The organism is Streptomyces sp. NPDC005791 (assembly GCF_042871485.1).
GTDB lineage: Bacteria > Actinomycetota > Actinomycetes > Streptomycetales > Streptomycetaceae > Streptomyces.
On the sequence record NZ_JBIAIP010000002.1, the window covers coordinates 115,344 to 170,747 of the forward strand.

57 protein-coding genes and 5 tRNA genes (2 of these 62 running past the window's edge) are annotated in these 55,404 nt (G+C 70.2%); 12 read left to right on the top strand and 50 right to left on the bottom strand.

The window, feature by feature from the left end:
* From ACFYSH_RS04790 to ACFYSH_RS04855, 14 genes are all read right to left on the bottom strand, one after another.
* Positions 1-1,456: the 5' portion of a YifB family Mg chelatase-like AAA ATPase gene (locus ACFYSH_RS04790; protein ID WP_359472860.1), read on the bottom strand. Its footprint begins 167 nt before the window's first position; the window shows 1,456 of its 1,623 coding nt (coding positions 1-1,456); the start codon lies at positions 1,454-1,456; its stop codon lies beyond the left edge, outside the window.
* Positions 1,456-1,815, bottom strand: a complete 360-nt coding sequence (locus ACFYSH_RS04795; RefSeq protein ID WP_359472862.1) for a YraN family protein — start codon at positions 1,813-1,815, stop codon at positions 1,456-1,458. Before ACFYSH_RS04795 ends, ACFYSH_RS04790 begins: the two co-directional genes overlap by 1 nt.
* 132 nt (positions 1,816-1,947) lie before the next feature.
* Positions 1,948-2,256 (bottom strand): DUF2469 domain-containing protein, encoded by a 309-nt coding sequence (locus ACFYSH_RS04800; RefSeq protein ID WP_003965949.1) that lies wholly within the window; start codon positions 2,254-2,256, stop codon positions 1,948-1,950.
* 63 nt (positions 2,257-2,319) lie between these two features.
* Positions 2,320-2,808, bottom strand: a complete 489-nt coding sequence (locus ACFYSH_RS04805; RefSeq protein ID WP_359472864.1) for an NUDIX hydrolase — start codon at positions 2,806-2,808, stop codon at positions 2,320-2,322.
* A complete protein-coding gene (gene lepB, locus ACFYSH_RS04810; RefSeq protein ID WP_359472866.1) occupies positions 2,798-3,568 on the bottom strand; it encodes a signal peptidase I in 771 nt (256 codons plus the stop codon). Before lepB (ACFYSH_RS04810) ends, ACFYSH_RS04805 begins: the two co-directional genes overlap by 11 nt.
* 49 nt (positions 3,569-3,617) lie before the next feature.
* Complete coding sequence (gene lepB / locus ACFYSH_RS04815) at positions 3,618-4,499, bottom strand: signal peptidase I (RefSeq protein WP_359472985.1); 882 nt, start codon at positions 4,497-4,499, stop codon at positions 3,618-3,620.
* Positions 4,417-5,475 carry a signal peptidase I gene (gene lepB / locus ACFYSH_RS04820; protein ID WP_359472868.1) on the bottom strand — a complete coding sequence of 353 codons (1,059 nt, stop codon included), beginning with the start codon at positions 5,473-5,475 and terminating at the stop codon, positions 4,417-4,419. The genes lepB (ACFYSH_RS04815) and lepB (ACFYSH_RS04820) overlap by 83 nt, the downstream gene beginning before the upstream one ends.
* Positions 5,468-6,247, bottom strand: a complete 780-nt coding sequence (gene lepB / locus ACFYSH_RS04825) for a signal peptidase I (RefSeq protein WP_359472870.1) — start codon at positions 6,245-6,247, stop codon at positions 5,468-5,470. The genes lepB (ACFYSH_RS04820) and lepB (ACFYSH_RS04825) overlap by 8 nt, the downstream gene beginning before the upstream one ends.
* A 45-nt stretch (positions 6,248-6,292) precedes the next feature.
* A complete protein-coding gene (gene rplS / locus ACFYSH_RS04830) occupies positions 6,293-6,643 on the bottom strand; it encodes a 50S ribosomal protein L19 (protein WP_359472872.1) in 351 nt (116 codons plus the stop codon).
* 130 nt (positions 6,644-6,773) lie between these two features.
* Positions 6,774-7,595: a tRNA (guanosine(37)-N1)-methyltransferase TrmD gene (gene trmD / locus ACFYSH_RS04835; RefSeq protein ID WP_359472988.1), complete on the bottom strand. Its 822-nt coding sequence runs from the start codon at positions 7,593-7,595 to the stop codon at positions 6,774-6,776.
* Positions 7,595-8,194 carry a ribosome maturation factor RimM gene (gene rimM / locus ACFYSH_RS04840; RefSeq protein WP_359472874.1) on the bottom strand — a complete coding sequence of 200 codons (600 nt, stop codon included), beginning with the start codon at positions 8,192-8,194 and terminating at the stop codon, positions 7,595-7,597. Before rimM ends, trmD begins: the two co-directional genes overlap by 1 nt.
* A 116-nt stretch (positions 8,195-8,310) precedes the next feature.
* A complete protein-coding gene (locus ACFYSH_RS04845) occupies positions 8,311-8,550 on the bottom strand; it encodes an RNA-binding protein (protein ID WP_014153811.1) in 240 nt (79 codons plus the stop codon).
* A gap of 2 nt (positions 8,551-8,552) precedes the next feature.
* Complete coding sequence (rpsP, locus tag ACFYSH_RS04850) at positions 8,553-8,990, bottom strand: 30S ribosomal protein S16 (RefSeq protein ID WP_359472876.1); 438 nt, start codon at positions 8,988-8,990, stop codon at positions 8,553-8,555.
* Positions 8,991-9,145: 155 nt separating this feature from the next.
* Positions 9,146-9,739 carry a hypothetical protein gene (locus ACFYSH_RS04855; protein ID WP_003965961.1) on the bottom strand — a complete coding sequence of 198 codons (594 nt, stop codon included), beginning with the start codon at positions 9,737-9,739 and terminating at the stop codon, positions 9,146-9,148.
* 519 nt (positions 9,740-10,258) lie between these two features.
* Between ACFYSH_RS04855 and ACFYSH_RS04860 the strand changes: the two genes are divergently transcribed.
* Positions 10,259-11,128, top strand: a complete 870-nt coding sequence (locus ACFYSH_RS04860; RefSeq protein WP_359472878.1) for a methyltransferase domain-containing protein — start codon at positions 10,259-10,261, stop codon at positions 11,126-11,128.
* A gap of 73 nt (positions 11,129-11,201) precedes the next feature.
* On the opposite strand, the gene ffh is transcribed toward ACFYSH_RS04860, so the two are convergent.
* The 5 genes from ffh to ACFYSH_RS04885 all read right to left on the bottom strand — a co-directional run bounded on the left by ffh (position 11,202) and on the right by ACFYSH_RS04885 (position 18,858).
* Positions 11,202-12,749, bottom strand: a complete 1,548-nt coding sequence (gene ffh / locus ACFYSH_RS04865) for a signal recognition particle protein (RefSeq protein WP_359472880.1) — start codon at positions 12,747-12,749, stop codon at positions 11,202-11,204.
* Between the two features lie 121 nt (positions 12,750-12,870).
* Positions 12,871-15,324: a [protein-PII] uridylyltransferase gene (locus tag ACFYSH_RS04870; RefSeq protein ID WP_359472882.1), complete on the bottom strand. Its 2,454-nt coding sequence runs from the start codon at positions 15,322-15,324 to the stop codon at positions 12,871-12,873.
* A gap of 32 nt (positions 15,325-15,356) precedes the next feature.
* A complete protein-coding gene (locus tag ACFYSH_RS04875; RefSeq protein WP_359472884.1) occupies positions 15,357-15,695 on the bottom strand; it encodes a P-II family nitrogen regulator in 339 nt (112 codons plus the stop codon).
* On the bottom strand, positions 15,692-17,044 hold the full coding sequence (locus ACFYSH_RS04880) for an ammonium transporter (protein ID WP_388750918.1): 1,353 nt from the start codon (positions 17,042-17,044) through the stop codon (positions 15,692-15,694). The genes ACFYSH_RS04875 and ACFYSH_RS04880 overlap by 4 nt, the downstream gene beginning before the upstream one ends.
* A 338-nt stretch (positions 17,045-17,382) precedes the next feature.
* A complete protein-coding gene (locus ACFYSH_RS04885; protein WP_359472887.1) occupies positions 17,383-18,858 on the bottom strand; it encodes a hypothetical protein in 1,476 nt (491 codons plus the stop codon).
* 439 nt (positions 18,859-19,297) lie between these two features.
* Here ACFYSH_RS04885 and ACFYSH_RS04890 point away from each other — a divergent pair, with 439 nt between their 5' ends.
* Positions 19,298-19,945 carry a bifunctional DNA primase/polymerase gene (locus tag ACFYSH_RS04890; protein ID WP_359472889.1) on the top strand — a complete coding sequence of 216 codons (648 nt, stop codon included), beginning with the start codon at positions 19,298-19,300 and terminating at the stop codon, positions 19,943-19,945.
* A gap of 66 nt (positions 19,946-20,011) precedes the next feature.
* Here the strand turns inward: ACFYSH_RS04890 and ftsY are convergent, their stop codons facing one another.
* Entirely contained in the window at positions 20,012-21,217 is a 1,206-nt protein-coding gene (gene ftsY / locus ACFYSH_RS04895) for a signal recognition particle-docking protein FtsY (protein WP_359472891.1), read from the bottom strand.
* Between the two features lie 110 nt (positions 21,218-21,327).
* Between ftsY and ACFYSH_RS04900 the strand changes: the two genes are divergently transcribed.
* Complete coding sequence (locus tag ACFYSH_RS04900; RefSeq protein ID WP_359472893.1) at positions 21,328-22,719, top strand: cytosine permease; 1,392 nt, start codon at positions 21,328-21,330, stop codon at positions 22,717-22,719.
* Positions 22,720-22,816: 97 nt separating this feature from the next.
* Here the strand turns inward: ACFYSH_RS04900 and ACFYSH_RS04905 are convergent, their stop codons facing one another.
* From ACFYSH_RS04905 to ACFYSH_RS04920, 4 genes are all read right to left on the bottom strand, one after another.
* A complete protein-coding gene (locus ACFYSH_RS04905; RefSeq protein ID WP_359472895.1) occupies positions 22,817-24,235 on the bottom strand; it encodes a sugar porter family MFS transporter in 1,419 nt (472 codons plus the stop codon).
* A 253-nt stretch (positions 24,236-24,488) separates the two neighbouring features.
* Positions 24,489-28,175 (bottom strand): AAA family ATPase, encoded by a 3,687-nt coding sequence (locus ACFYSH_RS04910; protein ID WP_388750921.1) that lies wholly within the window; start codon positions 28,173-28,175, stop codon positions 24,489-24,491.
* A gap of 315 nt (positions 28,176-28,490) precedes the next feature.
* Positions 28,491-28,703 (bottom strand): hypothetical protein, encoded by a 213-nt coding sequence (locus ACFYSH_RS04915; RefSeq protein ID WP_033304037.1) that lies wholly within the window; start codon positions 28,701-28,703, stop codon positions 28,491-28,493.
* 435 nt (positions 28,704-29,138) lie between these two features.
* On the bottom strand, positions 29,139-29,420 hold the full coding sequence (locus ACFYSH_RS04920; protein WP_359472900.1) for an acylphosphatase: 282 nt from the start codon (positions 29,418-29,420) through the stop codon (positions 29,139-29,141).
* Positions 29,421-29,576: 156 nt separating this feature from the next.
* Between ACFYSH_RS04920 and ACFYSH_RS04925 the strand changes: the two genes are divergently transcribed.
* From ACFYSH_RS04925 to ACFYSH_RS04935, 3 genes are all read left to right on the top strand, one after another.
* Positions 29,577-30,515, top strand: a complete 939-nt coding sequence (locus tag ACFYSH_RS04925; protein ID WP_388750924.1) for a CAP domain-containing protein — start codon at positions 29,577-29,579, stop codon at positions 30,513-30,515.
* A gap of 217 nt (positions 30,516-30,732) precedes the next feature.
* On the top strand, positions 30,733-30,894 hold the full coding sequence (locus ACFYSH_RS04930; RefSeq protein ID WP_359472904.1) for a hypothetical protein: 162 nt from the start codon (positions 30,733-30,735) through the stop codon (positions 30,892-30,894).
* A gap of 248 nt (positions 30,895-31,142) precedes the next feature.
* Entirely contained in the window at positions 31,143-31,547 is a 405-nt protein-coding gene (locus tag ACFYSH_RS04935; protein WP_388750926.1) for a winged helix-turn-helix transcriptional regulator, read from the top strand.
* Between the two features lie 3 nt (positions 31,548-31,550).
* Here ACFYSH_RS04935 and mutM read toward each other — a convergent pair whose 3' ends face one another.
* The 9 genes from mutM to ACFYSH_RS04980 form a co-directional block, all read right to left on the bottom strand.
* Positions 31,551-32,408, bottom strand: a complete 858-nt coding sequence (mutM, locus tag ACFYSH_RS04940) for a bifunctional DNA-formamidopyrimidine glycosylase/DNA-(apurinic or apyrimidinic site) lyase (protein WP_359472908.1) — start codon at positions 32,406-32,408, stop codon at positions 31,551-31,553.
* A gap of 79 nt (positions 32,409-32,487) precedes the next feature.
* Positions 32,488-33,312, bottom strand: coding sequence for a ribonuclease III (gene rnc / locus ACFYSH_RS04945; protein WP_359472910.1), 825 nt, complete (start codon positions 33,310-33,312; stop codon positions 32,488-32,490).
* Positions 33,313-33,331: 19 nt separating this feature from the next.
* Positions 33,332-33,505 (bottom strand): 50S ribosomal protein L32, encoded by a 174-nt coding sequence (rpmF, locus tag ACFYSH_RS04950; protein WP_003965982.1) that lies wholly within the window; start codon positions 33,503-33,505, stop codon positions 33,332-33,334.
* A gap of 2 nt (positions 33,506-33,507) precedes the next feature.
* A complete protein-coding gene (locus ACFYSH_RS04955) occupies positions 33,508-34,179 on the bottom strand; it encodes a DUF177 domain-containing protein (protein WP_359472912.1) in 672 nt (223 codons plus the stop codon).
* Positions 34,180-34,316: 137 nt separating this feature from the next.
* Positions 34,317-35,438: a cell division initiation protein gene (locus tag ACFYSH_RS04960; protein WP_359472914.1), complete on the bottom strand. Its 1,122-nt coding sequence runs from the start codon at positions 35,436-35,438 to the stop codon at positions 34,317-34,319.
* 97 nt (positions 35,439-35,535) lie between these two features.
* A complete protein-coding gene (gene coaD / locus ACFYSH_RS04965) occupies positions 35,536-36,015 on the bottom strand; it encodes a pantetheine-phosphate adenylyltransferase (protein WP_359472991.1) in 480 nt (159 codons plus the stop codon).
* A 26-nt stretch (positions 36,016-36,041) separates the two neighbouring features.
* A complete protein-coding gene (gene rsmD, locus ACFYSH_RS04970) occupies positions 36,042-36,626 on the bottom strand; it encodes a 16S rRNA (guanine(966)-N(2))-methyltransferase RsmD (protein ID WP_359472916.1) in 585 nt (194 codons plus the stop codon).
* A gap of 90 nt (positions 36,627-36,716) precedes the next feature.
* Positions 36,717-38,936, bottom strand: coding sequence for an ATP-dependent DNA helicase RecG (gene recG / locus ACFYSH_RS04975; protein WP_388750930.1), 2,220 nt, complete (start codon positions 38,934-38,936; stop codon positions 36,717-36,719).
* Between the two features lie 51 nt (positions 38,937-38,987).
* Positions 38,988-40,604: a DAK2 domain-containing protein gene (locus tag ACFYSH_RS04980; RefSeq protein ID WP_359472920.1), complete on the bottom strand. Its 1,617-nt coding sequence runs from the start codon at positions 40,602-40,604 to the stop codon at positions 38,988-38,990.
* A 257-nt stretch (positions 40,605-40,861) separates the two neighbouring features.
* Here ACFYSH_RS04980 and rpmB point away from each other — a divergent pair, with 257 nt between their 5' ends.
* Positions 40,862-41,047: a 50S ribosomal protein L28 gene (gene rpmB, locus ACFYSH_RS04985; protein WP_003965989.1), complete on the top strand. Its 186-nt coding sequence runs from the start codon at positions 40,862-40,864 to the stop codon at positions 41,045-41,047.
* 80 nt (positions 41,048-41,127) lie between these two features.
* Here the strand turns inward: rpmB and thiD are convergent, their stop codons facing one another.
* Complete coding sequence (thiD, locus tag ACFYSH_RS04990; protein WP_359472922.1) at positions 41,128-41,937, bottom strand: bifunctional hydroxymethylpyrimidine kinase/phosphomethylpyrimidine kinase; 810 nt, start codon at positions 41,935-41,937, stop codon at positions 41,128-41,130.
* 10 nt (positions 41,938-41,947) lie between these two features.
* Positions 41,948-42,919: a thiamine-phosphate kinase gene (locus ACFYSH_RS04995; protein ID WP_359472924.1), complete on the bottom strand. Its 972-nt coding sequence runs from the start codon at positions 42,917-42,919 to the stop codon at positions 41,948-41,950.
* A 240-nt stretch (positions 42,920-43,159) separates the two neighbouring features.
* Here ACFYSH_RS04995 and ACFYSH_RS05000 point away from each other — a divergent pair, with 240 nt between their 5' ends.
* Both ACFYSH_RS05000 and ACFYSH_RS05005 read left to right on the top strand, forming a co-directional pair.
* A complete protein-coding gene (locus ACFYSH_RS05000) occupies positions 43,160-43,393 on the top strand; it encodes an Lrp/AsnC family transcriptional regulator (RefSeq protein WP_104789405.1) in 234 nt (77 codons plus the stop codon).
* Between the two features lie 20 nt (positions 43,394-43,413).
* On the top strand, positions 43,414-43,893 hold the full coding sequence (locus ACFYSH_RS05005; RefSeq protein WP_359472927.1) for a DUF3515 domain-containing protein: 480 nt from the start codon (positions 43,414-43,416) through the stop codon (positions 43,891-43,893).
* 57 nt (positions 43,894-43,950) lie between these two features.
* On the opposite strand, the gene ACFYSH_RS05010 is transcribed toward ACFYSH_RS05005, so the two are convergent.
* From ACFYSH_RS05010 to ACFYSH_RS05020, 3 genes are read right to left on the bottom strand one after another with little or no spacing between them, the layout of a single operon-like run.
* Positions 43,951-45,135, bottom strand: a complete 1,185-nt coding sequence (locus tag ACFYSH_RS05010) for a D-alanine--D-alanine ligase family protein (protein ID WP_359472929.1) — start codon at positions 45,133-45,135, stop codon at positions 43,951-43,953.
* Between the two features lie 34 nt (positions 45,136-45,169).
* Positions 45,170-46,180, bottom strand: coding sequence for an NAD(P)H-dependent glycerol-3-phosphate dehydrogenase (locus ACFYSH_RS05015; RefSeq protein WP_359472931.1), 1,011 nt, complete (start codon positions 46,178-46,180; stop codon positions 45,170-45,172).
* Positions 46,177-46,929 carry a lysophospholipid acyltransferase family protein gene (locus ACFYSH_RS05020; protein WP_359472933.1) on the bottom strand — a complete coding sequence of 251 codons (753 nt, stop codon included), beginning with the start codon at positions 46,927-46,929 and terminating at the stop codon, positions 46,177-46,179. Before ACFYSH_RS05020 ends, ACFYSH_RS05015 begins: the two co-directional genes overlap by 4 nt.
* 149 nt (positions 46,930-47,078) lie before the next feature.
* On the opposite strand from ACFYSH_RS05020, the gene cofC reads away from it, so the two are divergent.
* Together cofC and ACFYSH_RS05030 are read left to right on the top strand one after the other, a co-directional pair.
* The gene (gene cofC / locus ACFYSH_RS05025) at positions 47,079-47,762 is read left to right on the top strand and encodes a 2-phospho-L-lactate guanylyltransferase (RefSeq protein WP_388750934.1); all 684 of its coding nucleotides are present in this window, start codon (positions 47,079-47,081) and stop codon (positions 47,760-47,762) included.
* A gap of 39 nt (positions 47,763-47,801) precedes the next feature.
* Positions 47,802-48,005, top strand: coding sequence for a hypothetical protein (locus ACFYSH_RS05030; RefSeq protein WP_359472937.1), 204 nt, complete (start codon positions 47,802-47,804; stop codon positions 48,003-48,005).
* Between the two features lie 81 nt (positions 48,006-48,086).
* Here ACFYSH_RS05030 and ACFYSH_RS05035 read toward each other — a convergent pair whose 3' ends face one another.
* The 4 genes from ACFYSH_RS05035 to leuC all read right to left on the bottom strand — a co-directional run bounded on the left by ACFYSH_RS05035 (position 48,087) and on the right by leuC (position 51,238).
* On the bottom strand, positions 48,087-48,740 hold the full coding sequence (locus ACFYSH_RS05035) for an HU family DNA-binding protein (RefSeq protein ID WP_359472939.1): 654 nt from the start codon (positions 48,738-48,740) through the stop codon (positions 48,087-48,089).
* 142 nt (positions 48,741-48,882) lie between these two features.
* Positions 48,883-49,110: a hypothetical protein gene (locus tag ACFYSH_RS05040; RefSeq protein WP_031100634.1), complete on the bottom strand. Its 228-nt coding sequence runs from the start codon at positions 49,108-49,110 to the stop codon at positions 48,883-48,885.
* Positions 49,111-49,214: 104 nt separating this feature from the next.
* Positions 49,215-49,808, bottom strand: a complete 594-nt coding sequence (gene leuD, locus ACFYSH_RS05045; RefSeq protein ID WP_359472942.1) for a 3-isopropylmalate dehydratase small subunit — start codon at positions 49,806-49,808, stop codon at positions 49,215-49,217.
* A gap of 5 nt (positions 49,809-49,813) precedes the next feature.
* On the bottom strand, positions 49,814-51,238 hold the full coding sequence (gene leuC, locus ACFYSH_RS05050; protein ID WP_359472944.1) for a 3-isopropylmalate dehydratase large subunit: 1,425 nt from the start codon (positions 51,236-51,238) through the stop codon (positions 49,814-49,816).
* 174 nt (positions 51,239-51,412) lie between these two features.
* On the opposite strand from leuC, the gene ndgR reads away from it, so the two are divergent.
* A complete protein-coding gene (gene ndgR / locus ACFYSH_RS05055) occupies positions 51,413-52,129 on the top strand; it encodes an IclR family transcriptional regulator NdgR (protein ID WP_033303994.1) in 717 nt (238 codons plus the stop codon).
* 143 nt (positions 52,130-52,272) lie between these two features.
* On the opposite strand, the gene ACFYSH_RS05060 is transcribed toward ndgR, so the two are convergent.
* The 8 genes from ACFYSH_RS05060 to ACFYSH_RS05095 form a co-directional block, all read right to left on the bottom strand.
* Positions 52,273-52,345, bottom strand: a tRNA-Glu gene (locus tag ACFYSH_RS05060).
* 20 nt (positions 52,346-52,365) lie between these two features.
* Positions 52,366-52,437 (bottom strand) — tRNA-Gln (locus ACFYSH_RS05065).
* A gap of 12 nt (positions 52,438-52,449) precedes the next feature.
* A tRNA-Glu gene (locus ACFYSH_RS05070) sits at positions 52,450-52,522 on the bottom strand.
* Between the two features lie 60 nt (positions 52,523-52,582).
* A tRNA-Glu gene (locus ACFYSH_RS05075) sits at positions 52,583-52,655 on the bottom strand.
* A 19-nt stretch (positions 52,656-52,674) separates the two neighbouring features.
* Positions 52,675-52,746 (bottom strand) — tRNA-Gln (locus ACFYSH_RS05080).
* 87 nt (positions 52,747-52,833) lie between these two features.
* Positions 52,834-53,553, bottom strand: coding sequence for an HAD family hydrolase (locus ACFYSH_RS05085; protein ID WP_359472947.1), 720 nt, complete (start codon positions 53,551-53,553; stop codon positions 52,834-52,836).
* A 116-nt stretch (positions 53,554-53,669) separates the two neighbouring features.
* Positions 53,670-55,142: a glutamate--tRNA ligase gene (gltX, locus tag ACFYSH_RS05090; RefSeq protein ID WP_388750939.1), complete on the bottom strand. Its 1,473-nt coding sequence runs from the start codon at positions 55,140-55,142 to the stop codon at positions 53,670-53,672.
* On the bottom strand, positions 55,135-55,404 hold the 3' portion of the coding sequence (locus ACFYSH_RS05095) for a fumarylacetoacetate hydrolase family protein (protein ID WP_359472951.1). 507 nt of this gene lie beyond the right edge of the window; 270 of the gene's 777 nt are visible here — the last part of the coding sequence; its start codon lies off the right edge, out of view; its stop codon occupies positions 55,135-55,137. The genes gltX and ACFYSH_RS05095 overlap by 8 nt, the downstream gene beginning before the upstream one ends.

The window sequence follows — 55,404 nt, forward strand, 5'->3', positions numbered from 1 at the left end:
CCATGTCGCGTTCGGCCGCCATCAGGGCGCCGGGCGCCGTGACCAACCTGGTCCGCAGCTCGTGCCCGGGCACTTCGCTGTTGGTGGTCCAGGGAGTGCCGGCGAGCCGCTCCCCGGCGCGCGTCCTGGCCTCCCGTACCCGGGCGGCGACCTCGGCGGAGGACTCGCCCCGGCCACCGCTCCCCATCAGGTCAGCCCTTCCCACCGGTTCGACCTCCACGCGCAGGTCCACGCGGTCGAGCAACGGGCCGGACAGCCGCGCCTGATAGCGGCGGACGGCGGAGGGCGGGCATTCGCACCCCGCCCCGGTCAGGGTGTGCCTGCCGCACGGGCAGGGGTTCGCGGCCAGAATCATCAGGAAGCGCGCGGGCAGCCGGACGACCCCGGCCGCACGCGCGACCACCACGTGCCCGGACTCCAGGGGCTGGCGTAGCGCGTCGAGCGCCCGGCCGGAGAACTCCGGGGCCTCGTCGAGGAAGAGGACGCCCCGGTGCGCCAGGGAGACCGCTCCCGGCCTCGGCAGGCCGTTCCCCCCGCCCACGAGTGACTGCATCGTCGCCGAGTGGTGCGGTGCGCAGTACGGCGCTCTGCTGATCAGGGGTTCCCCGGGTGGCAGGATGCCCGCGACCGAGTGCACCGCCGTCACTTCGAGGGATTGCTGCCGGGAGAGCGGTGGCAGGAGCGCCGTGAGCCGCTCGGCCAGCATGGTCTTCCCCGCGCCCGGCGGTCCGGAGAGCAGCAGATGGTGTCCGCCCGCCGCCGCCACCTCCAAGGCCTTGCGCGCCCTGCCCTGGCCCGCCACATCGGCCAGATCGGGCCGGTGCGCCGCGCCGTCGGCCGACACCGGGGCCAGCCCCGTGCCGAGGCCCGCCCCGGGCACCATCAGCCCGGCGAGCATCGTGTCGGGGCGGCCTCGGTCGGCGGACGGCTCCTCCGGCACCGGTTCGTCGCCGAGGACGGCGATCAGCTGGCGCAGGCTCCGTACGCCGAGGACGGAGACACCCGGCACCAGGGCGGCCTCCCCCGCGGTCTGTTCCGGGACGACGACGTGCCGGTACCCCGCCTCGGCCGCCGCGAGCACCGCCGGCAGTACTCCGCGTACCGGGCGCACCCTGCCGTCGAGGCCGAGCTCCCCGATCATCACCACATCGGCGATGGCGGCGGGGTCGATCCGCTCGGCCGCGCCGAGCACCGCACACGCGACAGCGAGATCGAAACCCGAACCGCTCTTGGGTACGGAGGCGGGGGACAGGCCCACCGTGAGCTTCTTCTGCGGCCACTCGGCCCCGGAATTGACGACCGCGGCCCTGACCCGGTCACGGCTCTCCACCAGGCTCTTGTCCGGCAGACCGACGAGCGTGAACGCCGCCACTCCTGGTTCCAGATCGGCCTGGACCTCCACCACCACGCCCTCGACGCCGACCAGGGCCACGGAGCATGCCCGCGCGAACCCCATCAGGCCACGCCCCGCACGTGTTCGGCGACCGGGGCGCCACGCCTGGGCAGGATCACGCCGATCAGGTCGATCCGGACTCCGCCCGGTGGCGGGCCGCCGTGCCGGTCGAGCCAGATCTCGGCGAGCCGGCGCAGCCGGTCGGCCTTGGCCGGGGTGACGGCCTGCATCGGATGCTCGAAGCAGCCCGCCCTACGGGCCTTCACCTCACAGACGACCACCGCGTCGCCGTCCCTGGCGACGATGTCGATCTCTCCCGCGCGACACCGCCAGTTGCGCTCCAACACCGTCATACCGGCGTCCGCCAGCAGCCGTGCCGCCAGATCCTCGCCGTACCGCCCGAGTGCCCCCCGTGCGTTCATATCGGCACCACCTCCGGCACCGACTGTGACGCGCCCCGCCCGATCTGTTGGATCTTGGTGGACAACCGGGTCGATGTGAATATCCCGGCCACTCGGAAGAGTGAACCGGGACATCGGGGAACGTCTGAGGAATCAGCCGCCCGGGAGTTCGAGGTCGCTCTTGTTGAGCTCCTCGATATTCACGTCCTTGAACGTCAACACGCGGACCTGCTTGACGAACCGGGCAGGCCTGTACATGTCCCAGACCCACGCATCCGCCATGGAAACCTCGAAAAATACCTCACCCTGGACCGAGTGCACTTGCATCTCGTAGTCGTTGGTGAGGTAGAAGCGCCGTTCGGTCTCGATCACATATTTGAACAGACCGACGACATCGCGGTACTCCCGGTAGAGCTTCAGCTCCATCTCGGTCTCGTACTTCTCGAGGTCCTCGGCACTCATGGCATGTTCCCCTTCAGCCGTGCGTCCCCCTATTGTGCGTCAGCCCCACGCACCTCTGACCGATTAGACGATTTCGGGGGCGAGAACAAGCGGAACACTCGGGGGACCCTCGTCGAGCAGCGTGCGCAGCAGCCCGGCGAGCTTGGTCGGATACACCGTCTCACGCGTGGCCAGAAGTTCGGCGGAAGTCCACCACCTCAGACCGGCGACGCTGCGCAGCTCCAGCTCGGTGAGGCCCTTCTGATCGGTGGCCGTCTGCGACGTACGGGCCAGGAAGTACCACTCGTCCTGGTCCCAGCGCCGCCCGTCGAACGGGAAGGAGCAGATCCTTGTCCACAGCGGCGGACCGAGGGAGAGGTCCGTGATCCCGGTTTCCTCGGCGAGCTCACGCAGGGCCGCCTCCTCCCTGGTCTCCTCGCCCTCCAGGCCGCCACCCGGGGTGAACCACCAGCGCTCGTCCGGACGCTCGGGCTCGTAGCCGTGCAGCAGCAGGATCCGGTCGTCCGGGTCCAGGAGCACCACTCTGGCGACCTTGCGTGTCTCAGTGGGCACCGGTGGACACCTTCGGCCGCTTGCTCCCCCGCCGGGAGCGTGCCAACGGGCCGTAGGCCGCTCCGCCGAGGATGAGCACCGCACCCGTTACGACGGCGCCGGCCTGCAGGGGCAGGGGACCGTCGGACGAGACACCGCCGGGCAGGGCGGCGAAGGCCTCGGGCCGGCCGATCATCCCGTTCACGGGCCAGGCCACTGCGTCCACCCGCGCCTGGACCGCGCCGCGGGGCACCGAGCCCTGCCCCGGGTCCTCGAGGTGGACGCGGGAGTCCATGGAGGTGTTGCGCTCGTCTCCGAGGAGGAAGAGCTGGTTCTCGGGCACATCGGCCGTGAACTTCTGGGGTGAGGCCGGGGCCCCACCGTCCGCCGAGGTGAGCGACAGGGCACCCTTCGCCCGCAGATACGGTTCCTCGATGGGCTTGCCGTTGACGGTGAGCCGACCGTCCTTGTCGCAGCAGGCGACCTTGTCACCCCCCACACCGACGACCCGCTTCACCATGGGCACGTCACCCCATGTCGAGTCGGTGAACACGACCACGTCGCCACGCCGCACGTCATCGCCGTCTATCCGCTCCGCGAGGACGCGGTCGCCGGCGTTCACCGTCGGTGTCATCGAGTCGGTCGGCACGGTGTACGGCTTGTACACAACCGCTCCCCAGGCGAACCCGCCGAGGAAGAGCACACAGCCGACGGCCACGGCCAGGTTCGACAACGTGTCGCCGAGCCGGCCACGGCCGTCGTGTCCTTCTGATCCACTCATCCCAGCGCTCCCCATCGGAGATCGACAATCGCTGATCCGAGTCGGCACCCTACCCGGCGGTATGCCCGCGGGTCAGCCTGCGGCGACGCCAGAACACCAGGGGCAGCGCTCCGGCTACACCCAGTGCTCCGGGCACAGCAGCGGCGGCAACCGCGTTCAGCCCGGGCTGGTCGAACGTACCGGGCACCGGGAGGGTCGCCCAGCGGTTGACCGGCCAGGCCACGACGACGGCCCGCCCGACGACCTCGTCCGTGGACACCGTGCCCTGACCGGGCAGCTCCTGGTGGTAGCGGGAGTCCAGCGAATTCTGCCGGTGGTCACCCATCACCCAGATCCGGCCCTCCGGTACATGGATCGGACCGAACGGCTCGTCGTCGCAGGCACTGTTCCCCTCGAAGATGAACGACTTGTCGTCCAGCGCCTTGCCGTTGACCGTCACCGGCCCGTTCTTCTTGCACTGGACGGTGTCACCGCCGACGGCGATGACCCGCTTGATCAGGTCCTTCTCCTCGGCGGACGGCATCAGCCCGATGAAGCTCAAGAACTTCTGTACCGCGTTGGGCTCGGGCGTCGCGGTGTCCTCCAGCCAGCCGCCCGGGTCATGGAAGACCACGACCTCTCCGCGCTCCGGCTCCGAGCCGAACCACGGAGTCAGCTTGTCGACCAGCACCCGGTCACCCCGCTGCAGGGTGTTCTGCATGGAGTCCGAGGGGATCGAGAACGCCTGTACGAGGAACGTCTTGATCAGCAGCGCGAGAACCAGCGCGATGCCGATGAGGAGCGGCAGCTCCTTCCAGAACGAGCGCGGCTTCTTCACCGCCGTACTGCCACCGTCCGGGGACTCGCCGTCACTCTCCGCCTCCACCGGGACCTCGCTGCTCGTAGGCCGGTCCTCGGGTTCGTCGTGTCCGGATCGTGCGCCGACCGCCAAATCCCCCACATCCACTCCTCACTCCGTGCCACCGCCCACGCCCGATTCGGCGCAGGCCCACCACTCCCATAACGAGCGGGAGTTCCGCAGGGGTCGGGAGCAGGACCATTCCGTTGCGATCCTGGGAGGACACACTATTCGACGGGAGCGCCCCAGCCGCCGCTCCGACGCTCCCGTCGGGGACCGAGGCATACGTTCCGGGCTCCTCCAGCCTGCGCCAGTGCCCGAACGGCCAGGCGATCACCACAGCCCGGCCCACCACCTCGTCCTCCGACACCGTGCCCTTCCCCGGTTTGTCGAGATGGAAGCGCGAGTCCGCGGAATTCGACCGGTGATCACCCATCACGAAGATGCGGCCCTCGGGGACACGCACCTCGAATTCGAGGGTGGAGGGCACATCGCCCGGGTTCAGGTACGGCTCGTCGAGCGCCACCCCGTTGACCGTGATCCTGCCGTCGGCACCGCAGCACTTAACGGTGTCGCCCCCGACGGCCACCACGCGCTTGATCAGATCCTGCTCGTCCTCGGAGGGGAGCAGTCCGATGAAGGTCAGCAGTTCCTTGACCTGCTTGACACCCGCGGGCGGGTCCTCGGCGGGGGCACTCTCCTGCTGCAGCCAGCCGCCCGGGTCCTTGAAGACGACGACATCGCCACGCCGGGGTTCGGAGCCGAACCACGGGGTCAGTTTGTCCACCAGGACACGGTCGCCGATCCGGATGGTCTGTTCCATCGACCCGGAGGGGATCACGAAGGCCTGGACGAGGAAGGTCTTGAGCACCAGCGCGATCAGCAGCGCCACCAGGACGAGGAGGGGTATCTCCTTGATCGCGGACCGGCGTCTGCGGCGTTTCACCTTACGAGCCAGTCTGCGCCGCTCCGCCCGTGTAGGCAGTGAGCGGCTCGTGACCGGCCTCGGCCCGGTGGACAGCGGGGGGTCGGAATCCGGCTCCCCCCGCTTGCGCCCCCGGTTACCCATGCCGCGCGTCCGCCGGCCGTATGCCGGTGAATGCTTCGGTGCCCTCCAGTGAGCCGAGCCTGCCGAGCGGCCAGCCGAGCCAGTCGACCCGCCCGATCACACGCTCGACGGGCACCATACCGCCCCCGGGCCGGCCCAGATGGTCGCGGGAGTCGCGCGACTTGCTGCGGTGGTCGCCCATCACCCAGAGCGTGCCGTCGGGCACCACGATGTCGAAGTCGACCTGGGACGGGCGGTCACCCGGGTACAGGTACTCCTCGTCCACCGGTGCGCCGTTCACCTCGAGCCTCCCCCCCCTGTCGCAGCAGACCACACGGTCGCCCCCCACGCCCACCACCCGCTTCACGAAGTCGGACCCGGCGGGCTCGACCAGCCCCAGGGACGCGGCCGCCCCGCGCAGCAGCACACCGACGGGGTTCTCCCCGGACGGCGTCTCCTGCACGAAGGAACCGGTGCCGTCGAAGACCACCACGTCGCCGCGGTGAGGCTCCGAGCCGAAACGGTACGCCAGTTTGTTGACGAGGACCCGGTCACCGACCCGCAGCGTGGGCTCCATCGAGCCACTGGGAATGAGGAAGGGCTGCAGTACGAACGTGCTGAACAGCAACAGGGCGACCGTGCAGAGCATGCCCAGGAGGACGGTACGTCCCCAGGACATCGAGGTGGCCGGGACTCGTGGGTCCGGGACATGCGTGAAGCGCGACCCCTCCTCCGGCGCGTCTGCGGGGCCGGAGGAGCGATCGCGCTCCGTGTGCTGTGCTTCCGTGTCCATCGGGGCCGGATTCTATCCGGCCGCGCTGTGGACGCCGGAGGTGGATCAGCGGTCGCGCTTCTCCTTGATCTTCGCGGCCTTGCCGCGGAGCTCACGGAGGAAGTACAGCTTGGCGCGACGGACGTCACCGCGGGTGACGAGCTCGATCTTCTCGAAGATCGGGCTGTGCACCGGGAAGGTGCGCTCGACGCCGACGCTGAAGGAGACCTTGCGGACCGTGAAGGTCTCGCTGACGCCCGAGCCCTGGCGACGGATGACGACACCCTTGAACTGCTGGATACGGGAGCGGTTGCCCTCGATCACGCGCACGTGGACGTTGACGGTGTCACCGGGGCGGAAGGCCGGGAGGTCGGTGCGGAGGGTGGCGGCGTTGACGCCATCGAGCAGCGAAGTCATGTTGTCTGCTTTCTTCGGCGATGCCACAGGTCATCGACGGGAGGGTTGAAGAGTGAAGTTCGGATGCTGATCACATCGGGCGGACGACTTTCCCCCTGTGGCAGGGGCGCACACCGGACGTACAGCGGGCCTATTCTTCCACGGCCTCGGGCCTGCGCCAAAATCGTCCGTCAGGCGCCGGGGACCAGCCGAGGATGGAGAGCATCTCCCGGTCCTTCTTGTCGAAACCGGACGCCTCGCAACGCTCGATGAGATCGGGCCTGTGGAGAGCGGTCCGCCGGAAGGCCTCGTCCCGTCGCCAGCGTGCGATCCGCCCGTGGTGGCCGCTGAGCAGCACCTCGGGGATGCCGTGCCCGCGCCACTCGGGAGGTTTCGTGTAGACCGGGCCCTCGAGCAGGTCGGCCATGGCCCCGGGCGCGAACGAGTCGTCCCGGTGCGACTCGGCGTTTCCGAGCACTCCGGGCAGCAGCCGGGCCACGGCCTCGGTGATCACCAGGACGGCGGCTTCCCCGCCGGCCAGGACGTAGTCCCCGATGGACACCTCGATGACCGGCATCCGGGTGGCGTACTCGTCCATCACCCGGCGGTCGATGCCCTCGTAGCGGGCGGGGGTGAAGATCAGCCACGGCCGTTCCGAGAGCTCGACGGCGAGCTCCTGGGTGAAGGGCCTGCCGCTGGGCGTGGGCACCACGAGGACCGGGGAGTGCGCCCCGGCCTCGTACCCGCCGGCCAGCGCGTCGTCCAGGGCCTCGCCCCAGGGCTCGGTCTTCATGACCATGCCGGGGCCCCCGCCGTAAGGGGTGTCGTCCACCGTGTTGTGCCGGTCGTGGGTCCAGTCCCGCAGGTCATGGACGTGTACGTCGAGACGGCCCCGGGCGCGCGCCTTGCCGACGAGCGAGACGTTCAGGGGTTCCAGGTACTCGGGGAAGATCGTGACGACATCGAGCCGCATCACGCGTCGCCCTTCTTCCCGTCACGCCCGGCGTCGCCCACTGCCGCTTCCGCCTCGTCCTCGTCGCGCGTGGAGGCGATCACGGCCTCGCTCTCGTCGATCAGGCCCGGCGGCGGGGTGATGACGGCCCGCTGCTCCTCCAGGTCGATCTCGGCGACGATCTCCTCGACGAACGGGATCATCACCTCGCTGCCGTCCGGCCGTTCCACGATGAACAGGTCCTGGGACGGCAGATGCGTGATCTCGGTGATCCGGCCGACCTCCGTGCCGTCGGCGAGGACGACGTCCAGGTCCATCAGCTGGTGGTCGTAGAACTCCTCGGGATCCTCCGGGAGTTCCGCCGGGTCCACCTCGGCGATCAGCAGGGTGTTGCGCAGCGCCTCGGCGGCCGTACGGTCGCGCACACCCTCGAAGCGCAGCAGCAGCCTGCCGCTGTGCACCCGGCCGGTCTCGATCGTCAGCGGTCCCACGTGGGCGGGCTCCGTGGCCAGCACGGCCCCGGGCCCGAGCCGGAGCTCGGGCTCGTCGGTGCGCACCTCGACAGTGACCTCGCCCTTGATGCCATGGGCGCGACCGATCCGCGCAACTACCAACTGCACGCTACTTCTCCTGGTGATCTCTTGGGCCGACCGGCACATGGGAGGCGGTCATGTACGGACGACAAAGGCCGGGGACGGCTCGAAAGCCCTCCCCGGCCCCGGCCGGTGTTCAACTCTTAGCGAACCTGGTCCACATCGACGAGATCGACACGGATTCCACGGCCGCCGATGGCACCCACGACGGTACGCAAGGCGCGCGCGGTGCGGCCGTTACGGCCGATCACCTTGCCGAGGTCGTCGGGGTGAACCCGGACCTCGAGCACGCGTCCACGGCGCAGGTCACGCGAGGCGACCTGCACATCGTCGGGGTTGTCGACGATGCCCTTCACGAGGTGCTCAAGAGCCTCCTCGAGCACGCTCAGGCCTCGGTCGACTCGGTGGACGCAGCGTCAGCCGCCTCGTCCGCCTTCTTGTCCGACTTCTTGGCCTTCTGGGTGATGGCCTCACCCTTGGCCTCGTCGCCGTCCGTGGTCAGAGCCTCGAACAGGGCGCGCTTGTCAGCCTTGGGCTCCGGCTGCAGCAGCGGCGCGGGGGCCGGGAGGCCCTTGTGGGCCTGCCAGTCACCGGTGAGCTTCAGGATCGCGAGGACCGGCTCGGTCGGCTGGGCGCCGACGGACAGCCAGTACTGCGCGCGCTCTGCGTTGACCTCGATGCGCGAGGGGTTCTGCACCGGGTGGTACAGGCCGATCTCCTCGATGGCCCGGCCGTCACGGCGGGTACGGGAGTCGGCGACGACGATGCGGTAGTGAGGCGAACGGATCTTGCCCAGACGCTTCAGCTTGATCTTGACTGCCACGGAAGTGGTGTCTCCTGGTCTCTGACGTGGGTGGGCACAAAAGATGCCACGTGGGGTTGCGGTACTCGGGTGCCCGATGGACGCGTCAGCCGGAGGAGAGAGGGGTCCTATGCGACTGTCGAGTACAGCTAGCCATTGTGCCACACCCCGTCGGGTCACCCCACCGCGACCGCCGCTTCCGGGATGCGGAAGGGCTTTCCGCAGCCACCGCAGACGATCGGGGCCTGGGCGAGGACAGAGGGAACGACGCGGACGTTGCGCCCGCAGTCGCAGACGGCCTTGACCCGCACCCCTCCCCCGGACGAGCCGTGCCGCGCCGCGGGACCGCGGAACGAGCGCTTCGTGTCCGCCGCGGTGGCGACGGTGTGCGCCTTGAGCGCACGCTGCAGCCGTTCCGTGGTGGGACGGTACCTGCGTTTGGCCTCGGGATTCAGCGTGACCAGCGAGAATCCGCTGCTGGGGTGGGGCTCCTCGGCGTGATCGAGGCCCAGCTCCTCGGCGATCGCGAGGAAGCGTCTGTTGTGGTAGCGGCCGGCGCGGGAGGTGTCCCGGACACCTCTCGCGGCCGCGATGCCGTGGACTGCCTCATGGAGCAGCCGTTCGAAGGAGAGCTCGGCGCCACAGGCGGACGAGGACTCTCCGATCAGGGACTCTGGCGCGGCAAGATCGGGCAGCTCGGGGTGGTACCGCTGAATGTCGGCCCACGCCTGCGCCAGCTCTGCGGCAAGTACAGGTGGTGTCGTGCTCACGTCGTGACAACGAGCCTGAGTGCTCCGGTGTTCCTATTCCGGGGCATCCCAAATAATTTGCACGTACCAGTCAGTTGCCCTTGATGCGTCCGGACGAGGGCGGGTGCGCAGATCAGCGGAGAAGTCTCACAGCTCGCACCAATGTGGTACGTAGCAGCGCGTACGCACCCGCGTGGACGGGCGCCCCACGAGCGACATTACCCGGCACCGGGCAAGGGCCGCGCCGCGGTCGTGCACCGGGCCGGGGCGCTCGACGTGCTGCGCCCCGCGTGTCGGGTGAGACTGTGAGGAAGCGAGCGGCAGGCGTGCTGTTCCAGGCGCCCGCACCGGGCATGGCGCGCCCGGGGGCGCACGACCGGAGCACGCGAGCAATGCCCATCCCACCCCGTCCGGCCTCTGGACGGGACCGCCGATGCGGAGTTCTCTGGCATACGGGGGCTGTGGGCGCATACACAGCACATAGACATGGGGGACCTCACTCGGGCACGACCGACCTCACGGCGGATTGGGGCGCATTCCATGACACCTACGCTCGTCCGGCACCACAGGTACGCGGATTCGTCCGCCCCGGTGGACTCCGGTACCCGCGCCCGCGACTGGGCCGAGATCCAGGAGCGCATGCTCGCACCGCTCTACGAGGCGGTGTACGAGCGCCTCGAAGTCGGGGCCGGTACGCGGATGCTCTCCCTCGGATGCGGTTCCGGGCTCGCTCTGCTGATGGCGGCCTCGCGCGGGGCACGCGTCACCGGCGTCGACACCGACCGTGAACGGCTCGCCCTGGCCCGCGAGCGTCTCGCTTCCGATCCGGGACACGACACCGGCCCCGGGCGTACGGGCACGGGGGCGGCGAGGCTCGTCGACAGCGTTCCGGCGGCCGCCCCGGACGGCGAGGCTCCGTACAACCTGCTGACCGCCTTCCAGCCGATCGGCTGCGCGGCCGGTGACGCCGAGGGGCTCGCACCAGCGCTGGCCTCCGCCGTGCCGCACGCCGTGCGGGGGGCCACGGTGGTGCTGGCGGGCTGGGGACCGCCCGAGCGGTGCGCCACGGCTCCGGTGCTGCGGGTGGCGGCCCGGCTGACCGAGTCGGCGCGCGCCCCGCGCTCGGGGAGCGGCTGGCGGCCGGCGCTGCGGGACGATCTGGAGGAGGTGGCGGCGCGGGCCGGGCTCAAGCCGGACGGCTCGGGCCGGGTCTCCTGCCCGTTCGGCTATGCGGACGTGGACAGCGCCGTTCGCGGGCTGTTGTCGACCGGGTTGTTCGACACGGCGATACGGACGACGGACCGTTCCCAGGTGGAGAAGGAAGTCGCGGAGGCCTTGCATCCGCATCTGCGGCCCGATGGCACGGTGTGGATGCCGAACGTCTTCCGCTACCTGGTGTGCGTGACGTGACAGCGTGACGTCACGCACACGCGGAGGGGCGCCCCACTCGGTGGGGCGCCCCTCCGTCCGTGACCCGGGCCGGTCAGCCCATGAACTTCTTGAACTCGTCCGGCAGCTCGAAGTTCTTGTCCTCCTGGGCCGGCAGACCGAACGCGCCCCCCTGTGCCGCCTGCTCACGGCGGGCCGCCTCGGCCTGCTCCTCGGCCTTGCGCTTCATCGGGTTGCCGCTCTTGCGCTTGCCCTTGGCCTGCTTGACCTGCTTCTTCTGACGGCCGGGCCCGCCACCCATGCCAGGCATGCCCGGCATACCGGGCATACCTCCGCCCTGGGCCATCTTCGACATCATCTTGCGCGCCTCGAAGAACCGCTCCACCAGGTTCTTCACCGCGGAGACCTCGACACCGGAGCCCTTGGCGATACGGGCCCGACGCGAGCCGTTGATGATGGTCGGCTCGGCGCGTTCCTTCGGAGTCATCGACTTGATGATCGCGGCCGTGCGGTCGACGTCGCGCTCGTCGATGTTGTTGATCTGGTCCTTGATCTGCCCCATGCCGGGCAGCATCCCGAGCAGCTTGGAGATGGAGCCCATCTTCCTGACCTGCTCCATCTGCGCCAGGAAGTCGTCGAGCGTGAAGTCCTTGCCCTTGCTCGACGCCAGCTTGGAGGCCATTTTGGCGGCCTCTTCCTGGCTGAACGTCTTCTCCGCCTGCTCGATCAGGGTGAGGAGGTCACCCATGTCGAGAATGCGGGAGGCCATGCGGTCGGGGTGGAAGGCGTCGAAGTCCTCGAGCTTCTCACCGTTCGACGCGAACATGATCTGCTTGCCCGTGACATGGGCGATCGACAGGGCGGCACCACCGCGGGCGTCACCGTCGAGCTTCGAGAGCACCACGCCGTCGAAGCCGACGCCGTCACGGAAGGCCTCGGCGGTGTTGACCGCGTCCTGGCCGATCATCGCGTCGACGACGAAGAGGATCTCGTCCGGGCTGACGGCGTCGCGGATGTCCGCGGCCTGCCGCATCAGCTCCTCGTCGATGCCGAGGCGTCCGGCGGTGTCGACGATGACGATGTCGTGGACCTTGGACCGGGCGAACTCGATGGAGTCCTTGGCGACCTTCACCGGGTCGCCCACACCGTTGCCCGGCTCCGGCGCGTAGACCGCGACCCCCGCGCGGTCGGCGACGACGCTCAGCTGGTTGACGGCGTTGGGACGCTGGAGGTCACAGGCGACGAGCAGCGGGGAGTGGCCCTGGCTCTTGAGCCAGAGTCCGAGCTTTCCGGCGAGGGTGGTCTTACCCGCGCCCTGAAGGCCCGCGAGCATGATCACGGTGGGCGCGGTCTTGGCGAACCGGAGCCGCCGGGTCTCGCCGCCGAGGATGCCGACGAGCTCCTCGTTGACGATCTTGACGACCTGCTGTGCGGGGTTCAGCGCCTGGGAGACCTCGACGCCACGCGCCCGCTCCTTGACGTTGGCGATGAAAGCGCGGACCACGGGGAGGGCGACATCGGCCTCGAGCAGGGCGATACGGATCTCGCGAGCCGTGGCGTCGATGTCCGCCTCGGACAAGCGGCCCTTGCCCCTGAGGTTTTTGAAAGTCGCGCTAAGGCGGTCGGAGAGAGTATCGAACACGGCGCTCGTCGGTCCTCAGGGTCGGGGGCGGGGCAGGTCAGTCGCCCTCCAGGGTATCCGGACCCCGGGGAACGCAAAGCCCACGCCCGTTCCTCGTGACGAACGGGCCGGGGCCGGCAGGTCAGCCGAGCTCCTTCTCGACCTCCCTGGCCACCTCCGCGGCACGTTCCGGCAGCAGCGGCTCACCGTCGCCGTCCGTGACGTAGAAGGCGTCCACGGCGTTCGCTCCGAGCGTGGAGACATGGGCGCTCCGCACCCGTACCGCGGTCTGTTCCAGCGCCCGGCCGATCCGGTGCAGCAGCCCCGGGGCGTCCTGGGCGCGGACCTCGATCACCGTGGCCAGGCGTGAGCCCGCTGGCGCCACGGAGACCCTGGGCGGCGGAGCCTTGACTCCGCGCCGCCGCGGGTAGGCCGCCTCGCGCTCGGCGAGTCTGGCCCGGATGTCCAGGGAGCCGTCCAGTGCGCGTACGAGGTCGGCACGCAGCCGGGCGGACTGGGGGAGGGAGCCGTACTCGGCCGCGACCCGCCAGCTGAGTACCAGCAGACCGGCCGGGTCGCCCAGCTCGGTGGGGAGCTCGACGGCGCGCAGGTCGGCGGCGCGCACGGTGAGGCGGTGCAGGGCGAGGACTCCGGCCACCGCGGGCAGGACGCCGGGGCGGTCGGGCAGCGCGATGAGCAGTTCGACGCCGACGGGTTCGGGTGCGCCGTCCTCGGAGGCGGGTTCGGGCCGGGTCCGCAGGGAGAGGACGGGCTCGCCGGTGCGCAGGGCCTCGACGGCGAGGCGTTCCTGCTCGGCGCTCGGGGCGAGCGGCTCGGGTTCGGGGGGTTCCTCGCCTGCCAGGAGGGCGGCGACGCGTCCGACCAGGTCGGTGACGAGGGAGGCCCGCCAGGAGCTCCACGCGGCGGGGCCGGTCGCCAGTGCGTCGGCTTCGGTGAGCGCGTGCAGCAGTTCCAGGGTGGACGCGCTGCCCACGGCCGTGGCGACGGAGCGGACGGTCGCGGGATCGTCGAGGTCACGCCGGGTTGCGGTCTCGATGAGCAGCAGATGGTGGCGTACGAGCGTGGCCACGACACCCACGTCCTGCTTGTCGAAGCCGATACGGGTGGCCATGTCGCGGGCGATGACCTCGCCTGCGACGGAATGGTCCCCGGGCCAGCCCTTGCCGATGTCGTGGAGCAGCGCGGCGATCAGGAGGAGATCGGGGCGGCCGACACGGCGGGTGAGGTGGGAGGCGCGGACGGCCGTTTCGACGAGGTGCCGGTCGACGGTCCACGTGTGGACGGGGTTGCGCTGCGGCCGGCAGTGGACCCGCTCCCAGTCGGGCAGCAGCCGGGTGACGATGCCTTCCGCCTCGAGGGCTTCCCAGACCTCCACGGCGGACTCGCCGGCGCCGAGCAGGGTGATGAGCTCCTCACGGGCCTGGGCCGGCCACGGCACGGGCAGTGGCTGGACCGCGGTGCTCAGATGGCGTACGAGGTGACGGGAGAGCGGCAGTCCTGCCTCGGCCGCCGCCGCGGCGGCCCTGAGGGTGAGCACGGGGTCGCGTTCGGGGCGGGCGGTGCGCGCGAGGACCACTTCGCCGTCGGCCTCGACGACGCCCTCGGCGAGCGGGGTGCGTTCCGGCGCGGCCTTGGCGCCGCCGCCGAGGAACGCTCGCAGCCGGGGGCGTACGGAGCGGGCCCGCAGGACGCGGTTGACCTCGCGCCAGGTGACGTCGGTGGCGTACGAGACGGTGCGGGCGGCCTCGTACACCTGGCGCAGCAGGGCGTCGGCGTCGAGGAGCCCGAGGGCTTCGGCGACCTGGTCCTGCTCCTGGAGGGCGAGGCGGTCGGTGGCCCGTCCGGTGGTGAGGTGGAGGGCGTCGCGGGCGTCGAGGAGCGTGCGCCGGGCCTCGGCCAGCCCTTCGCGGGGGGCGTCGGCGACCCAGGAGGCGGCGACGGCGCGCAGGGCGGTCGCGTCCCGGAGGCCGCCGCGGGCCTCCTTGAGATCGGGCTCCAGGAGGAACTGGAGCTCGCCCATGCGTTCGGCCCGCTCGCGGCACAGCTCGTGGAGGGCCGGAAGGCGCTTGGGGGCCTGGTTGCGCCAGTCGGCGAGGATCGCGGTCCGCAGTCCGGCGACCAGGCCGAGGTCCCCGGCGACGGGGCGCGCGTCGAGCAGTCCGAGCTGGACCTTGAGGTCCTCCCCTGCGGTCCTGCTCGCCTCACCGGGGGTGCGCACGGAGTGGTCGAGGGCGAGGCCGAGGTCCCAGACGGGGTACCAGACACCGTCGGCGAGGGCGGCGACGGCTCCCGCGTCGGCGGTGCCGTCGTGCAGGAGCAGGAGGTCGAGGTCGCTGCGGGGAGAGAGCTCACCCCGCCCGTATCCGCCGACCGCGACGAGAGCGGCGCCGCGGACGCCCGCCTGTTCGGCGGCCGCGGTGAACAGCCCGTCGAGCCAGTCGTCGGTGAGCCTGGCCAGCGCGGCACGGCGCGGCGGCCCGGACCGCGCCTCCTCCTGGAGAAGGCGCAGCCGGGCCGCCGCATAGCCGCTGGGTCCCGATTCCTCGGAACCGGTGGTCACTTCGGTGCTCGTCACCCAGCTGCCTTTCCGTTCACAGGAACCGTCGGTCAGAGTGCGTCCGGGCCGCGTTCCCCGGTCCGTACGCGGATCGCGGTCTCGACCGGGACGCTCCACACCTTGCCGTCACCGATCTTCCCCGTCCGGGCGGCCTTGACGACCACGTCGATGAGCTGTTCGGCGTCCTCGTCCTCGACCAGGACCTCGATGCGGATCTTCGGTACGAGGTCGACGGTGTACTCGGCGCCCCGGTAGACCTCGGTGTGTCCGCGCTGCCGCCCGTAACCGCTGGCTTCCGTGACCGTGAGGCCCTGGACGCCGAAGGACTGCAGGGCCTCCTTGATCTCGTCCAGCCTGTGCGGCTTCACGACTGCGGTGATGAGCTTCATGCGTCCACCTTCTTGTTCGTCGGGGCTGCCCCGGTGCCGGGGGCCGGAGCCGTGGTGCGCGGGGCGGCGCCACCGCCGGCGCCGCTGAAGTCGTACGCCGTCTCGGCGTGTTCGACCTGGTCGATGCCGGCGACCTCGTCGTCCTCGCTGACCCGCATCCCGATCGTCCTGTCCAGGATGAGGGCGAGGACCGCGGAGACGACCAGAGAGTATGCGAGGACCGCGAAGACGCCGACGGCCTGCTTGCCGAGCTGGTCGAGTCCGCCGCCGTAGAAAAGGCCCTTGGCGTCGGACTGCACACCGCCGGTGGCGAAGAAGCCGACCAGGAGGGAGCCGAGGATGCCGCCGACGAGGTGGACGCCGACGACGTCCAGGGAGTCGTCGTAACCGAACTTGTACTTGAGGCCGACGGCCATGGCGCACAGGACACCGGCGATGACGCCGATCGCGATGGCGCCGAGCGGGCTGACCGCGCCGCCCGCGGGAGTGATCGCGACGAGGCCCGCGACGGCTCCGGAGGCTGCGCCCAGGGTCGTGAAGGAGCCGTGGCGGATCTTCTCGTAGGCGAGCCAGCCGAGGACCGCCGCACCCGTGGCGACCTGCGTGTTGACGAACATGACGGCACCGACACCGTCGTCGTTGCCGAGCCACGAGCCGGCGTTGAAGCCGAACCAGCCGAACCACAGGAGGGCGGCACCGAGCATCACGAGCGGCAGGCTGTGCGGCCGCATCGGGTCCTTCTTGAAGCCGACCCTCTTGCCGATGACGAGGATCACGCCGAGGGCGGCGGCGCCGGCGTTGATGTGGACGGCCGTACCACCGGCGAAGTCGATGACACCGAGCTCGAAGAGCCAGCCGCCGGCGCCCCAGACCCAGTGCGCGACCGGGAAGTAGACGACGGTGACCCACAGGGTGATGAACAGGGCCCAGGAGGTGAACTTGACGCGGTCGGCGAGGGCGCCGCTGATGAGGGCCGGGGTGAGCACGGCGAACATCAGCTGGAAGACGGCGAAGACGTATACCGGGATGGTGTAGCCGTCCCAGAGTTCGGTGACACCGATCCCGCTGAGGCCGACGAAGTCCGAGCTCCAGCCGATGACGGAGCCGATGTCGGTGCCGAAGGCGAGGCTGAATCCGTAGAGCACCCACAGGACCGTGACGATCCCGAGGCTGATGAAGCTCATCATCAGCATGTTCAGGGTGCTCTTGACGCGGACCATGCCTCCGTAGAAGAAGGCCAGACCCGGGGTCATGAGCATCACCAGCGCGGAGCAGATGAGCATGAACCCTGTGTTGGCGGCAGACAGCTGCGGGGCGTCTGCGGCAAGCGTCGTGATGCCTGGGGGCATCGGCGTCTCCTCGTCGTCGGTGCGGCCACGTGCGGGGGTGCGGGACCACGGTGAAAAGGTGCGGGCCGGTTATGCGCCATGAGATTCGCGCAGCGCGGTTTCCACGAATGCCGCACGGTGTTTCACCGCAGTGACGAAGGAGCTCCACGTGTTACGTACCGATGAACCGGGAGTGTCGGACCCGGTGCGCTGCCTACCATGCTGCCCGCTCCGCATACGGTGCGGTTGGAACGCCCGCAGACGTGAACCGGCCACGACGGCGACCCGCTGACCTGGCAATGGGGGAGCCGAGTCGGGTGGTACGGGGCGGCCGTCGTGGCCGGTGGCGAGGGACCCGGTCAGACCGCTTCGGCGGTCTCCGGGAGCTGCTCGGTGAGCAGGTCGGTGAGCCGGGCGACCTCGGGAACATCCCCGAAGTCCCTGGCAGCGGTGTCGACGGTCTTGCGGAGCCTGGTGTTGACGCGCTCCGACCTGACCTTCTTCGCGACCCTCAGGGCCTTGGTGGCGAGGACGGTCGACTCCTCCGGCTCGCGCTTGAGGAGGTGCACGGTGGCCATGCCGATCAGATTGAGCGCGTAGGACCTCTGGTGTTCGTCGTCCTCGCCGAACAGCTCGACGGCACGGGCCATGACGGGCTCGGCGAGAGAGGCGTAGCTGGGGCTGCGGCCGGCGACGTAGGCCAGGTCACGGTAGGAGTGGGCGTTCTCGCCGTGCAGTTCGGCGGCGGAGAAGAAGCGGATCCAGTCGGGCTCGGGCTCGTCGTCGAGGACGGCGTCGGCGAAGGTGTCCTCGGCCATCCGGACCGCTCGCTTGCACTTGCTGGGCTGACCCATGTTGGCGTAGGCGCGCGCCTCCATCGCATACAGCATGGCCTGGGTGCGCGCGGTGGCGCAGTCACGGCTGCCGTACTGGGCGAGGTGGATGAGTTCGAGTGCGTCGTCGGGCCGGCCGAGGTGGATCATCTGGCGGCTCATGCTGGAGAGGATGTACGAACCCAGTGGCTTGTCGCCGGCCTCCTTGGAGGCGTGCAGCGCCAGCACGAAGTACTTCTGGGCGGTCGGCTGGAGGCCCACGTCGTAGCTCATCCAGCCCGCGAGCTCGGCCAGTTCGGAGGCGCAGCGGAACAGACGTTTGGCGGTGGCCTCCGGCTGTGGCTCCTGGAGCAGGTCGGTGACCTCGTGGAGCTGGCCGACGACGGCCTTGCGGCGCAGCCCGCCGCCGCACTGGGCGTCCCACTGGCGGAACATCGCCGTGGTGGATTCCAGCAGGTCCAGCTCGGGGCCCGAGAGGCGCGAGGGCCGGCTCTCCGCGGTCGGCAGCTGCCGCTCCGGCTGCCCCTGGCGGGTGACGGGCACCAGCCAGCGCTGCATGGGTTCGATGAGGGTGGGGCCGGCGGCCAGGGCGAGGGAACTTCCGAGAAAGCCGCGCCGGGCCAGCATGAGATCGCTGCGGGAGAACTCGCTGAGCAGTGCGACGGTCTGCGGTCCCGCCCAGGGCAGGTCGACCCCGGACACCGAGGGTGCCTGGTGGGCGGTGCGCAGACCGAGGTCCTCGACGGAGACGACGGCGCCGAAGCGCTCGGAGAAGAGCTCCGAGAGGATGCGCGGGATCGGTTCCCGGGGCTGTTCGCCGTCGAGCCAGCGGCGGACCCGGGAGGTGTCGGTGCTGACGTGGTGGGCACCGAGCTGGCGTGCCCGCCGGTTCACCTGGCGGGCGAGCTCGCCCTTGGACCAGCCGCTTCGCACGAACCACGAACCGAGTTGCCCGTTGGGGCGCTTTCCGGCATGCGTCTCGCCTGCGCCGCTGCCACTCACTGGAACGCCCCCATCCCGCCGAAACCGTCGCGCGAACCTCTATCAGAATGCCGCGCCCCGGCGCTGTCCGTACGGGCGTTGCCCACCATGGAACGGATCAGCGGATTGCCCGAGGCATACTCAACTGCAGATGCAATTGCAGGTTCGAGCACCCACAGTAATCCTGCGATCACTGCTCCGGCGAGGGTCGTTGCGGAAACGCCACCATTCGCCACCCCTTCGGGTGAACCCGTTCGACACAGTCCGCGCTTCACTTGACGGGCCGTGATCGGCCACGGGCGCATCGAAGCGTTCAGGGGTGCGAGGCGCACAGCGCGCAACCCTGCCGCGCCACACCGTACGCCGGCGGCTCGGCAGCGCACGTCCGTCGAGAACCGAGAGCTGCGAACCGATGACTCCGGGTCGTAACCACCGGCGAGTCCGACCCGTTGGAGGAGGCATGGGCTTCACGATCGGCGGCATCCGGGAGATGAGGTCCGGCACGCGGCGCCAACGCCGTGCGGCCGGGGCGACCGAGGTGGCCGAGTACACCGGCCTCTGGGGCTGGGCGGTGGCCCCGGGCGCACGCGCCGCGGCGGGCGTCTGCTCGTGCGGTGACACCGCGTGCGCCGCCCCTGGCGCGCATCCGCTGGACTTCGCACCCGAGGTGCCGCCGGGCGCCACACTCGGCAGGGTCACGGATGCCTGGGCCGAGGTGCCGGGGGCCTCGCTCCTGCTTCCCGTGGGCCGGAGTTTCGACGTACTTGATGTAGCGGAGGCCGCAGGACGGCGCGCGCTGGTGAGGATGGAGCGCATGGGGCTGCCGCTGGGCCCGGTGGCGGTGACGCCGGCCGGCCGTACGCAGTTCTTCGTCGCCCCCGGGGCGGCCGCGGGTCTGCCCGGACTGCTCTACCGCATGGGCTGGGACGACGCGGACCTTGATCTGCGGGCCCTGGGCCGCGGCGCGTACGTCACCGCTCCCCCGTCGGACCTCGGCGGTCTCGGCCCGGTCCGCTGGCTGCGTCCGCCTGCGCCGGACACGGCCTCCGCTCCCCCACAGGCCAGGCTGCTGCTGGGCACCCTCGCCTACATATGCCACCGCTGCTGAACGCCGGAGGGCGGTGAGACCCTCTCGGGTCCACCGCCCTTCACACGTCCGCCCGGGGTACGCCGGTCAGTCGCCGATCAGCGCGTCGACGAAGGCGCCCGGCTCGAACGGCGCCAGGTCGTCCGGCCCCTCACCGAGACCGATGAGCTTCACGGGGACACCCAGCTCGCGCTGGACCGCGATGACGATGCCGCCCTTGGCCGTGCCGTCGAGCTTGGTCAGGACGATGCCGGTGATGTCGACCACCTCGGCGAAGACACGCGCCTGGACGAGGCCGTTCTGCCCGGTGGTGGCGTCGAGGACGAGCAAAATCTCGTCCAGCGGCCCGTGCTTCTCGACGACCCGCTTGACCTTGCCGAGCTCGTCCATCAGACCGGTCTTGGTGTGCAGGCGGCCCGCGGTGTCGATGAGCACCACGTCGGCGCCCTCGGCGATGCCTTCCTTCACCGCGTCGAAGGCGATCGACGCCGGGTCGCCGCCCTCGGGGCCTCGCACCGTACGGGCGCCGACGCGCTCGCCCCACGTCTGGAGCTGATCGGCGGCGGCGGCCCGGAAGGTGTCGGCGGCGCCGAGCACGACGCTGCGGCCGTCGGCGACGAGCACCCGGGCGAGCTTGCCCGTCGTGGTCGTCTTGCCGGTGCCGTTGACCCCGACGACCATCACGACGCCGGGCGTCGCTTCGCCGCCCTCCGTCTTCACGGCGCGGTCGAGGTCGGGGCCGAGCAGGGTGACGAGCTCCTCGCGCAGCAGGGTGCGCAGCTCGTCGGGCGTACGGGTGCCGAGGACACGGACCCGCTCACGGAGCCGCTCCACCAGCTCCTGCGTGGGAGCGACGCCGACGTCGGCGGTGAGGAGGGTGTCCTCGATCTCCTCCCAGGTGTCCTCGTCGAGGTTGTCGCGCGACAGGAGCGCGAGCAGCCCCTTGCCCAGGGAGTTCTGCGAACGGGCCAGCCGGGCGCGGAGTCGCACCAGACGGCCGGCGGTGGGTTCGGGGACTTCGAGCTCGGGGGCTTCCGGCTCGACGACGACCGGGGTCTCCTCGACGGGAGTCCCGGCGCCGGGAAGACCGACCTCCTCGGTGGGGCGCCGCGCTTCGTCGCGCGGCGTCTCGGCTTCCTCGCCGACACGGGGCTCGGCGGGCGGAGTGATGGTCGGCGTGCTCGACGGTGCCGAGGGCGGCAGCTGCTTCTTCTTGCGGCTGCTGACCACGAGCCCGCTGATCAGGCCGACCGCGACCAGGGCGATGACTACAGCAAGGATGACGATTTCCATAACGCGTCCAGTATCGGCCACGACCGTGGTCCGGCGCGGTTACGGAGGACCACGGGCTCCGACGACAGAGGCGGTATGCCACGTTTGGGGGTAAAGGTACGCTGCTGCCCGTGGAGAACCGCGGCTTGGATCCCGTCCCCGACGACGAACGCACCGGCCGGGTCCGCGCTCTCCTCCCGACCTGGGTGACGGCCAACATGACGGTGCTGCTGCTGACCGTGGGCGCCGGGCTCACCGTCTTCAACGGGCTGAATTTCTGGCAGGTGCTGGCCGTGGCGGTCACGGCCCCCGTGCTGTCGTTCGGGCTGGTCGGCCTGGTGTCGATCGCGGGCAAACGCGGCGGCGCACCAGGTATGGCATTGTCCCGGGCCGTTTTCGGACAGCGCGGCAATCTCTTCCCCGGCGCCCTGCTGTGGGTGGCCCGCTGGGGCTGGGAGACCGTGAACGCGGTCACCGGCTCCTACGCACTGCTGGCGGTGCTCGCTCTGCTGTTCGATGTGCGCGCGACCCACACACTGACCCTGATGACCCTGACGGCCTTCGTCATCGCGAGCTTCCTCGTGTCCGGTCTCGGGATCCGGGCCCTGCGGATCTGCTCCCGGGTCGCCGCCTGGCTCTTCGGCGGCGCGAGTCTCCTCGTCCTGGTCCACGTGATCGGCTCGGCCCCGTGGCGGACCGTCCTGGAACGGCCGCCGGGTCCGGCGGCGATGATGACCGCGGGGATCGGGACACTGGCCGCCGGTGGCATCAGCTGGGTTCCCTCGGCGCCGGACTTCGCCCGCTACCTGCCGCGCTCCGCGTCCGGCCCGGCTATGGTCGGCGCGGCCGTGGGCGGGGCCCTGGTCACGGCCACGCCGATGGTGCTGATGGGCGCGGTGATGGCCGTGAGCTCACCGCACCTGGCGGTCACGAAGGACCCCGTGGCATTCATCGGCGAGCTGCTGCCGAAGGCGATCTCCGTGCCGTATCTCCTGGCGGCCGTCGTCGGCATGGTGCTGATCAACGCGATGTCGATGTACTCCGCCGGCTTCACCACGCAGACGCTCGGGTTCACGGTCCCCCGCGCCTGGGCCGTGGGGGTGAACGCGATGATCAGCCTGCTGGTCGGCGGAACGCTGATGATGGTGGCGACGAGTTTCATCGCCCCCTTCCTCTCGTTCCTGACCCTGCTCGGCGTGACCTTCTCCGCCTGGATCGGGGTCTTCGGCGTGGATCTTCTGCGAGGCCGTACGTACGCCTGCGCGGCCCTCATGGACACCACGTCCGCCAGCGGCTACTGGTACACCGCCGGGTTCAGCCGGCCGGCCATGGGCGCTTGGGGAGCGGCGCTCGTGGCGGGGCTGCTGTGCACCGACGTGGGGTGGTTCACCGGCCCGCTCGCCGCCACCTGGGTCGGACGTCACGGGCTGGGCTGGGCCCTCACGATCCTTGTGGCCGCAGGGGTGTACGCGGCGCTGCCACGGCCGACGGCCGGCCGGGACGGCGCCCCGGCCGGACCCTGACGCCCCGTCGGCGGGCCGGAGGCGGCGCGGCAGAACGCTGCCCCGGGCCGGCATGGGCCGGACCGGGGCAGCGGGTCGAGGAGAGGGGCAGCGGGGATCAGCCCATCTCCTCCAGCGCCTTGCCCTTGGTCTCCTTCACGAACTTGAGCACGAAGGGGATCGAGAGCACGGCGAAGCAGGTGTAGATGATGTAGGTGCCCGACAGGTTCCAGTCGGCCAGGCTGGGGAAGCTGGCGGTGATCGCCCAGTTGGCGATCCACTGCGCGGAGGCTGCGACGCCGAGCGCGGCGGCGCGGATCCGGTTCGGGAACATCTCGCCGAGGAAGACCCAGACCACGACACCCCACGACAGGGCGAAGAAGAGCACGAAGACGTGGGCCGCCACCAAGGCGACGACGCCCTGGGTGTTGGGCAGCTTGCCGTCCACCAGGTCCGCGGAGAAGGCCCAGGCCTCGAATGCCAGGGCGATGGCCATACCGGCGGATCCGACGAGGGCGAGCGGCCTCCTGCCGACCCGGTCCACCAGGATCATGGCGATCACGGTGCCGATGATGTTGATGATCGACGTGGTGAACGAGTAGAAGAACGAGCCGGACGGGTCGATGCCGACGGACTGCCAGAGCGTCGCCGAGTAGTAGAAGGCGACGTTGATGCCGACGAGCTGCTGGAAGACCGACAGACCGATACCGACCCAGACGATCGGCAGGAAGCCGAAGCGGCTTCCGAGCAGGTCGCTGAACGTGGACTTGTGCTCCCGGCGCATGGCCGTCTCGATCTCGTTCACACGTGCGTCGAGGTCGACGTTCTTGCCCTCGACCTCTTCGAGGATCTTCCGGGCCCGGTCCTTCTTTCCGACGGAGATCAGGAAGCGCGGCGACTCGGGGATCGCGAAGGACAGGAGCCCGTAGAGGATCGCCGGGACGACCATCACGCCGAGCATCCACTGCCAGGCCTCGAGGCCGCCGATCTTGCCGCGCTGGTCGCCGTCGGCGAGCTGGAGGATGCCGTAGTTGACCAGCTGCGAGATGGCGATACCGATGACGATGGCGGCCTGCTGGAAGGAGCCGAGACGGCCGCGGTAGGCAGGCGGCGAGACCTCGGCGATGTAGGCGGGGCCGATGACGGAGGCCATGCCGATCGCGAAGCCTCCGATGACGCGCCACATCGCCAGGTCCCAGAGGGCGAACGGCAGCGCGGAACCGACGGCGCTGATGGTGAAGAGCACCGCGGCGATCTGCATGCAGCGGATACGGCCGATCCGGTCGGCGATGCGTCCCGCCGTGGCCGCACCGATGGCACAGCCGATCAGGGCGATGGCGATGACCTGTGCCAGCGTTCCCGACCCGATGTCGTAGCGGTGCCGGATGGCCTCGACGGCGCCGTTGATCACGGAGCTGTCGTAGCCGAACAGGAAGCCGCCCATCGCTGCGGCTGCGGTGATGAAGATGACATGGCCGAGATGGTCCGGATGGGCCTCCCGGGCTCCGGACTCCGGTCCGCGCGCTGTGCTGGTCACATGAACTCCTGGTACCTGGCCGCAACGTCAGGTGTGGGGGGTGAGCCCTCCTAGTGGCGCACAACTTATGGTCGACCACCACTTGAAGGTAAAAACAACATTGCTGAGGTTATGCGTTCAAGTCTCGAAGTCAAGATGCGGGTTCGACTCCAATGGCCCCTCACAAGTACCCAGGAACACCCAAAAGGTGCGTTGAAGCCTTGAAGATTGTGTGGAGAGGGCGTGATGGCTCGTCAGGCGCTGCACGCAGGACTCAGCGGAGTCGCTGGCTGATCACCTTGGAGACCCCGTCACCCTGCATCGAGACGCCGTACAGCGCGTCGGCGACCTCCATGGTCCGCTTCTGGTGGGTGATCACGATGAGCTGGGAGCTCTCCTGGAGCTCCTCCATGAGCCGGATCAGACGCTGCAGATTGGTGTCGTCGAGCGCCGCCTCGACCTCGTCCATGACGTAGAACGGGCTCGGCCGGGCCTTGAAGATGGAGACCAGCAGGGCAACGGCCGTCAGGGATCGCTCACCGCCGGACAGCAGCGAGAGCCGCTTGACCTTCTTGCCCGGCGGGCGTGCCTCCACGTCGAGACCGGTCGTCAGCATGTTGTCGGGATCGGTGAGGACCAAGCGGCCCTCGCCGCCCGGGAAGAGCCGTGAGAAGACGCCCTCGAACTCACGCGCCGTGTCCCGGAAGGCCTCCGTGAACACCTGCTCGACCCGTTCGTCGACCTCCTTGATCACCTGCATCAGATCGGCCCGGGTCTTCTTCAGGTCCTCGAGCTGCTCGGAGAGGAACTTGTGCCGTTCCTCCAGCGCAGAGAACTCCTCGAGTGCGAGAGGATTCACCTTCCCGAGTTGCTGATAGGCCCGTTCGGCCGCCTTCAGCCGCTTCTCCTGCTCGGCCCTGACGAACGGCTTCGGCTGGTTGCGCGGGTGTCCCGGATCCGCCGGAAGCTCCTCGCCTTCGGCGGCGGGGGACGGCGGCACCGGCTGTTGCGGTCCGTACTCGTCTGCCAGACCGGCCGGCTCGACGCCGAACTCCTCCAGCGCCTTGGCCTCCACCTGTTCCATGCGCAAACGCTTCTCGGCCCCGAGCACCTCACCCCGGTGCACCGAATCGGTGAGCCGGTCCAGCTCGCTCTTGAGGTCACGGCCCCGGCCGCGCTCGGCCGTCAGCTCCCGCTCGCGCTCGGCCTTCGCGGCCTCGGCCCTGGTGCGTTCCTCGTCCGCCCGTACGACCGAGACCTCGACGTGGGCGAGCAGCTGCCGGGCGCCCGACGCCACGGCGGTGGCCACGGCGGCCTCGTGGCGCAGCCGGGCGCGGCGCTGCTCGGCGCGGGTGCGCGCCTCCCGCTCGGCACGGGCTCCGCGGTCCAGCGCGTCGGCCCGCCCGGCCAGCGCCTTGACCCGTTCCTCATGCGTACGGGCCTGCAGTCTGGCCTCCATCTCGGTCTGACGTGCGTTGGCGCCGTCGGCGGCGAGCCGGTCCCGTACGGAGGTGTCGGGCTCCTCCTCCATCGGGGTCTCCTCGGCGACCAGCAGCCGTTCCGCCAGCTCCTCGGCCTCCTCGGTGGCGCGCTCCAGCGCCTCCTGCGCCCGGGCGGCGGACGCGGTCGTCCGCTCGGCCTCCCCGGCGGCGCCACGGGCCTGCCCTGCCAGCCGGCCGAGCTGCTGCGCCACCCCGGACTTCTTCCGCTCGGCGGCCCGACGGCGCTCCCCCAGCTCCTCCACCCGGGCGGCGCCGTCGGCGCGCCGTGCGGCCGCGGCGCGCTGGACCGAGGCGAGTTCCTCACAGCGGACGGCGAGCTCGGCCAGTTCCGCGGCGGCCTCGTCGACGGATGCCTGGACCTCCAGAAGGCTGGGCGCCCCGGCGGATCCACCGTGCGCGAAGTGGGCCCCCAGCACGTCTCCCTCGGCGGTGACGGCGGTCAGCCCCGGGTGGGCGGTGACCAGCTCCTCGGCGTCATCCAGAGTGCCGACGACGACCATGTCGCGTACCAGCCGCCGTACGACCGCGAGCAGCTCGGCGGGCCCCTGCAGCAGGCCGGCGACGGCGGGCGCTGCACATTCCCCCGCAGGGCCTGCGGGAGCCACGCCGGAGACACCGGTGTCCGTGACCGCCGTCGAGCGGTGGTCCGCCTCCGGCGCCCGCACCGGCCCCTGATGGGCGCCGACGGACGCCGGCAGCCGCTCCAGGGACTGTCCCTGAGCGGGAACCACCCCCGCCCGCGCCCCGCCCGGTACCAGCGCGGCACGCCCCGCGTCCTGCTTGCGCAGCAGACGGATCGCGTCCGCAGCCGTGGCCGGATCGGTCACCGCGACGGCATCGGCGGCCACGCCCAGTGCGGCGGCCACCGCGGTCTCGTGTCCCGGGGCCACCGTGATCAGCTCCGCGACCGGCCCGAGCAGCCCGGCGAGTCTGTCCCCGGCGCCGAGCAGCGCCCCGGTGCCGTCCTTGCGCCGAAGCCCCAGTGACAGTGCCTCGTGCCGTGCGGACACCGCCGCGCGGCTGCGTTCCGCCGCGGTGAGCGCATCGCGCGCCGCGCCCAGGGCCGCTTCCGCCCCGGCGAGGTTCTGTTTGGCGGCCTCGTGCTGCTCCGCCAGCTCCGCGTCGCCCGCGTCCAGACCCTCGACCTCGGTCTTGAGCCGCTCGTACTCCTCCTGGGCCGCGACCGCCCGGTCCTGTGCCTCGTCCCGCGAGGCGGCCAGCCGGTCGATCTCGGCCTGCGCCGAACCGGCGCGGCTGCGGGCGGCGTTGACCTGTCCGTTGAGCCGGGCCAGCCCTTCTCGCCGGTCGGCGACGGCCCGGGCCGCGTCCCGGAGTCTGCGCTCCTCCGAGACCAGCTCCCGTTCCAGTTCGGCCCGGTGGGCGGTGGTGTCCTCCAGAGCGTGCTCCGCCGCTTCGAGTGCCGCCTCCAGCTCCGCCTCCTGCTCGCGGATCCGGGCGGCCTCACGCTCCATGTCCTCCGGGTCACGCCCGCGCCGCTCCTCCTCCGGAGCGGCGGTGACGCTCTTCACCCGGGCGTCGGCGAGCGAGATGGTGCCCCGCACACGCTCGGCCAGCTGCGAGAGTTCGTACCAGGTCTGCTGGGCCCGTTGCAGCCGGGGCGCCAGCCGGCGTACCTCGTCCTCCAGGTCCGCCTCACGGGCGAGAGCCGCCTTCAGCTCGGCCTCCGCCCCTTCCCTGCGCCGCTTGAGGGCGGCCTCGTCGGCGATCTCCTCGCGCAGCGCTGCCCGCAGCCGCACCAGGTCGTCGGCGAGGAGCCGCAGCCGGGCATCCCGCAGGTCGGCCTGGATGACAGCGGCCCGGCGGGCCACGGCGGCCTGCCGGCCCAGCGGTTTGAGCTGGCGCCGTAGTTCGTCGGTGAGATCCTGGACACGGGCGAGGTTGGCGCCCATCGCCTCCAGCTTCCGCAGCGCCTTCTCCTTGCGCTTACGGTGCTTGAGCACTCCCGCCGCCTCTTCGATGAAGGCGCGGCGCCCCGTGGGGTCGGCGTGCAGGACCGAGTCCAGTCGGCCCTGGCCGACGATGACATGCATCTCGCGGCCGATACCGGAGTCCGAGAGGAGTTCCTGGATGTCGAGCAGCCGGCAGGTGTCGCCATTGATCTGGTATTCACTGCCGCCGTTGCGGAACATGATCCGGGTGATCGTCACCTCGGCGTACTCGATGGGCAGCGCGCCATCGGAATTGTCGATGGTCAGCGAGACTTCCGCACGTCCCAGCGGCGGCCTCCCCGTGGTGCCGGCGAAGATCACGTCTTCCATCTTGCCGCCGCGCAGGGATTTGGCCCCCTGCTCGCCCATGACCCAGGAGAGCGCGTCCACCACATTCGATTTACCGGAACCGTTGGGACCGACGACACAGGTGATCCCCGGTTCGAACCGCAGGGTCGTGGCGGAGGCGAACGATTTGAAACCACGGAGGGTCAGGGCCTTGAGGTGCACGCCGCCGGACTCTACCTTTCACTCTCGGTTTCGCTGATGAAGGTGCAGGGCACATCAGACGGTAGGCGAAGAGCGATAGGCCGGGGCGCATCTGCGCTGGGGGAGAAAGAAAAAAAGGGACGCCGGAGCGTCCCTGGTAAATCCTGCACGATGCTGCTGTGCAGTCATCCGAACACAGCCCTGCTCGACGGATCGCGAACGTACCGGATCACGAGCAATCCTCGGTGTTCCGGACGACGATCCGTGACGAAGGCTTCGATGATTGATCCCGAGCGGCTGGCGTACGGCCCGACCGGCCCCGGCAGGGCCATGGGGTCAGGTCAGCGCGGGCTCCGCCTGGGGTACGTCGATGTCGATGCTGTCGAGCAGCGACTCCTGGTGCTGAGCGGCGGCGTTGAGCGCGTCGTTCTCGTCCTGGATCCGTACGAGTTCGGATTCCAGGTCCTGGACGCGCTTTTGGAGCCGTCGCATCTCGGCGAGGAGTCGCGGATCGGAACCGCCGACGTAACCGAGAAGCGCCTTTGCCATGATGAAAGGTCCTCCACACTGAGTGACCGACCGATGCGGTGTGGGTCGTGAGGGAATCGCACCCGCGGTGCTCGACAGTGCTCTGTATTCACTGCTGTTCTGCTGTCACCAGCTCCGTCGAACAGCTAAGGTGCGCGGGGTTTTCAGCGTCTCACCAAAAAGTTTGACGGTCAACACGATCACACGCCACGGAGCCGGGTGTCCCGGGGGCGCGCGGCTTGACGATCACGCGGCGCGACTCTCCTACGGGTCCCGAAGGGTGTGGGGATCTTCGTCAATGCCGCAGCCTGGCACGGCGTGCGCTCCTTGGCAACCATGTCCCTGCGCCGGCTTACTCCGCAGGTCATTTCGGGTGCGGGGCCATCGCCCCCCTCCCGGTCACCGCGCGCCGCACCTCGCACACGCGGCGGATCCGGTTCCCTTTCCGCGGTGGGGTCAGCGGATGGCGAATCCCTCATATCCACCGCGAGGCGTGTCCCAGATCTCAGTGACGCCGTCCACGCGGCCGGGTGTGTCGGCGGAGCCGAGCCAGTCGAGCAGGCGGTGGCAATTCTCACGCGGCCCTTCGGCCACCACTTGCACCCGGCCGTCGTCGAGATTGAGGGCGAAGCCGGTGATGTTTCCGATCTCCAAGGCATTTTCCCTGGTGAACCAGCGGAACCCTACTTGTTGTACTCGACCGCGTACCCATACGACGAGTCGTGCGTCTTCGTTCATGCCCGAACGCTAACCGGCCAATTGGTCAAGGAGCACGCCGCCCCAATCCGCCATGGCGTAGGGTCCCCTCGCAATAGCCTCACCCGAACGGGTGAGTTTGATCTTGAATGCGGTGACGTCGTCACGACGCCCGGAAGCACGAGGAAGGCACAGCGCATGGGACGGCATCGACGCGCAGGCGCGGCCCCCGCCGCTGAGCAGCACGCGGCGCACGCGGAGGACGGGCCCCGCGGTGCCCGCCGGAGGAAGCGAGCCGGCATACCCGTGCGGGCGGGGCTCCTCGGGGTGTCCGCGGCCGTGGCCGTCGGAGCGGTCGCCGTCGCCTCCGGTCTGCTGCCCGGCGGCGACAGCTACAGCGTCAGCGGCGGCGGGGCCGCCGACCAGGTCCACGCGGGTGGCGCCCCTGACCTGCTGACCCAGGGCGAGTCGTCCGCCGAGCCCACCGCCCGCACCTCGGCCTCGGCGTCCGCCGAGGCCGACCGGGGTTCCGGCCGTTCCGCCGCTCCGTCGAGGTCCCCCTCGGCCTCACCGACCAAGAAGCCCACCGAGAAGCCGTCCGCCACCACCTCGAAGAAGGCGACGAAGGCTCCGGCGCGGACGAAGGCCCCTGCGCCGAAGAAGAGCACACCGTCCAGCCCGGCGGCCACGACCCCGGACGCTCCGAAACCCTCGTCGGCCTCGCCGACCCGGAAGCCCCCGGCCCCCGCGAGCCCGTCCGCCACCACCGCTCAGGCCGCCGTGCTCACCCTGGTCAACCAGGAACGGGCGAAGGTCGGCTGCAGCCCCGTCACCACCAGTGCCTCGCTGACCGCACTCGCCCAGGACTTCAGCGAGGACATGGCCGCCCGCGACTTCTTCGGCCACACCGACCCCGACGGTGCGACCCCGTGGGACCGTGCCGCCGCGGCGGGCGTCCAGGGGCTGGGCGGCGAGAACATAGCCCGCGGTCAGGCTGACGCACAGGCCGTGATGGATGCCTGGATGAACAGTGACGGCCACCGCGCGAACATCCTCAACTGCGATTACAAGACGCTTGGTGTCGGAGTCCACCTCGGATCCGGTGGCCCCTGGTGGACGCAGGACTTCGGCTTCTGAGACAGCCGCAGGTCAGTGGCCTGAGAAGCCTCTGGGGCCGTCCCGGGACCGTCGGACAACCTGAAGGTCTCAGCGCCTTGATGCGGTGCGGTCCGCCGGACGGACGAAGATGCCTGGTCGGCGTAGGTGTACGTGCCGTCCGGGAGGCGGATGACGGGGGGAGGGTCGGACAACGACTCCATACTCCTCCCTCACGGACAGCCCTTAGGGTGGCGGCATGGGGGGACTGGACGTCAAGCTGCGGCTGAAGCCGTGCAAGTGGTGCAAACGACCGATCAAGCAGGGCCGTTGGTGGCGGCCGAAGCGGTACTGCAACCGGTGGCACCAGGTGAAGTACCGGGTCGTGGACCTGGTCGACAACGTCCTGGACGGTCTCTGAGGACCCCGCTCGGCACCGTCGTTGCAGGCGACGCACATGCCGGGCGGGCGCGGGACGCGGTACCCGGAATCACGACGGCGGTTCGGGCAGGTCCGCCGTGCGGGCGTCGCCCCCGGGCGCCCCACGGCAACCACCGACGCCGACCGCTCCCTGCCGGCCGGAGCTGTCAGAGATCACGCGCCCCCGCCCCCTTACGCCTGTGCAGCGCTCACCCGCAGTGAGCGCTGCGCAGGCGTAAGCTGGCGCACATGGGTGATACGGGAACAGAAGCCGTACGGGAAGCCGGGCAGCTGCCCTTCGACGTCTTCTCACGGCAGTGCCCCTCACGCGGAACCCTGGAACACGTCACCGGCCGTTGGGGCAGCCTGACGCTGGGCGCGCTGTTCGAGAGCGGCGCCCGCTTCAACGAGCTGCGCCGCCGGGTCGACGGCGTCAGCGAGAAGATGCTCTCCCAGACACTCCACGCGCTGGAGCGCGACGGGCTGGTGCACCGTGAGGCCCGGCTGACCAACCCGCCGCGCGTCGACTACGAGCTGACGGCGCTCGGCCGTGAGGTCGCGGGCCGGCTGATGGAGCTGATCCAGCTCGTCGAGGGCCGGATGCCCGCGGTCGTCGAGGCCCGGAGCCGTTACGACGCCGCACGCGAGGCCTGAACCTCAGGAGATCCGCGGCGGACGCTGGCAGCGCGGGCAGAAATAGCTGGAACGGTTCATCCACGGCCGTCGGCGCATCGGCGTACCGCAGCGGTGGCAGGGTTCGTCCTCGCGTCCGTACGCGTCCAGCGACCGGTCGAAGTAACCGGACTCCCCGTTCACATTGACGTACAGGCTGTCGAAGCTCGTGCCGCCCTGGTCGAGGGCCTCCCGCATCACGTCCCTGACGTGCCCGAGCAGCTCCGCCGTCCTCGGGCGGGTCAGGGCCGCGGTCGGCCGCTCGTAGTGCAGTCGGCTGCGCCAGAGCGCCTCGTCGGCGTAGATGTTGCCGACGCCGCTGATCAGGGACTGGTCGAGCAGGGCGCGCTTGACCGTCGTACGGCGCAGGCGCAGGGCCAGGTGGAAGGCGGTGTCGTCGAAGGCCGGGTCGAGGGGGTCGCGCGCGATGTGCGCGATGACGTCGGGCAGGCCGTCGGGGGTGTTCTCGTGCAGCGACAGCCCGCCGAAGGTGCGCTGGTCGACGAAGCGCAGCTCGGTGCCGAGCGCGTCGTCGAAGCGGATCCTGATGCGCAGGTGCTTCTCGTCGGCGGCGTCCTCGGGCTGTACGAGCAGCTGGCCGCTCATCCCGAGGTGGCCCAGGAGCGAGGACCCCGCCTCGTCGAGGGGGACCCAGAGGTATTTGCCGCGGCGCATCGCCGCACCGAAGCGCAGGCCGCGGAGGCGGGCCGCGAAGTCGCCGCCGCCCGCGAGGTGCCGGCGGACCGCACGCGGGTGCAGGACCTCGACGTCCTCGACGGTGCGCCCGGTGGTCCAGCGCTCCAGACCTCGCCGCACGACTTCGACCTCGGGCAGTTCGGGCACGGCGGGCACTCCTTCACACACGTGACGGGACAGCGGAAGCCCCCCGGTGCCGTCGAGGCACCGAGGGGCTTCCGGTCGTTCAGGCCGGAGCGGCGTCCGAGTGAGGCGACGGGTCGGCAGGGACGTCGGCGATCCCTCCGTCGGCCACGGATGTGCCCGCGGCCTTCCGTGCTTCCGCGGCGGCGCTGATCTCGCGCCAGGCGGACTCGGCCGCCTGCTGCTCCGCTTCCTTCTTGCTACGGCCGGTGCCGGTGCCGTACGAGACACCACCGACGCGAGCAGCAGCAGTAAAGGTCTTCTCGTGATCGGGGCCGGTCTCCGTGACGAGGTACTCGGGGACTCCGAGGCTCTCGCTCGCGGTGAGCTCCTGGAGACTGGTCTTCCAGTCCAGGCCGGCTCCGAGGTTGGAGGACCTGTCGATCAGCGGGTCGAAGAGCCGGTGTACCAGCTCCGAGGCCGCGCTGAGGCCCTGATCGAGATAGACGGCGCCGAGCACCGCTTCAAGGGTGTCGGCGAGGATGGAAGCCTTGTCCCGGCCACCCGTGCCCTCTTCACCACGGCCGAGCCGGATGAAGGAGCCGAGTTCGAGGCCGCGGCCCACTTCCGCAAGCGCACGCGAGTTGACCACCGCGGCCCGCAACTTGGCCAGCTGGCCTTCGGGCAGGTCGGGGTGGGTGCGGTACAGCGTGTCCGTGACCACCAGGCCGAGCACCGAATCCCCGAGGAATTCGAGCCGCTCGTTGGTGGGCAGACCGCCGTTCTCGTATGCGTACGAGCGGTGGGTCAGCGCACGCACCAGAAGGGCGGACTCGAGGTGATACCCGAGCCGCCCTTCCAGAAGCGTGTGGGACGAGGCTGTGTTGATGTTGTCTGCCTGCTTCTTGGCGCTGGACAACTCAGACATCGGGCCTCTCACCAGCCGCTCAGACCTCGAGGACCTGGCGCTTGTTGTAGGTGCCGCAGCTCGGGCACGCAATGTGCTGGAGCTTCGGCTCCTGGCAACGCTCGCACGAAACCAGGGTGGGGACCGCAGCCTTCCACTGCGACCGGCGGTGGCGCGTGTTGCTGCGCGACATCTTCCGCTTCGGAACAGCCACGGCTACTTCTCCTGCTTCTCGTCGACGCCAGGTTCGGCGCCGCCCATGTTGTCCTTCTCGCCGTCCTGAACGGTCTCGGCGAGTCCTTGCAGTGCCGCCCAACGGATGTCGACGGCGTCGTGGTGGTGATCGGGATTCTCGTCCAGCCTGATTCCGCATTCGGAACACAGACCGGCACAGGTCTCCTTGCACACCGGCTGCAGCGGCAGTGCGAGCACCACCGCGTCACGCAGCACAGGCTCGAGGTCGAACGAGTCGTCCTCGAGAAAGAACCTGTCCTCGTCGTCCTCGGCGTCGTCGACCGGGTCCGCGGTCCTGCTGCGGTTCCGGTCATCGGCGTCAGGGTACGAGAACATCTCCTGGAAGTCCGCTTCGACCTCGAGGGCCAGCGGCTCCAGACACCTTACGCACTCCCCCTCGGCCGTCGCACGGGCGGTGCCTGTGACGAGCACCCCATCCATGACCGATTCGAGGCGGAGGTCCAGCGCCACGGGCGCCTTCTCCGGCACGCCGATGACCCCGTCGATCCCGAGGACCGGCGTACCAGGGGCTTCCACCGAGCGGGTCAGCCGCTTCATGGCACCGGGACGCCGACCCAGCTCGCGCGTATCGAACACGAGGGGGTTTCGGTGGTCGAGGTGGCCGTTCAGGGCTTTTCCTGCTTTCGAAATCATGTGCGTGGTGCGGCTTCGGGTGGGCCGCCCCTGTCCGGAAGGGAAGAGGGCAGCCGGGATCGCGGACATACACGCGACCGAAGAGCCAGGATACTGGACGTACCGCCCAGCTCCCAATCCGGTACGGGACGCTCCGGTCAGCGGCCCTGTTCGTAGCGGCGCAGCTGCTCCAGGTCGATCATGCTCGTGTCGAAGAGGCTGGTCTCGTCGAGCGCGCTCCCGTCCTGCTGCGCGGGGACCGGTGCCTGCTGCTGCCAGCCGTACTCCTGCTGCAGGTTCGGGTCGTAGGCCTGCTGCTGATAACCGGCGTACGGATCGGGCTGCTGCTGGTAGCCGTAGCCGTCCTGGGGCTGCTGGGTGTCCTGGTAGCCGTACGTCTGCGCGTACTGCGGCTCGGGCGGGGCCTGCGCCGGGAAGCCGCTCCGCGCGGGGTCCTGGTAGTCGGCCACCGGCGCGTAGTCGGGCTGCGCCGGCTCCTGGTAGGACGGCTGCTGAGGGCTCCGGAGCGGCTCGGGGGTGGACAGCTCGGCCAGACCGGCCCAGTGGTCCTCGTCGCTGGTGTGCTGGTGGCCGCCGGCGGCGTCCTGGGCGGCCATGTGTGCGCCGAGGTCGTCGGTGGCGACCCGGCCGTGCAGCTTCTGGCGGCCCCGGCCGACGGCCTCCAGCGTCTTGGCGAGTACGGCCTCGAAGGCGCCGAACTTGGCGTCCACGTAGTCGTCGGCACGCCGGCGGAGCGTCTCGGGGTCGGCGCTGCGCTCCGGCGCCTCGGCGAAGTCGGGGTCCTCGTATCCCTGTTCGTCGAGGCCCCCGCCCGGGGCCCGGCCGAGGAGCTTCTCCCGGCCGCGGTCGACGGAGCCGATGGTCTTGGTGAGGACGACCTCGAAGTTGGCGAGCTTGCTGTCGACGTACTCGTCGGCCTCGCCGCGGACCTCGTCGGCCTCCCTGCGGGCCTCGGACAGGATCCGGTCCGCCTCGGCCTGGGAACGCTGGGCGATCTCGGTGCCGGAGATCAGCGAGCCGCGTTCGGCGCGGGCGGACTCGATGATCCGCTCGGCCTCCTGCCTGGCCTGCTCGACGAGCTGTTCACGGCCACCGATGAGCTCTTCGGCGTGGGCGAGCGAGTTGGGCAGGGCCTCGCGCAGCTCCTCGAGCATCGCGAGCAGTTCGGCCCGGTTGACCACGCACGACGCCGACATGGGCATGGAGCGGGCGTTCCCGACCGTTTCGACGATCTCGTCGAGCTTCTTCTGCACGTCCACCGTGTGCTCGCCACTCTCTGCTGCTGTTGGAGCCGGACGGGACGACTGTAAGGCCAGTCGCCTCCCGTCCGACACCTCGTGACGGACCGTCAGTACGTCACTGCTGACGGAGACGCTCCACCAGGGCCTCGTGGACCGTCGGCGGCAGCAGGTGCGCCACGTCGCCGCCCCAGGTGGCGACCTCCTTGACCAGGGAGGACGACAGGAAGCTGTAGGTCGGGTTCGTCGGCACGAAGAGCGTCTCGACCCCCGAGAGACCGTTGTTCATCTGGGCCATCTGCAGCTCGTAGTCGAAGTCGCTGACGGCCCGCAGGCCCTTCACGATCGCCGGGATGTCGCGCTGCTTGCAGAAGTCGACCAGCAGGCCGTGGAAGGACTCGACCTCCACGTTGCCGAAGTCCGCCGTGACCTCGCGGATCATCCCGATACGCTCGTCGACGGTGAACAGGCCCTTCTTGGACTGGTTGATCATCACGGCGACGTGCACGACGTCGTACAGCTTCGAGGCTCGTCCGATGATGTCGAGATGCCCGTTGGTGATGGGGTCGAACGACCCCGGACAGACGGCGCGGCGCAACGTGATTCCCTCGCTCTCCGGTGCGGTCATCGTGCGTCTTCGCACGTAGAGGCGGCGCGACCGTACCAAAACGTGGCTTCGCCGTAGCGACGCGCCCGCTGTGGCTCGAATCCGTCGGGCCAGTTGAATTCCCCGCCTCTGGTGCTCCGTTCCACCGTGACGAGAGCGTCCCCCGTGAGCCACCCCTGAGCGCGGAGTGTGAGGAGGATCTCCCCAAGATCGTCATCGGTGACGGCGTACGGCGGATCGAGGAAAACCACGTCGTACGGTTCGGCGGGCGCCGGTCCCGTCACGATCTGTTCGGCTTTGCCCGCGCGGAATTCGGCTCCGGGCAGACCCAGGGTGCGGATGTTGTCACGGACGGTGCGTGCGGCCCGGGCGTCCGCCTCCACGAGCAGCGCGTGGGCCGCTCCGCGAGAGAGCGCCTCCAGACCCACGGCACCGGAACCCGCGTACAGATCGGCGACGCGGATGCCGTCGAGCGTGCCCAGGAGCGCTTCCCAGGTCGAGAACAGGGCCTCGCGCGCACGGTCGGAAGTGGGGCGGGTGCCGGTGCCGGGCGGGACGGCCAGGCGGCGTCCGCCGGCCGAGCCGGCGATCACGCGGGTCATGGGCTTTACGTTCCTCGGGTCGCGGGCGGCACACAGGACGGGACGTGTGCCGTGGTCCCCACGATATGGCGTCGCCGGGAATCCGCCCGGTCACCCCTTGTCCAGGTACTCCTCCCGGTCCTTGTCGAGCAGGGCGTCCAGCGCGATGCGCAGCTCCGGCAGCCGCTCGAGCCCTGGATCGTCCGCGACGACGCGGACGGCCTCCTCGCGGGCCGCCGCGATGACCTCCTCGTCGTCGATGACGCTGAGCACTCGCAGGGAGGAGCGGACTCCCGACTGGGCCTGGCCGAGGACATCGCCCTCGCGCCGCTGTTCGAGGTCGATCCGGGACAGCTCGAAGCCGTCGAGGGTGGCGGCGACCGCGGCGAGCCTGGCCCGCGCGGGGCTCGCCTCGTGGGCCTCGCTGACCAGCAGGCAGAGGCCGGGGGCGCTGCCACGCCCCACGCGGCCCCGCAGCTGGTGCAGCTGGGAGACCCCGAAGCGGTCCGCGTCCATGATCACCATCGCGGTGGCGTTGGGCACGTTCACCCCGACCTCGATGACGGTGGTGGCGACCAGGACGTCGACCTGGCCGGCGGAGAACCGGCGCATGACGTCGTCCTTGTCGTCCGGGTGCATCCTGCCGTGCAGCACCTCGACACGGAGGCCGGTGAGCGCGCCCTTGCGGAGCTGTTCGGCGATCTCCAGCACGGCGAGCGGCGGCCGCTTCTCGCCATCGTCCTCGGGGGCGGCCTGCTTCTTCCCCTTCTTCTCCCGGGCCTCGTCGGCGTCGTCCCCGATGCGGGGGCAGACCACGTACGCCTGGTGGCCGTTCTCCACCTCCTCGCGTACGCGTTCCCAGGCGCGGCTGAGGAAGTGCGGCTTGTCCTTGGCGGGGACCACATGGCTGGCGATGGGCGAGCGGCCGGCGGGAAGCTGGTCCAGGACGGAGGTCTCCAGATCACCGAAGACCGTCATCGCGACCGTGCGGGGAATGGGTGTGGCCGTCATCACCAGCAGGTGGGGCGGCTGCTTGCCCTTGGAGCGGAGCGCGTCGCGCTGTTCCACGCCGAAGCGGTGCTGTTCGTCGACGACGACCAGACCCAGGTCGTGGAACTGGACCTTGTCCTCGATGAGCGCATGGGTGCCGATGACGATCCCCGCCTCGCCCGTGACCAGGTCGAGCAGCGCCTGCCGACGGGCCGGGACGCCCATGGAGCCGGTGAGCAGGACGACCTTCGTTCCCAGGTCGGAGCCCCCCAGCATGCCGCCTTCCGCCAGCTCGCCCATCATCTCGGTGATCGACCGGTGGTGCTGCTGGGCGAGTACCTCGGTGGGGGCGAGCATCGCGGCCTGGCCGCCCGCGTCGACGACGGTGAGCATCGCGCGCAGGGCGACCATCGTCTTCCCCGAGCCCACCTCGCCCTGCAGCAGCCGGTGCATCGGGTGTTCCGTCGCCAGGTCGCCGAAGATCTCTCCGGTGACCTTCTGCTGACCTTCGGTGAGTGTGAAGGGCAGTTCGGCGTCGAAGGCGTCGAGCAGTCCGCCGGCTACGGACGTGCGGGCCACCGCGGGCAGTTGGGTGTCCGCGTAGCGTCGGCGGGCGAGCGCGACCTGGAGGACGAAGGCCTCGTCCCACCTCAGCCGCTCCCGCGCGGCCGCGATGTCCGCCTTGGTGTGCGGACGGTGGATCTTGAGCAGGGCCTCCGGCAGCGGAACGAAGCCGCGCCCGTCGCGGAGCGTCCCGGGCAGCGGGTCGACGGCGTCCTGCGCGCTGGGCAGGACCGTGTCGACGGCCTTGGCGATCCGCCAGGAGTCGAGCTGCTTGCAGGCCGGGTAGATGGGCAGCAGCTGCCCCGCGAAGGCGTCGACGGCCTCGGTCACATCGCCGGTCTCGTCGGTCTCCTCGGCGTCGAGGAGTTGGTAGGTGGGATGGGCGAGCTGCATCTTCCTGTTGAACACGGAGACCTTGCCCGCGAACATCGCCCGCCGGCCGGGCAGGAGTTCCTTGTGGGGCTTGTGGACGCCGTGCCCGAAGAAGACGAGCTGGAGTCTGCCGCTCCCGTCGGTGAGGGTGACCTCCAGCCGCTTGCCACGGCCGTTGTTGAACATCATGATCCGCGCGTCGGCGACCTGGGCGACCACCGTCACGTGCTCGTCGATCGGCAGCTCGGTGAGCGCCGTGAGACGGCCCCGCTCCTCGTAGCGCCGCGGGTAGTGGTGCAGCAGATCCCCGACCGTGTGCAGGTCGAGGTGTTCGGCCATCACCTTCGCGGTGGCTCCGCCGAGCAGCTTCTTGAGGGGTTCATCGAAAGCGGACACGCGGTCCATTGCACACCACGGCACTGACAGATGTCGCCGGGCACAGCCCCGCGCGACGTGTCATTCGACGCCGATCAGCAGGGGTGCCGCCTGGTGGCCACCCTGGTAGACGACGGTGTCGACGGCCAGGTGGCCCTCGCGGATGTGGTCGCTCAGCTCGTCGGCCAGGGCGTCGGACATGCCCTCGCCGAGGATCAGGGTGACGAGTTCGCCGCCTGCCGACAGCATCCGGTCCAGGACCGTGCGGGCCGTGCCGAGGACGTCCGCGCCGATGACGGCGACGTCCCCGTCGATCAGGCCGAGGATGTCGCCGGCCTGGCAGATGCCCGCCATGGTCCACGACTGCCGTTCGGCGACGGCCAGTTCGGCGTACCGGGTGGCGCCGGCCGCCGAGGTCATGGCGACGACGTCCTCGTCGAAGCTGCGGCCGGGTTCGTGGACGGCGAGCGCGGCGATGCCCTGGACGGCTGCGCGGGTGGGGACGAGGGCGACCCGGATGCCTTCGCTCCTGACCTGTTCGGCGGCGGCGGCCGCGGTGTGCCGCAGCTGGGCGTCGTTGGGCAGCAGGACCACTTCGCGGGCGTGGGCCCGCCTGATGGCGTCGACCAGTTCGCCGCTGGCCGGCGGCTCGCCGGGGCGGGCCAGCACGGTGGTCGCCCCGGCCTCCTCGCACAGCCCGCGGAGGCCGTCGCCGGGTACCACCGCGACGACCGCACGCTGCGCGGGTTCCCGGTGGGCCACGCCCCGGTCGGCGGCGAAGTGGGTGATCCGGATCCGGTAGGGCCGGCCGGCCTCGACCCCGGCCTCGACGGCCGCCCCGGCGTCGTCGACGTGGACGTGGACGTTCCACAGGCCGTCGCCGCCGACCACCACGAGGGAGTCCCCCAGGGCGTCCAGCCGGCTCCGCAGCCGGGCGACCGCGTCGTCGGGAGCCTCCAGCAGATAGATGACCTCGAAGGCCGGCCCGGCGTCCGGGTCCGCGCAGTCGCCGGTCGGGGGCAGGACGTCGGGGGCGGGCAGGACGGCGTGCTCCCGGGCCCGCCCGCCGACCGCTTCCAGCAGGGCCCCGAGCACGGTCACCAGCCCCTGGCCGCCCGCGTCCACGACGCCCGCGCGCCCAAGGACGGCGAGCTGACCGGGGGTGGCGGCCAAGGCGGCGCGCGCCCCTTCGTACGCCGCCTCGACGACGTCCCCGAGGCCGGCGCCGCCGTCCGTGGCCGTGGCCGCCTCGGCGGCGGCGGAGGCCACGGTGAGCACCGTGCCCTCGACGGGGTGGGCGACTGCCATCCGTGCCGCGGCGGCGGCCTCCTGCAGCGCCGTACGCAGGTGAGGTGCGTCACCCGACTCGGACAGCACCGAGGCCATGCCGCGCAGCAGCTGGGCCAGGATGGTCCCGGAGTTCCCCCGGGCGCCGATCAGCGCGCCGTGCGCCATGGCCCGTACCGCGTCGGCGGGGGCCGGCGTCGTGGAGCCGGTCTCATGGGCGGCGAAGACCGCTTCGACGGCGGCGGCCGCCGACTCCACGGTGAGGTACAGGTTGGTGCCGGTGTCCCCGTCGGCCACGGGATAGACGTTGATGGCGTCGATGGCCGCCCGCTCCCGGCCCAGGGCCTCCAGGGCCAGTGAGCACCAGGTGCGCACCGCGACGGCGTCGAGATCGTCGGGGGACTGCGGCACCGTTGGTCCTCCTTGGGGACGGCCGTGGGGGGCTGGCTGCACCGCAGGGTAGTCCTCGTCCACGGGCCCACCGGGCGCAGGTGCGGGACAGAGTGCCCGGGGAGCCGTGGTAGTTTCGTATCGCCGACGCAGCCGTTGTATGCTGCTTCGGTTGCCCGATGAGAGTCGGGCCATTCCCCCGGTACCGCCACTTCAGTAAAATGATTCCGGCGTGCCGGAATTCACTGTAAGTGCATCTGAAGTCTTTGGAGTGACCCGTGGCTGCCAACTGCGACGTTTGCGGCAAGGGGCCGAGCTTCGGCAACAGCATTTCGCACTCGCACCGCCGTACGTCCCGTCGCTGGAATCCCAACATCCAGCGCGTGCGTGCAGTGGTCGGTCGGACGCCGAAGCGGCTCAACGTCTGCACCTCGTGCATCAAGGCCGGCAAGGTCGCGCGCTGACGTCCCCGTCGTAGCGCAGCCTTCCGGTTGCCCAAAAAGCCGGTCCACCTCGGTGGACCGGCTTTTTGCTGTGCTCCGCGTCATCGGGCCGGGCGTACGAGCCAGCCGTGATCGACGGGGCCGATCCCGCCGCCCAGCGCGAAGCCGCCGCGTATCGCGCCGGTGACGTACTCCTTCGCGCCCCGCACGGCCGTCGGGACGTCCTGGCCGCGGGCCAGCCCGCAGGCGATGGCGGAGGCGAGGGTGCAGCCGGTGCCGTGGGTGTGCCGGTTGTCGTGCCTCGGTGCGCGCAGCCAGTGCTCCTCGCTGCCGTCCGTCAGCAGGTCCACGGCCTCGCCGGGCAGATGGCCGCCCTTGATCACCACCCAGCGCGGTCCGTACCCGAGGATCTCCGCCGCGGCCCGGCGCATCCCCGGTTCGTCGGTGACGACGAGGCCGGTGAGCTGGGTCACCTCGTCGAGATTCGGGGTGGCGACCGTGGCCACGGGCAGCAGCTTCGTGCGTACGGAGTCGAGGGCTTCGGCGGCCAGCAGCGCGTCCCCGTGCTTGGAGACCCCGACGGGGTCGACGACGACGGGGGCGGCGGTCCCCGCGAGGAGTTCCGCGACGAGCTCGACGAGCGCGGCGGAGGACAGCATGCCGGTCTTCACCGCCTGGACACCGATGTCGTCGACGACGCTGCGGTACTGGGCGCGTACGGCGTCCGTCGGCAGCTCCCAGGCGCCCTGCACGCCCAGCGAGTTCTGGGCGGTCACCGCGGTCAGCACGCTCATCCCGTGGGTGCCGAGGGCCAGCATCGTCTTCAGGTCGGCCTGGATGCCCGCACCGCCGCCGGAGTCGGATCCGGCGACGGTGAGGACACGGGGAGGTATCGGGGCAGGTGCGGTCATGCCCCGGAATCTACTGGGCGTCCTCGATGGATCCGAAATGGTCCCAGCCGCCCTTGCTCGTCCAGGGCGCACCGTCGACGGTGACCTGGGGCAGCGCCGACGGGTTGAGCACCTCTCCGATGACCTTCCAGCGGGCGGGGAGCTTCACGTCGGCCGGGAACGTCGCCACGATCGCGTGGTCCTCTCCCCCGGTGAGCACCCACTGCAGCGGGTCGACCCCGACGGCCTGCCCGATGTCGGACATCTGCGAGGGGATGTCGATGAGCCCGGACCGCAGGTCGATGCGGACCTTGCTGGCCTCGGCGATGTGCCCGAGGTCGGCGACGAGCCCGTCGCTGACGTCGGTCATGGCCGTGGCGCCCAGGCCGGCCGCCGCGGGGCCCGCGTGGTACGGCGGTTCGGGACGCCGGTGCGCCTCGACGAACGCACGCGGTGAGCGGAATCCCCGGGAGAGCACGGCGAATCCGGCAGCGGACCAGCCGAGCCATCCGGTGACGGCCACGACGTCGCCGGGCCGGGCGCCGGACCTGGTGACGGGTTCGTGGTTGCGCAGGTCGCCGAGCGCGGTGATCGCGACGGTGATGGTGTCACCACCGACGACGTCACCGCCGACCACGGCCGCGCCGGCGACCTGGCATTCGTCACGCAGTCCGTCCATCAGCTCGCCGGCCCAGGTGACCGGCAGGTCGGCCGGTACGACGAGGCCGAGCAGCAGGGCCGTGGGCACGGCGCCCATGGCCGCGATGTCGGCGAGGTTCTGGGCGGCGGCCTTGCGGCCGACGTCGTACGCCGTCGACCAGTCGCGGCGGAAGTGCCGCCCTTCCAGCAGGATGTCCGTACTGGCCACGACCCTGCGGTCGGGAGCGGCCACGACCGCGGCGTCGTCGCCGGGTCCCAGCCGTACCGCCGGAGTGGTGGTGAGCCGGGAAGTGAGCTCTCTGATGAGCCCGAACTCCCCCAACTCGCCCACGGTTCCCTTCACCGAGTCTCACCTCTCATTTGTCGCACCGGACACCCGTCCGGGCTGCTGTTCCGCACCGGTGGGCTTGCGGTCGCGAGCCCCAACTGCTGTCGGTACCGTCAAGGGATACGTCAACTTCTGTGGTGCGTACGCCACGCTGTCGGCGTCAACCGGCCCGTAGGTCTCCCCGTGGCCCGGGACGACGCGATAACGTGGCGTCCCTTTCCCCCACATGATCCTCGTGGCCGCCCTGGAGGTTCCGTGGTACAGGCGTACATCCTCATCCAGACCGAGGTGGGCAAGGCGTCGACCGTCGCCGAGACCATCGCGAAACTTCCGGGAGTGATTCAGGCAGAAGACGTCACAGGCCCTTACGACGTGGTGGTGCGCGCGCAGGCGGACACGGTCGACGCGCTCGGCCGCATGGTGGTCGCCAAGGTCCAGCAGGTGGACGGCATCACACGTACCCTGACCTGCCCGGTCGTCCACCTCTGACCCCTGTCTACGCTGGTCCGGTGACTCACACCCGCCGCCGGTCCTCCGGATCCCGCGTTCTCGCTCCGTCCGCCGTTCTGTTCGTCCTGACGGCGGCGGGCTGTTCCTCCGGTCCCTCGGTGACGGTTCCCACGCCGTCGTCGGAGGCCGCCGGGTACTGCGAGAAGCTGCACGAGGAACTGCCGGACACCGTTACCGGTCTGGAACGTACCGATCCCTCGCCGGATTCGGACCTGACCGCCGGCTGGGGGGACGGGGCGATCGTACTGCGCTGCGGCGTCCCCCGGCCCGCGAGGATGGATGACACCCAGTCCAAGGGCGTCGACGCGGACGGCGTCAACTGGCTGCTGGAGCAGCCCGACGGCTCCGGCCCGCGGTTCACGACCACCTACCGCAAGGCGTATGTCGAGGTGACGCTCGGGACGGAGTACGCCCATGACATCACCCCGCTGTCCGCGTTCGCCGAGCCGGTGAAGAAGACGGTTCCCGACAGTCTTTGAGGGCCGTCCCGCGTGGGGCGGCCCTCAAAGCGTCAAAGCCCTCGAGGCCCTCGGAGATCAGCGCAGACCGGTGGAGCGGTTCAGCGCGGCCGTGATCAGCCGGTCCACCAGCTCCGGGTACTCCACACCGCTCGCCTGCCACATGCGGGGGAACATGGAGATCGGGGTGAAGCCCGGCATGGTGTTGATCTCGTTGATGACGAACGTGCCGTCCTCGGTGAGGAAGAAGTCGGCGCGCACCAGGCCCTCGCAGGAGGCCGCCTCGAAGGCCTCGACGGCGAGCCGTCGCACCTCGGCGGTCTGCTCCTCGGTGAGCGGTGCGGGTACCAGGCCGGCCGCCGAGTCGATGTACTTGGCCTCGAAGTCGTAGAAGTCGTGCGCGGTGACGGGCGGGATCTCCGCGGGCACGCTGGCCCGCGGTCCGTCCTCGAACTCCAGCACGCCGCACTCGATCTCCCGGCCGCGCAGCAGGGACTCCACGAGGAACTTGGGGTCGTGCCGGCGGGCCTCCTCGATCGCCTCGTCGAGCCCGGCGGGGTCGTCGACCTTGGTGATGCCCATGGAGGAGCCGCCGCGGGCGGGCTTGACGAAGAGCGGCCAGCCGTGTTCGGCCGCGAACTCCATGACGCGTTTGCGGGCAGCGGGGCGGTCCGACTCCCACTCCCGGGGGCGGACGACCTCGTAGGGGCCGACCGGCAGCCCGAAGGAGGTGAACACCCGCTTCATGTACTCCTTGTCCTGGCCGACGGCCGAGGACAGGACGCCGGCGCCGACGTAGGGCACTCCGGAGAGCTCCAGGAGCCCCTGGAGCGTGCCGTCCTCGCCGTAGGGGCCGTGCAGCACGGGGAAGACGACGTCGACCTCGCCCAGGACCGTGGGCACCGCACCGGGTTCGCTGACGACGACGTCACGGTTGCCGGGGTCGACGGAGAGCGTCACGGCGCCCTGTGCGGAGTCGGCCAGCTGGTCCACGTCGGGCACCTGGCGGTCCGTGATGGCCATGCGGGCCGGGTCGTCGGACGTGAGGACCCAACGCCCGTCCCTGGTGATACCGATCGGCAGGACGTCGTACTTCGTCCGGTCGACGGCGCTCATGATGGCACCGGCCGTGACGACCGAGATGCCGTGCTCGGAGCTCCGGCCGCCGAACACGACGGCCACACGCGGCTTGCGGCCCGGCTCGGAGCTCTGCTCGGAGCTCAGGGGGCTCTCAGGGCTCTGGGGGAGGTTCTGGCTGCTCATATCGCGATGAGCGTACCTGCTGGTAGGGCTCGAGTCAGCGTCGCTCGGGCTTGGCGCTGCGCGACATCAGCTCCTTGAGCGCGACCACCGGCGGCTTGCCCTCGTGGACGATGCCGACAACGGTCTCGGTGATCGGCATGTCGACGTCGTGCCTGCGCGCCAGATCGAGCACGGATTCGCAGGACTTGACGCCCTCGGCGGTCTGGCTCGTGACGGCGACGGTCTCCTGGAGCGTCATCCCCCGCCCGAGGTTGGTACCGAAGGTGTGGTTCCGCGAGAGCGGCGAGGAGCAGGTCGCCACCAGGTCGCCGAGTCCGGCCAGTCCGGAGAAGGTGAGCGGGTCGGCACCCATGGCGAGCCCCAGCCGGGTCGTCTCGGCGAGGCCGCGGGTGATGAGGGAGCCCTTGGCGTTGTCGCCGAGGCCCATGCCGTCGGCGATGCCCACGGCGAGGCCGATGACGTTCTTCACGGCGCCGCCGAGCTCGCAGCCGACCACATCGGTGTTGGTGTACGGCCGGAAGTACGGGGTGTGGCAGGCGGCCTGGAGGCGCCGGGCGACGTCCTCGTCGGAGCAGGCGACGACGGCGGCCGCGGGGCGGCGTTCGGCGATCTCCTTGGCGAGGTTGGGGCCGGTGACGACCGCGATCCGGTCCGCGGTGACCTCGGTGACGTCCTCGATGACCTCGCTCATCCGCTTGGCGGTGCCCAGTTCGACGCCCTTCATCAGGGAGACGAGCACGGTCCGGGGCTCCAGGTGCCGCGCCCAGTCGGCGAGGTTGGCGCGCAGGGTCTGCGAAGGCACGACGAGGACGGCGAAGTCGGCGCCGCGCAGCGCCTCGGCGGGGTCGGTCGTCGCCCGGACCGAGGCGGGCAGCTCGACCCCCGGGAGGTAGCCGGGGTTGGTACGGGTCGTGTTGACGGCCTCGGCGACCTCGGCACGACGCCCCCAGAGGGTGACCTCGCAGCCGGCGTCGGCGAGGACCATGGCGAAGGCCGTACCCCATGAGCCGGTTCCGAAGACGGCGGCCTTTACGGGGTGCGTCACGTCAATCCCTTTCCCTCTGCCTTGCGCCGCTGTTCAGCACGGGCCTTACGGTGATCGTAGAGCTCGGCGGGGGCCTTCTCGCCGCGTACCTCCTCGAGCTGGGCGGTGATCGCGGCCATGATGGTCTCGGTCGCCTGGCGCAGGACGTCGGGAGTCGGCTCCAGGCCGTAGTAGCGGGAGAGGTCGACCGGCGGACCGGCCTGCACCCGCAGGGTCTTGCGGGGGAACAGCCGGAGCTTGTTCTCCTTGGCGTAGGGCGGCATCGCGAGGTTGGCGCCCCACTGGGCGACGGGAATGACCGGGGCCTTGGTCATCAGCGCGACCCGGGCGGCGCCGGTCTTGCCCGCCATCGGCCACATGTCGGGGTCGCGGGTGAGCGTTCCTTCCGGATAGAAGGCGACGCATTCGCCGCGCTCGATGGCGTCGACGGCGGCCCGGAAGGCGTCGAGTGCGTTGGTCGTCTCGCGGTAGACGGGGATCTGCCCGGTGCCACGCAGGATCATGCCGACAAAGGGCGTCCTGAAGAGACCGGCCTTGGCGAGGAGCCGCGGCACACGTCCGGTGTTGTACTGGAAATGGCCGTACGACAGCGGGTCCAGATACGAGTTGTGATTGACCGCGGTGATGAATCCGCCATCGGCCGGAATGTGTTCCACTCCCCGCCAGTCCCGCTTGAACAGAACCACCAGGGGCGGTTTCGCGATGACCGCCGCCAGGCGGTACCAGAAGCCGATTCTGCGGCGGGACACTCGGACGCCTTCCTCTAGGAAACGAGCTGCTGCGCGGCTCGCGGCGGTGTCGTCCTGCCTCGGGCCCCTGCTGTGTGGAGAACACCGTACGCCTCACCCGTGGGGGCGGACCTCCGGGTTGTCGTACCGGCAGGCGAGAATATGGGCTGATGCGTACGGAGGGGGAGATCGCCACGAACACCGACCCGACCGGCCCCTGGTCCCTGGTCGTCCCGCTGAAACCGCTGGCACGGGCCAAGAGCAGGCTCGGCCGGGCGGTGGGCGGGGACCTGCGGCCGCGCCTGGCCCTGGCGTTCGCACAGGACACCGTGTCGACGGCGCTGTCCTGCCGGGCGGTGCGGGATGTGGTGGTCGTCACGGACGACCCGGTGGCCGCAGCGGCGCTGGCCGCACTCGGCGCGCGTACGGTCGCCGACGCCCCGGCGGCCGGGCTCGACGCGGCACTGGAGCACGGTGCGCGATCGGTGCGCGCGCGGCGCGGGGACGTGGCGGTGGCCGCGCTCAACGCCGATCTTCCCGCTCTGCGTCCCGACGAATTGGCGCGGGTTCTTGAATTCGCCGCCGCATTTCCCCGCGCATTTGTCAGCGATACGCAGGGAATCGGCACCACATTTCTTTCCGCGTCACCCGGAATAGAATTGCGGCCGGCCTTCGGCGGGGCATCGCGGGCGCGGCATCTGGCATCGGGGGCGGTGGAAGTCACCCTCCCCGGCCTCGATTCGGTCCGCAGGGACGTGGACACGGGCGGGGATCTGCGCGCGGCGCTCGCGCTGGGGGTGGGCCGGTTCACCACGGAACTGGTAACCCCCGTGCTGCCTGCCGCGGACCGATGACGCGGGGCGGGACCGGCGCCAGGTCGTAAGCTTCCGCGTATGCAGGCGACCTCGTTCACGTACGACTCCGAGACCCGCACCGGCAGCGTGCTGCTCGACGACGGCACCCCGGTGGACTTCGACGCCCCCGCGTTCGACGCGGGGGAGCTGCGGCTGCTGCGCCCGGGGCAGCGGGTGCGGATCGAGACCGAGGGCGAGGGTGCCTCGCTGCGGATCACCCTGGTGACGCTGCAGACGCTCTGAACGGCCCTGGAACAGCCCGCGGGCCGGGCTCCCCGAGGGGAGCCCGGCCCGGCGCGTATGAGGAACGAGCGGCGCCCGGTCTCACTTCTTGCGTGCGGTGACCTTCTTGGCTGTGGTCGTGCGTGCCGTGGTCTTCTTCGCGGGCGCCTTCTTCGCCGTGGTCTTCTTGGCAGGCGCCGTCTTGGCGGCGGCGGTCTTCTTCGTGGCCGTCGTCTTCTTCGCCGGGGCCGCCTTCTTCGCCGCCGCCGCCGGCGTGGTCTTCTTGGCCGTGGCGGTGGTCTTCTTGGCGGTGGTCTTGGCGGGCGCCGTCTTCTTCGCTGCCGCCGTGGTCTTGCGCGCCGTGGCCTTCTTGGCGGTGGCCTTCTTCGCCGCCGCCTTCGCCGTCGTCCGGGTGGAAGAACCGCCCGAGAGGCTGCCCTTGGGAGCCTTCTTGACGGCCACGTCGTTCTTGGGGAGCTTCTTGGAGCCGCTCACCAGGTCCTTGAACCCCTGTCCCGCACGGAAACGGGGCACGGAGGTCTTCTTGACCCGTACGCGCTCGCCCGTCTGCGGGTTGCGGGCGTACCGGGCCGGGCGGTCGACCTTCTCGAACGAGCCGAAGCCGGTGACCGAGACACGGTCCCCCGCGACGACCGCACGGACGATCGCGTCGAGTACCACGTCGACGGCGTCTGCGGCCTGCTGACGGCCGCCGACCTTGTCGGCAATCGCTTCTACGAGCTGCGCCTTGTTCACGTCTTCCCCTTCGGAGACATCGCCCAAACGAAACTGTTCAGGCTTTTTCGCACGTTAGGCAGATATATACCGCAAATCAAACACGAAACGGGCTAATCACCCTAGTGCCGCAACGAAGTCGACCGCTGCGCTCTCCGCAGAGTCAGTCACCTTCGGGGAATCGGCCCTCATCGAGGTCCTTCATCAACCGGTCCAGACGCCTTGCCGCGCCTGGGAGATCGTGCTTAGCCGCGGCCGTGACGACCAGCAGCTTCCGGGACAGCGCCATCCGTACGCCCTCCGGGACTTGCAGTGCGCGCACCTTTGCGTGCGCTTCCTTCAATCGGTCGGCGACTTGGCCATAGAGCTCGAGTTGGCTGTCGCGTTCCATGCACCGATTGTGCCATCTAGGGCGAGTTGTCGCCCGAGGGGGTCTCAACAAGCGACTGCGCCCCCTGCCGGGAGGCAGGGGGCGCAGTTCGGGAAAAGCGCTGCTCAGACGTCAAGCGTACGCGGCTTGTGGGACGGCCTGGCCGCCTCGTACGTCACAATGTCCGCTTCGTTCTGAAGAGTGAGGCTGATGTCGTCGAGGCCGTTCAGCAGTCGCCAGCGGGCGTTCTCGTCGAGCTCGAAGTCGGCCGTGATGCCGTCGCTGAGGACCTGTCGCTTCTCCAGGTCGACGGTGACCTCGGCCGTGGGGTCGGCCTCGGTCAGCTCCCAGAGCCTGTCGACGACCTGCTGGTCGAGGACGACGGTCAACAGACCGTTCTTCAGGGAGTTACCGCGGAAGATGTCGGCGAAGCGGGAGGAGATGACCGTCCTGAAGCCGAAGTTCTGCAGGGCCCAGACGGCGTGCTCACGCGAGGAGCCCGTACCGAAGTCGGGACCGGCGACCAGCACCGAGGCGCCCTTGCGCTCGGGGCGGTTGAGGACGAAGTTCTCGTCCTTGCGCCAGGCCTCGAAGAGCCCGTCCTCGAAACCGTCGCGCGTGACCTTCTTCAGCCAGTGCGCGGGGATGATCTGGTCGGTGTCGACGTTGCTGCGGCGCAGCGGGACGGCCCGGCCGGTGTGTGCGGTGAATGCTTCCATGACTCTCAGACTCCGGCGGGCGTACGGACGTCGGACAGATCGGCGGGCGAGGCCAGGTGGCCCAGCACGGCGGTGGCGGCGGCGACCTGCGGGGAGACCAGATGGGTACGGCCGCCCTTGCCCTGCCTGCCCTCGAAGTTCCGGTTCGAGGTGGAGGCGGAGCGCTCACCGGGGGCCAGCTGGTCGGGGTTCATGCCGAGGCACATCGAGCAGCCCGCGTGCCGCCATTCGGCGCCGGCGGCGGTGAAGACCTTGTCCAGGCCCTCCTCCACGGCTTGCAGGGCCACCCGGACGGAACCCGGGACGACCAGCATCCGTACACCGTCGGCGACTTTGCGGCCGTCCAGGACCGCAGCGGCGTTACGCAGGTCCTCGATGCGCCCGTTGGTGCACGAACCTACGAACACGGTGTCCACGTTGATCTCACGCAGCGGCTGGCCGGCGGTCAACCCCATGTACTCCAGGGCCTTTTCGGCGGCGTGGCGCTCCGAGGCGTCCTCGTACGACGCGGGGTCGGGGACGTCGGCCGACAGCGGCGCGCCCTGGCCGGGGTTGGTGCCCCAGGTGACGAACGGCGCGAGCGCGGCGCCGTCGATGACGACTTCGGCGTCGAAGACGGCGTCGTCGTCGGTGCGCAGCGTCTTCCAGTACTCCACCGCGGCGTCCCAGTCCTTGCCCTCGGGGGCGTGGTCACGGCCCCGCAGATAGGCGAAGGTGGTCTCGTCGGGGGCGATCATGCCCGCGCGGGCGCCGGCCTCGATGGACATGTTGCAGATGGTCATCCGGGCTTCCATCGACAGCTTCTCGATGGCGGGGCCTCGGTATTCGAGGATGTAGCCCTGACCACCGCCGGTGCCGATCCGGGCGATGATGGCCAGGATGAGGTCCTTGGCGGTGACACTGTCGGGGAGTTCGCCCTCGACGGTGATCGCCATGGTCCTGGGGCGGGCCAGGGGCAGCGTCTGCGTGGCCAGGACGTGCTCGACCTGGCTGGTGCCGATACCGAAGGCCAGCGCCCCGAACGCGCCGTGGGTGGAGGTGTGCGAGTCACCGCAGACGACCGTGGTGCCGGGCTGGGTCAGGCCGAGCTGCGGGCCGACCACGTGCACGACACCCTGCTCGACGTCACCCAGCGGGTGCAGCCGGACGCCGAACTCCGCGCAGTTCTTGCGCAGGGTCTCCAGCTGGGCGCGGGAGACCGGGTCGGCGATCGGCTTGTCGATGTCGAGGGTCGGGGTGTTGTGGTCCTCGGTGGCGATGGTGAGGTCGAGGCGCCGCACCGGCCGGCCGGCCTGGCGCAGACCGTCGAACGCCTGCGGGCTGGTCACCTCGTGCAGCAGGTGCAGATCGATGAAGAGGAGGTCGGGCTCGCCATCGGCGCGCCGGACGACGTGGTCGTCCCAGACCTTCTCCGCGAGTGTCCTACCCATCGCTTTCCCTCCGGCCGGCGTCGTCGCCGGCCCAACTAGAGATTTCGGGTGCCGCCGTCCTGACCCCCGGGCGGGGCGGCGGCTGCGGGCCGTTGTACGGCCGCCTGTACAGGTTCGCAACTTCCGGGGAAAATTGAACTTGCGTTTCACAGAGTGAGACGCGAGTATCGTCGTATGGACAACTCTAGCGGCGTCGGCGTTCTCGACAAGGCAGCTCTGGTATTGAGCGCCCTGGAGTCCGGTCCGGCCACCCTCGCCGGGCTGGTCGCGGCGACAGGGCTCGCACGGCCCACGGCACACCGACTGGCCGTGGCACTCGAACACCACCGGATGGTGGCGAGGGACATGCAGGGCCGTTTCATCCTCGGCCCCCGGCTCGCGGAGCTCGCGGCCGCGGCCGGCGAGGACCGCCTCCTGGCAACGGCCGGACCCGTACTCACCCACCTGCGCGACATCACCGGCGAGAGCGCGCAGCTCTACCGCCGGCAGGGCGACATGCGCATCTGCGTGGCGGCGGCGGAGCGCCTGTCCGGACTGCGGGACACCGTGCCGGTCGGCTCCACGCTCACGATGAAGGCGGGTTCCTCCGCCCAGATCCTGATGGCCTGGGAGGAGCCGGAGCGCCTGCACCGGGGCCTGCAGGGGGCCCGCTTCACGGCGACGGCCCTGTCGGGCGTACGGCGGCGGGGCTGGGCCCAGTCGATCGGTGAGCGCGAGCCGGGCGTGGCCTCGGTCTCGGCCCCGGTCCGCGGGCCGTCGAACCGCGTGGTCGCCGCGGTGTCCGTCTCCGGGCCGATCGAGCGGCTCACCCGCCACCCGGGCCGGATGCACGCGCAGGCCATCATCGACTCCGCCGCGAGGCTGAGCGAGGCGCTGCGCCGCACGGGCTGACCCACCCCTGCCTCCGTCCTCCCCCTCCGGCCGCCCCAGCGTCGTGGCGGCCCAAGTCACCCGTCCCGCACCGGAGATGGTGTTGCGGACTCACGAAGAAGGCCCCTCACCGAAGTGAAGGGCCTTTCCGTACTGCCGTGTTGTACCCCCGACCGGATTCGAACCGGCGCTACTGCCGTGAGAGGGCAGCGTGCTAGGCCGCTACACAACGGGGGCGTGGTTACTGCTGACTTGCGCTGGGCTACCAGGACTCGAACCTAGAATGACGGTACCAGAAACCGTAGTGTTGCCAATTACACCATAGCCCATGGTGTGACAAGTACCCCCGACCGGATTCGAACCGGCGCTACTGCCGTGAGAGGGCAGCGTGCTAGGCCGCTACACAACGGGGGCCCTAGCGATCCTGCATCGAGTACGTGGGTGCGACCCAAATGTTCTCGCGGGAAGGATCTGTACCCCCGACCGGATTCGAACCGGCGCTACTGCCGTGAGAGGGCAGCGTGCTAGGCCGCTACACAACGGGGGCTTGTTACTTCGGTCTTGCGCTGGGCTACCAGGACTCGAACCTAGAATGACGGTACCAGAAACCGTAGTGTTGCCAATTACACCATAGCCCACTGAAACGCAACCCCTGAGAGGTCTTGCTTCTGTCTGCGCTTCCCCGCCCGGATCTTTCGGCCCGCTCGGGTGGCGCAGGAAGAACATTACCTGAAGGTGTCCGACGCTCCAAAACGGGTATCGCCCGCCAGCAGGCCGGGAAGTTCTTCCAGACCGGTGATCCGCACGAGCTCGGGACGACCGCCCTGCCCCTCGCGGTCCAGCCAGATCCCCGCCAGCCCGGCGGCCACCGCCCCGCCCGCGTCGATGTCGGGCTCGTTGCCGACGTACGCCACCTCGTGCGGGTCGAGCTCCAACACCTCACAGGCGGCGTGGAACGCCCCCGCGTCCGGCTTGGAGATGCCCAGCTCGACGGCGCACACCACGGCCTCGAAGCGGTCCCGTACCCCGAGAGCGCGCAGCTTGCGGTCCTGGTTGTGGATGCTGGAGTTGGACAGGACGGCGTGTCGGAAGCTCCCCGCCAGCCGGTCCAGGACCGGCAGGGTGTCCGGGAAGAGCGCCCATGCGGCCTCGTAGTGGGCGGCGTGCCGGCCGAACCAGTCATCGGCCTCGGCGTCACTCAGCCACCGCCCGAGAAACGCGCGTACGCGCTCCCGTCGCTGCCCCTGGAAGTCGAGCTCCCCGGCGGCGAAACGCGCCCACTGCACGTCCGTGATGGCTTTCCATGCGTCGAGGGCCCGCTCCAGGCCGTCGTACCCCGCGGGGAAGCCCTCGGTCTCCAGGTGCTTGCGCATGCCGATGCGGTCGGCTCCGGAGTAGTCGAAGATCGTGTCGTCGATGTCCCAGAGGACCGCGAGGATGGTCATGCGGCGTACCTACCCGTCCTTGAGCACAGGGATGCCGACAGCCCGGACGTACGCCCGCGAACGGCGGAGGCCGGGACCCCCCGGCGGGGTCCCGGCCTCCGCCGTTCGCGGAGAAGCTACGCGGCGAGCTTCGCCAGCGCGGCGTCGATGCGGGCGATCGTCTTCTCGCGGCCCAGGATCTCCAGGGACTCGAAGAGCGGCAGACCGACCGTGCGGCCGGTGACGGCGACGCGGACCGGGGCCTGGGCCTTGCCGAGCTTCAGACCGTGCTTCTCGCCGGCGGTGAGGACGGCCGTCTTGAGCGCCTCGGCGTTCCACTCGGCGGCGGTCAGCTCGGCGCGGGCCGTGACGAGCAGGGCGTCGGAGCCCTCCTTCATGGCCTTCGTCCAGGACGCCTCGTCGTGGACGGGCTCGTCCAGGAAGAGGAAGTCGACGTTGGCGGTGATGTCCGAGAGGACCGTCACACGCGTCTGGGCGTGCGGGGCGATCTCGGCGAACTGCGCGGCGTCGAAGGCCTCGGGCGCCCAGTTGGCGAAGGGTGCCTTCAGCCAGGGGCCGCACGCCTCGGTGAAGGTCTTCACGTCGAGCATGCGCAGGTGCTCGGCGTTGATGTGCTCGGCCTTCTTCAGGTCGAAGCGGGCCGGGTTGGCGTTGACGTCGGCGATGTCGAACGCCGCGACCAGCTCGTCGCGGCCGAAGATGTCACGGTCCTCGGCGATCGACCAGCCGAGCAGCGAGAGGTAGTTGAGCAGCCCCTCGGGCAGGAAGCCGCGCTCGCGGTAGAGGTTGAGCGAGGCCTGCGGGTCACGCTTGGACAGCTTCTTGTTGCCCTCCCCCATGACGTACGGGAGGTGGCCGAAGGCGGGGGTGTCCTTGGCGATGCCCAGCTCGATGAGCGCCCGGTAGAGGGCGATCTGGCGCGGGGTGGAGGAGAGCAGGTCCTCGCCGCGCAGGACGTGGGTGATCTCCATCAGGGCGTCGTCGACCGGGTTGACGAGCGTGTAGAGCGGGGCCCCGTTGGCGCGGACGATGCCGTAGTCCGGGACGTTCTCCGGCTGGACCGTGATGTCGCCGCGGACCAGGTCGGTGAAGGTGATCGCCTCGTCGGGCATCCGGAAGCGGACGATCGAGGTGCGCCCCTCGGCCTCGTACGCGGTTTTCCGCTCGTCGCTCAGGTCACGGCAGTGGCCGTCGTAGCCCGAGGGCTTGCCGGCCGCGCGAGCGGCGTCGCGACGGGTGTCGAGCTCCTCGGTGGTGCAGTAGCAGTGGTACGCGTGTCCGGCGGCCAGGAGCTTCCCGGCGACGTCCTTGTAGAGGTCCATCCGCTGCGACTGGCGGTACGGGGCGTGGGGGCCGCCGATCTCGGGGCCCTCGTCCCAGTCGAGGCCGAGCCAGCGCATCGAGTCGAGCAGCTGCTCGTAGGACTCCTCGGAGTCGCGGGCCGCGTCGGTGTCCTCGATGCGGAAGACCAGGGTGCCCTGGTGATGCCGGGCGAAGGCCCAGTTGAAGAGCGCTGTCCGGACCAGGCCCACGTGGGGGTTGCCGGTCGGGGAGGGACAGAAACGTACACGGACAGGGGGGTTAGCCACGCTTGATCACCTTGTTGGTGAGAGTGCCGATGCCTTCGATGGTGACGGCGACCTCGTCGCCGACGTGCAGGGGTCCGACCCCTGCGGGAGTCCCGGTGAGGATCACGTCGCCCGGGAGCAGCGTCATGGCTTCCGAGATGTGGACGACCAGGTCCTCGACGGACCGGACCATGTCGCTCGTACGGCCGAGCTGGCGTTGCTCGCCGTTGACCGTGGCCTGGATCGCCAGGTTGCCGGGGTCGACGTCGGTCTCCACCCAGGG

Bases quoted from the DNA above. Each gene is read 5' to 3' on its own strand.
- ACFYSH_RS04795 (WP_359472862.1), bottom strand. From the start codon at position 1,815: ATGAACGCACGGGGGGCACTCGGGCGGTACGGCGAGGATCTGGCGGCA.
- ACFYSH_RS04800 (WP_003965949.1), bottom strand. From the start codon at position 2,256: ATGAGTGCCGAGGACCTCGAGAAGTACGAGACCGAGATGGAGCTGAAG.
- lepB (WP_359472866.1), bottom strand. From the start codon at position 3,568: ATGAGTGGATCAGAAGGACACGACGGCCGTGGCCGGCTCGGCGACACG.
- lepB (WP_359472868.1), bottom strand. From the start codon at position 5,475: ATGGGTAACCGGGGGCGCAAGCGGGGGGAGCCGGATTCCGACCCCCCG.
- lepB (WP_359472870.1), bottom strand. From the start codon at position 6,247: ATGGACACGGAAGCACAGCACACGGAGCGCGATCGCTCCTCCGGCCCC.
- rplS (WP_359472872.1), bottom strand. From the start codon at position 6,643: ATGACTTCGCTGCTCGATGGCGTCAACGCCGCCACCCTCCGCACCGAC.
- trmD (WP_359472988.1), bottom strand. From the start codon at position 7,595: ATGCGGCTCGATGTCGTCACGATCTTCCCCGAGTACCTGGAACCCCTG.
- ACFYSH_RS04860 (WP_359472878.1), top strand. From the start codon at position 10,259: ATGACACCTACGCTCGTCCGGCACCACAGGTACGCGGATTCGTCCGCC.
- ACFYSH_RS04875 (WP_359472884.1), bottom strand. From the start codon at position 15,695: ATGAAGCTCATCACCGCAGTCGTGAAGCCGCACAGGCTGGACGAGATC.
- ACFYSH_RS04880 (WP_388750918.1), bottom strand. From the start codon at position 17,044: ATGCCCCCAGGCATCACGACGCTTGCCGCAGACGCCCCGCAGCTGTCT.
- ACFYSH_RS04890 (WP_359472889.1), top strand. From the start codon at position 19,298: ATGGGCTTCACGATCGGCGGCATCCGGGAGATGAGGTCCGGCACGCGG.
- ftsY (WP_359472891.1), bottom strand. From the start codon at position 21,217: ATGGAAATCGTCATCCTTGCTGTAGTCATCGCCCTGGTCGCGGTCGGC.
- ACFYSH_RS04915 (WP_033304037.1), bottom strand. From the start codon at position 28,703: ATGGCAAAGGCGCTTCTCGGTTACGTCGGCGGTTCCGATCCGCGACTC.
- ACFYSH_RS04920 (WP_359472900.1), bottom strand. From the start codon at position 29,420: ATGAACGAAGACGCACGACTCGTCGTATGGGTACGCGGTCGAGTACAA.
- ACFYSH_RS04925 (WP_388750924.1), top strand. From the start codon at position 29,577: ATGGGACGGCATCGACGCGCAGGCGCGGCCCCCGCCGCTGAGCAGCAC.
- ACFYSH_RS04930 (WP_359472904.1), top strand. From the start codon at position 30,733: ATGGGGGGACTGGACGTCAAGCTGCGGCTGAAGCCGTGCAAGTGGTGC.
- ACFYSH_RS04935 (WP_388750926.1), top strand. From the start codon at position 31,143: ATGGGTGATACGGGAACAGAAGCCGTACGGGAAGCCGGGCAGCTGCCC.
- rnc (WP_359472910.1), bottom strand. From the start codon at position 33,312: ATGTCTGAGTTGTCCAGCGCCAAGAAGCAGGCAGACAACATCAACACA.
- ACFYSH_RS04955 (WP_359472912.1), bottom strand. From the start codon at position 34,179: ATGATTTCGAAAGCAGGAAAAGCCCTGAACGGCCACCTCGACCACCGA.
- rsmD (WP_359472916.1), bottom strand. From the start codon at position 36,626: ATGACCCGCGTGATCGCCGGCTCGGCCGGCGGACGCCGCCTGGCCGTC.
- recG (WP_388750930.1), bottom strand. From the start codon at position 38,936: ATGGACCGCGTGTCCGCTTTCGATGAACCCCTCAAGAAGCTGCTCGGC.
- thiD (WP_359472922.1), bottom strand. From the start codon at position 41,937: ATGACCGCACCTGCCCCGATACCTCCCCGTGTCCTCACCGTCGCCGGA.
- ACFYSH_RS05010 (WP_359472929.1), bottom strand. From the start codon at position 45,135: ATGAGCAGCCAGAACCTCCCCCAGAGCCCTGAGAGCCCCCTGAGCTCC.
- cofC (WP_388750934.1), top strand. From the start codon at position 47,079: ATGCGTACGGAGGGGGAGATCGCCACGAACACCGACCCGACCGGCCCC.
- ACFYSH_RS05030 (WP_359472937.1), top strand. From the start codon at position 47,802: ATGCAGGCGACCTCGTTCACGTACGACTCCGAGACCCGCACCGGCAGC.
- ACFYSH_RS05040 (WP_031100634.1), bottom strand. From the start codon at position 49,110: ATGGAACGCGACAGCCAACTCGAGCTCTATGGCCAAGTCGCCGACCGA.
- leuD (WP_359472942.1), bottom strand. From the start codon at position 49,808: ATGGAAGCATTCACCGCACACACCGGCCGGGCCGTCCCGCTGCGCCGC.
- leuC (WP_359472944.1), bottom strand. From the start codon at position 51,238: ATGGGTAGGACACTCGCGGAGAAGGTCTGGGACGACCACGTCGTCCGG.
- ndgR (WP_033303994.1), top strand. From the start codon at position 51,413: ATGGACAACTCTAGCGGCGTCGGCGTTCTCGACAAGGCAGCTCTGGTA.
- ACFYSH_RS05085 (WP_359472947.1), bottom strand. From the start codon at position 53,553: ATGACCATCCTCGCGGTCCTCTGGGACATCGACGACACGATCTTCGAC.